Annotated in this window: 55 protein-coding genes (2 of these 55 running past the window's edge); 34 read left to right on the top strand and 21 right to left on the bottom strand. The window is 67.1% G+C overall.

Annotated features, from left to right (window positions below; all coding sequences use genetic code 11):
- The 6 genes in view from ACQY78_RS22695 to ACQY78_RS22720 are tightly spaced (at most 4 nt apart) and all read left to right on the top strand, a layout consistent with a single transcriptional unit that may run on beyond the window.
- Nucleotides 1-57, top strand: partial view of a hypothetical protein gene (locus tag ACQY78_RS22695; RefSeq protein ID WP_428679047.1) — the 3' portion only. 234 nt of this gene lie to the left of the window's left edge; only the last 57 of its 291 coding nucleotides appear in the window; its start codon lies beyond the left edge, outside the window; the stop codon is at nt 55-57.
- A 1-nt stretch (nt 58) separates the two neighbouring features.
- Nucleotides 59-379, top strand: coding sequence for a DUF3325 domain-containing protein (locus ACQY78_RS22700; protein WP_428679050.1), 321 nt, complete (start codon nt 59-61; stop codon nt 377-379).
- The gene (exbB, locus tag ACQY78_RS22705) at nt 379-1239 is read left to right on the top strand and encodes a tonB-system energizer ExbB (RefSeq protein ID WP_428679053.1); all 861 of its coding nucleotides are present in this window, start codon (nt 379-381) and stop codon (nt 1237-1239) included. The genes ACQY78_RS22700 and exbB overlap by 1 nt, the downstream gene beginning before the upstream one ends.
- Nucleotides 1240-1243: 4 nt before the next feature.
- Entirely contained in the window at nt 1244-1657 is a 414-nt protein-coding gene (gene exbD, locus ACQY78_RS22710; RefSeq protein WP_428679056.1) for a TonB system transport protein ExbD, read from the top strand.
- On the top strand, nt 1654-2400 hold the full coding sequence (locus tag ACQY78_RS22715; RefSeq protein WP_428679059.1) for an energy transducer TonB: 747 nt from the start codon (nt 1654-1656) through the stop codon (nt 2398-2400). The genes exbD and ACQY78_RS22715 overlap by 4 nt, the downstream gene beginning before the upstream one ends.
- Nucleotides 2401-2404: 4 nt before the next feature.
- Nucleotides 2405-2806 carry a Fur family transcriptional regulator gene (locus ACQY78_RS22720; protein ID WP_428679062.1) on the top strand — a complete coding sequence of 134 codons (402 nt, stop codon included), beginning with the start codon at nt 2405-2407 and terminating at the stop codon, nt 2804-2806.
- Between the two features lie 6 nt (nt 2807-2812).
- On the opposite strand, the gene ACQY78_RS22725 is transcribed toward ACQY78_RS22720, so the two are convergent.
- The 3 genes from ACQY78_RS22725 to ACQY78_RS22735 are packed head-to-tail and all read right to left on the bottom strand — an operon-like array spanning nt 2813 to nt 7461.
- The gene (locus ACQY78_RS22725) at nt 2813-3997 is read right to left on the bottom strand and encodes an MFS transporter (RefSeq protein WP_428679065.1); all 1185 of its coding nucleotides are present in this window, start codon (nt 3995-3997) and stop codon (nt 2813-2815) included.
- Nucleotides 3994-5112, bottom strand: coding sequence for an S-methyl-5-thioribose-1-phosphate isomerase (gene mtnA / locus ACQY78_RS22730; protein ID WP_428679068.1), 1119 nt, complete (start codon nt 5110-5112; stop codon nt 3994-3996). Before mtnA ends, ACQY78_RS22725 begins: the two co-directional genes overlap by 4 nt.
- A gap of 9 nt (nt 5113-5121) precedes the next feature.
- Nucleotides 5122-7461, bottom strand: coding sequence for a transketolase (locus ACQY78_RS22735; RefSeq protein ID WP_428679071.1), 2340 nt, complete (start codon nt 7459-7461; stop codon nt 5122-5124).
- Nucleotides 7462-7561: 100 nt separating this feature from the next.
- Here ACQY78_RS22735 and ACQY78_RS22740 point away from each other — a divergent pair, with 100 nt between their 5' ends.
- On the top strand, nt 7562-8032 hold the full coding sequence (locus ACQY78_RS22740; RefSeq protein ID WP_428679074.1) for an Lrp/AsnC family transcriptional regulator: 471 nt from the start codon (nt 7562-7564) through the stop codon (nt 8030-8032).
- A gap of 96 nt (nt 8033-8128) precedes the next feature.
- Here ACQY78_RS22740 and ACQY78_RS22745 read toward each other — a convergent pair whose 3' ends face one another.
- The gene (locus tag ACQY78_RS22745; RefSeq protein ID WP_428679077.1) at nt 8129-9040 is read right to left on the bottom strand and encodes a PhzF family phenazine biosynthesis protein; all 912 of its coding nucleotides are present in this window, start codon (nt 9038-9040) and stop codon (nt 8129-8131) included.
- A gap of 36 nt (nt 9041-9076) precedes the next feature.
- On the opposite strand from ACQY78_RS22745, the gene ACQY78_RS22750 reads away from it, so the two are divergent.
- The 3 genes from ACQY78_RS22750 (at nt 9077) to ACQY78_RS22760 (ending at nt 12653) form a co-directional block, all read left to right on the top strand.
- On the top strand, nt 9077-10750 hold the full coding sequence (locus ACQY78_RS22750) for an AMP-binding protein (RefSeq protein WP_428679080.1): 1674 nt from the start codon (nt 9077-9079) through the stop codon (nt 10748-10750).
- A gap of 125 nt (nt 10751-10875) precedes the next feature.
- Nucleotides 10876-12087, top strand: coding sequence for an acyltransferase family protein (locus tag ACQY78_RS22755; RefSeq protein ID WP_428679083.1), 1212 nt, complete (start codon nt 10876-10878; stop codon nt 12085-12087).
- Nucleotides 12088-12395: 308 nt separating this feature from the next.
- Complete coding sequence (locus ACQY78_RS22760) at nt 12396-12653, top strand: DUF2798 domain-containing protein (RefSeq protein ID WP_428679086.1); 258 nt, start codon at nt 12396-12398, stop codon at nt 12651-12653.
- Nucleotides 12654-12665: 12 nt separating this feature from the next.
- On the opposite strand, the gene ACQY78_RS22765 is transcribed toward ACQY78_RS22760, so the two are convergent.
- Nucleotides 12666-13412 (bottom strand): alpha/beta fold hydrolase, encoded by a 747-nt coding sequence (locus ACQY78_RS22765; RefSeq protein ID WP_428679089.1) that lies wholly within the window; start codon nt 13410-13412, stop codon nt 12666-12668.
- Between the two features lie 139 nt (nt 13413-13551).
- Between ACQY78_RS22765 and ACQY78_RS22770 the strand changes: the two genes are divergently transcribed.
- Together ACQY78_RS22770 and ACQY78_RS22775 are read left to right on the top strand one after the other, a co-directional pair.
- Entirely contained in the window at nt 13552-14085 is a 534-nt protein-coding gene (locus ACQY78_RS22770) for a hypothetical protein (protein WP_428679092.1), read from the top strand.
- Nucleotides 14085-14609, top strand: coding sequence for a hypothetical protein (locus ACQY78_RS22775; RefSeq protein WP_428679095.1), 525 nt, complete (start codon nt 14085-14087; stop codon nt 14607-14609). Before ACQY78_RS22770 ends, ACQY78_RS22775 begins: the two co-directional genes overlap by 1 nt.
- Here the strand turns inward: ACQY78_RS22775 and ACQY78_RS22780 are convergent.
- Both ACQY78_RS22780 and ACQY78_RS22785 read right to left on the bottom strand, forming a co-directional pair.
- Nucleotides 14606-15760 carry a M20 family metallopeptidase gene (locus ACQY78_RS22780; RefSeq protein ID WP_428679098.1) on the bottom strand — a complete coding sequence of 385 codons (1155 nt, stop codon included), beginning with the start codon at nt 15758-15760 and terminating at the stop codon, nt 14606-14608. The two genes, ACQY78_RS22775 and ACQY78_RS22780, sit on opposite strands and share 4 nt — an antisense overlap.
- Before the next feature lie 47 nt (nt 15761-15807).
- Entirely contained in the window at nt 15808-17049 is a 1242-nt protein-coding gene (locus ACQY78_RS22785; protein WP_428679101.1) for a Zn-dependent hydrolase, read from the bottom strand.
- A 92-nt stretch (nt 17050-17141) separates the two neighbouring features.
- On the opposite strand from ACQY78_RS22785, the gene puuE reads away from it, so the two are divergent.
- On the top strand, nt 17142-18056 hold the full coding sequence (gene puuE, locus ACQY78_RS22790) for an allantoinase PuuE (protein ID WP_428679104.1): 915 nt from the start codon (nt 17142-17144) through the stop codon (nt 18054-18056).
- Nucleotides 18057-18290: 234 nt separating this feature from the next.
- Nucleotides 18291-18743 carry a hypothetical protein gene (locus ACQY78_RS22795; RefSeq protein WP_428679107.1) on the top strand — a complete coding sequence of 151 codons (453 nt, stop codon included), beginning with the start codon at nt 18291-18293 and terminating at the stop codon, nt 18741-18743.
- 10 nt (nt 18744-18753) lie between these two features.
- Here the strand turns inward: ACQY78_RS22795 and ACQY78_RS22800 are convergent, their stop codons facing one another.
- From ACQY78_RS22800 to ACQY78_RS22810, 3 genes are read right to left on the bottom strand one after another with little or no spacing between them, the layout of a single operon-like run.
- Entirely contained in the window at nt 18754-19956 is a 1203-nt protein-coding gene (locus tag ACQY78_RS22800) for a pyridoxal phosphate-dependent aminotransferase (RefSeq protein ID WP_428679110.1), read from the bottom strand.
- 13 nt (nt 19957-19969) lie between these two features.
- A complete protein-coding gene (locus tag ACQY78_RS22805) occupies nt 19970-20818 on the bottom strand; it encodes a DMT family transporter (protein WP_428679113.1) in 849 nt (282 codons plus the stop codon).
- Between the two features lies 1 nt (nt 20819).
- The gene (locus ACQY78_RS22810) at nt 20820-21959 is read right to left on the bottom strand and encodes an amidohydrolase family protein (protein WP_428679115.1); all 1140 of its coding nucleotides are present in this window, start codon (nt 21957-21959) and stop codon (nt 20820-20822) included.
- Between the two features lie 86 nt (nt 21960-22045).
- Here ACQY78_RS22810 and ACQY78_RS22815 point away from each other — a divergent pair, with 86 nt between their 5' ends.
- Both ACQY78_RS22815 and ACQY78_RS22820 read left to right on the top strand, forming a co-directional pair.
- Nucleotides 22046-23791, top strand: a complete 1746-nt coding sequence (locus ACQY78_RS22815) for an FAD-dependent oxidoreductase (protein ID WP_428679118.1) — start codon at nt 22046-22048, stop codon at nt 23789-23791.
- A gap of 46 nt (nt 23792-23837) precedes the next feature.
- The gene (locus ACQY78_RS22820) at nt 23838-24299 is read left to right on the top strand and encodes a CHRD domain-containing protein (protein ID WP_428679121.1); all 462 of its coding nucleotides are present in this window, start codon (nt 23838-23840) and stop codon (nt 24297-24299) included.
- A gap of 365 nt (nt 24300-24664) precedes the next feature.
- Here ACQY78_RS22820 and ACQY78_RS22825 read toward each other — a convergent pair whose 3' ends face one another.
- Together ACQY78_RS22825 and ACQY78_RS22830 are read right to left on the bottom strand one after the other, a co-directional pair.
- Complete coding sequence (locus ACQY78_RS22825) at nt 24665-25492, bottom strand: amidohydrolase family protein (RefSeq protein WP_428679124.1); 828 nt, start codon at nt 25490-25492, stop codon at nt 24665-24667.
- Between the two features lie 10 nt (nt 25493-25502).
- Nucleotides 25503-26531 carry an aldo/keto reductase gene (locus ACQY78_RS22830; RefSeq protein WP_428679127.1) on the bottom strand — a complete coding sequence of 343 codons (1029 nt, stop codon included), beginning with the start codon at nt 26529-26531 and terminating at the stop codon, nt 25503-25505.
- A 64-nt stretch (nt 26532-26595) separates the two neighbouring features.
- On the opposite strand from ACQY78_RS22830, the gene ACQY78_RS22835 reads away from it, so the two are divergent.
- Nucleotides 26596-27237: a glutathione S-transferase family protein gene (locus ACQY78_RS22835; RefSeq protein WP_428679130.1), complete on the top strand. Its 642-nt coding sequence runs from the start codon at nt 26596-26598 to the stop codon at nt 27235-27237.
- Nucleotides 27238-27406: 169 nt separating this feature from the next.
- On the opposite strand, the gene ACQY78_RS22840 is transcribed toward ACQY78_RS22835, so the two are convergent.
- From ACQY78_RS22840 to gpt, 5 genes are all read right to left on the bottom strand, one after another.
- Nucleotides 27407-28303: a TauD/TfdA dioxygenase family protein gene (locus ACQY78_RS22840; protein ID WP_428679133.1), complete on the bottom strand. Its 897-nt coding sequence runs from the start codon at nt 28301-28303 to the stop codon at nt 27407-27409.
- 25 nt (nt 28304-28328) lie between these two features.
- The gene (locus tag ACQY78_RS22845; RefSeq protein ID WP_428679136.1) at nt 28329-30365 is read right to left on the bottom strand and encodes a bifunctional aldolase/short-chain dehydrogenase; all 2037 of its coding nucleotides are present in this window, start codon (nt 30363-30365) and stop codon (nt 28329-28331) included.
- An 8-nt stretch (nt 30366-30373) separates the two neighbouring features.
- Nucleotides 30374-31360: a Bug family tripartite tricarboxylate transporter substrate binding protein gene (locus tag ACQY78_RS22850; protein ID WP_428679139.1), complete on the bottom strand. Its 987-nt coding sequence runs from the start codon at nt 31358-31360 to the stop codon at nt 30374-30376.
- 12 nt (nt 31361-31372) lie between these two features.
- Complete coding sequence (locus tag ACQY78_RS22855) at nt 31373-32386, bottom strand: zinc-dependent alcohol dehydrogenase family protein (protein WP_428679142.1); 1014 nt, start codon at nt 32384-32386, stop codon at nt 31373-31375.
- A gap of 160 nt (nt 32387-32546) precedes the next feature.
- The gene (gene gpt, locus ACQY78_RS22860) at nt 32547-33050 is read right to left on the bottom strand and encodes a xanthine phosphoribosyltransferase (RefSeq protein ID WP_428679145.1); all 504 of its coding nucleotides are present in this window, start codon (nt 33048-33050) and stop codon (nt 32547-32549) included.
- Between the two features lie 120 nt (nt 33051-33170).
- Between gpt and ACQY78_RS22865 the strand changes: the two genes are divergently transcribed.
- The 15 genes from ACQY78_RS22865 (at nt 33171) to ACQY78_RS22935 (ending at nt 47271) form a co-directional block, all read left to right on the top strand.
- Nucleotides 33171-33899: a TerC family protein gene (locus ACQY78_RS22865; RefSeq protein ID WP_428679148.1), complete on the top strand. Its 729-nt coding sequence runs from the start codon at nt 33171-33173 to the stop codon at nt 33897-33899.
- Between the two features lie 5 nt (nt 33900-33904).
- Nucleotides 33905-34336, top strand: a complete 432-nt coding sequence (locus ACQY78_RS22870) for a universal stress protein (protein ID WP_428679150.1) — start codon at nt 33905-33907, stop codon at nt 34334-34336.
- Nucleotides 34337-34398: 62 nt separating this feature from the next.
- The gene (locus ACQY78_RS22875) at nt 34399-35574 is read left to right on the top strand and encodes a deoxyguanosinetriphosphate triphosphohydrolase (protein WP_428686464.1); all 1176 of its coding nucleotides are present in this window, start codon (nt 34399-34401) and stop codon (nt 35572-35574) included.
- A gap of 76 nt (nt 35575-35650) precedes the next feature.
- Entirely contained in the window at nt 35651-37393 is a 1743-nt protein-coding gene (gene argS, locus ACQY78_RS22880) for an arginine--tRNA ligase (RefSeq protein ID WP_428679152.1), read from the top strand.
- A 147-nt stretch (nt 37394-37540) separates the two neighbouring features.
- Nucleotides 37541-38305 (top strand): SPOR domain-containing protein, encoded by a 765-nt coding sequence (locus tag ACQY78_RS22885; RefSeq protein ID WP_428679155.1) that lies wholly within the window; start codon nt 37541-37543, stop codon nt 38303-38305.
- A 216-nt stretch (nt 38306-38521) separates the two neighbouring features.
- A complete protein-coding gene (gene nagZ, locus ACQY78_RS22890) occupies nt 38522-39553 on the top strand; it encodes a beta-N-acetylhexosaminidase (RefSeq protein WP_428679158.1) in 1032 nt (343 codons plus the stop codon).
- A gap of 54 nt (nt 39554-39607) precedes the next feature.
- Nucleotides 39608-40480 (top strand): segregation and condensation protein A, encoded by an 873-nt coding sequence (locus ACQY78_RS22895; RefSeq protein ID WP_428679161.1) that lies wholly within the window; start codon nt 39608-39610, stop codon nt 40478-40480.
- An 11-nt stretch (nt 40481-40491) separates the two neighbouring features.
- Nucleotides 40492-41685 (top strand): SMC-Scp complex subunit ScpB, encoded by a 1194-nt coding sequence (gene scpB, locus ACQY78_RS22900; protein ID WP_428679163.1) that lies wholly within the window; start codon nt 40492-40494, stop codon nt 41683-41685.
- Nucleotides 41686-41795: 110 nt separating this feature from the next.
- On the top strand, nt 41796-42068 hold the full coding sequence (locus ACQY78_RS22905; RefSeq protein WP_425067307.1) for a twin-arginine translocase TatA/TatE family subunit: 273 nt from the start codon (nt 41796-41798) through the stop codon (nt 42066-42068).
- Nucleotides 42069-42096: 28 nt separating this feature from the next.
- Nucleotides 42097-42618 (top strand): Sec-independent protein translocase protein TatB, encoded by a 522-nt coding sequence (tatB, locus tag ACQY78_RS22910; protein ID WP_428679166.1) that lies wholly within the window; start codon nt 42097-42099, stop codon nt 42616-42618.
- 70 nt (nt 42619-42688) lie between these two features.
- Entirely contained in the window at nt 42689-43504 is an 816-nt protein-coding gene (tatC, locus tag ACQY78_RS22915) for a twin-arginine translocase subunit TatC (protein WP_428679169.1), read from the top strand.
- Nucleotides 43505-43506: 2 nt separating this feature from the next.
- Nucleotides 43507-44808, top strand: a complete 1302-nt coding sequence (gene serS, locus ACQY78_RS22920) for a serine--tRNA ligase (protein ID WP_428679172.1) — start codon at nt 43507-43509, stop codon at nt 44806-44808.
- Nucleotides 44805-45602, top strand: coding sequence for a 5'/3'-nucleotidase SurE (gene surE, locus ACQY78_RS22925; RefSeq protein WP_428679175.1), 798 nt, complete (start codon nt 44805-44807; stop codon nt 45600-45602). The genes serS and surE overlap by 4 nt, the downstream gene beginning before the upstream one ends.
- Before the next feature lie 9 nt (nt 45603-45611).
- A complete protein-coding gene (locus tag ACQY78_RS22930) occupies nt 45612-46259 on the top strand; it encodes a protein-L-isoaspartate(D-aspartate) O-methyltransferase (RefSeq protein ID WP_428679177.1) in 648 nt (215 codons plus the stop codon).
- A gap of 121 nt (nt 46260-46380) precedes the next feature.
- Nucleotides 46381-47271 carry a peptidoglycan DD-metalloendopeptidase family protein gene (locus tag ACQY78_RS22935; protein WP_428679180.1) on the top strand — a complete coding sequence of 297 codons (891 nt, stop codon included), beginning with the start codon at nt 46381-46383 and terminating at the stop codon, nt 47269-47271.
- Nucleotides 47272-47352: 81 nt separating this feature from the next.
- On the opposite strand, the gene ACQY78_RS22940 is transcribed toward ACQY78_RS22935, so the two are convergent.
- A complete protein-coding gene (locus tag ACQY78_RS22940; RefSeq protein ID WP_428679183.1) occupies nt 47353-47688 on the bottom strand; it encodes a DUF1491 family protein in 336 nt (111 codons plus the stop codon).
- Between the two features lie 134 nt (nt 47689-47822).
- Between ACQY78_RS22940 and ACQY78_RS22945 the strand changes: the two genes are divergently transcribed.
- The gene (locus ACQY78_RS22945; RefSeq protein ID WP_428679186.1) at nt 47823-49631 is read left to right on the top strand and encodes an ABC-F family ATP-binding cassette domain-containing protein; all 1809 of its coding nucleotides are present in this window, start codon (nt 47823-47825) and stop codon (nt 49629-49631) included.
- Nucleotides 49632-49788: 157 nt separating this feature from the next.
- On the opposite strand, the gene ACQY78_RS22950 is transcribed toward ACQY78_RS22945, so the two are convergent.
- Nucleotides 49789-51213: a M20 family metallopeptidase gene (locus ACQY78_RS22950; RefSeq protein ID WP_428679189.1), complete on the bottom strand. Its 1425-nt coding sequence runs from the start codon at nt 51211-51213 to the stop codon at nt 49789-49791.
- Between the two features lie 38 nt (nt 51214-51251).
- Nucleotides 51252-52541 carry a hypothetical protein gene (locus ACQY78_RS22955; RefSeq protein WP_428679192.1) on the bottom strand — a complete coding sequence of 430 codons (1290 nt, stop codon included), beginning with the start codon at nt 52539-52541 and terminating at the stop codon, nt 51252-51254.
- Between the two features lie 16 nt (nt 52542-52557).
- Here ACQY78_RS22955 and ACQY78_RS22960 point away from each other — a divergent pair, with 16 nt between their 5' ends.
- Nucleotides 52558-54228, top strand: a complete 1671-nt coding sequence (locus ACQY78_RS22960) for a peptide chain release factor 3 (RefSeq protein WP_428679195.1) — start codon at nt 52558-52560, stop codon at nt 54226-54228.
- Nucleotides 54229-54312: 84 nt separating this feature from the next.
- On the opposite strand, the gene ACQY78_RS22965 is transcribed toward ACQY78_RS22960, so the two are convergent.
- Nucleotides 54313-55150, bottom strand: partial view of an amidohydrolase family protein gene (locus ACQY78_RS22965; protein WP_428679198.1) — the 3' portion only. 8 nt of this gene lie beyond the right edge of the window; only the last 838 of its 846 coding nucleotides appear in the window; its start codon lies off the right edge, out of view; its stop codon occupies nt 54313-54315.

Consider the following 55150-nt stretch of genomic DNA (forward strand, 5'->3'; position numbering starts at 1 on the left):
GGGATCGCCTCGTGGGGCGGCGCCTGGGGCCTCCTGCGCCTGACCGCGGGCGGCTGAGATGGCGCCCGCTCTCCTGATCGCCTTGGCGCTCGCCTCCTATTTCGGCTTCGCGCTGCTCGCGCTCAGCCAGGATCGTCACTGGGAGCGCGCCGGCGGTGGACGCGACTGCCCGAGGCGGCTCGTCCTGCTGCTGCGGATCGCGGGCTATGGCCTCCTGTTGGCCGCCCTCGCGATCGCTCTCTGGCGTGACGGTCCGAGCTTCGGATCGCTCGTCTGGGCAACCATGCTCAGCGTCGGCGCGGTCGCCGTGACCTGCACTCTCACCTGGCGCGCCAACTGGCTGCGCCCTGTCGTTCGCACTCTTCAGGGTATCGCGTAATGCTGCTTCGTCGTCTGCTGGTCCTTCTTCTGCTGTTCCCGTCGCTCGCCTTGGCGCAGGCGCCGGTCCCGACGGAGCCTGCCCCGCCTGCGGTTACGGGACCCACGGCGGCGCCTTCTGCCGGGACCGCGCCCATGACTACGACCACCGAACCCGCGACGCCGGCCGCGGCGGAGCCAGCGCCTGCTGCCGCGCCGGCTGCGGCCCCGGCCCAGGCGGTGTTGCCGAAGGACCTGTCGGTGTGGGGCATGTTCGCGGCCGCGGACTGGGTGGTGCAGGGGGTGATGATCGGCCTGGTGATCGCCTCGGTGCTGACCTGGACGGTGTTCGTGGCCAAGAGCCTGGAGCTGGCGATGGCGGTGCGGCGTCAGCGGCGCCTGCTGGCCGGGTTGGATTCGGCGGCCTCGCTCGACAAGGCGCCGGCCAGCGACCTGGTGGCAGCGGCCCAGGCCGAGCAGAGGCTGAGCGTCGACACGGTCGACGATCGCGACGGCCTGAAGGAACGCGTGGCCTCGCGGCTGGAGCGTCTCGAGGCGGCCACCGGCCGGCGCATGCTCAAGGGCACGGGCGTGCTGGCGACGATCGGCTCGACGGCGCCGTTCGTGGGCCTGTTCGGCACGGTGTGGGGGATCATGAACTCCTTCATCGGCATCTCGCGCTCGCAGACGACCAACCTCGCGGTGGTGGCTCCCGGCATCGCCGAGGCGCTGCTGGCGACGGCGCTGGGCCTGGCGGCCGCCATTCCGGCGGTGGTGATCTACAACCACTTCTCGCGCCGCGTGACGGCCTACAGGGCGCTGGTCGGCGACACCTCGGCGGCGGTGCTGCGGCTGGTCTCGCGCGACCTGGGACGGAGGTAGCCCGATGTCGGTGAAGCTCGACCACGGCGACGACGAACTGGCGGAGAACCACGAGATCAACGTCACGCCGTTCATCGACGTGATGCTGGTGCTGCTGATCATCTTCATGGTGGCCGCACCCCTGGCCACCGTGGACGTGCCAGTCGACCTGCCGGTATCGACGGCGGAGCGCCAGACCAAGCCCGATACGCCGCTCTATCTCACCCTGAAGGAAGACCTGTCGTTCACGCTGAAGGACACGCCGGTGAGCCGCGAGGCGCTGGCGAAGGCGCTGGACGAGGCGACCGGGGGCAAGAAGGACGAGCGCATCTTCCTGCGGGCTGACAAGGCGGTGCCCTATGGCGAGCTGATGCAGGCGATGAACGTGCTGCGGACGGCGGGCTACCTGAAGGTGGCGCTGGTCGGTCTGGAGCAATGAGGGAGGCGGCCCGCTGGATCGGCTCATTCGCCTTCGTGCTCGCCCTGCACGCGGGTGCGATCCGGCTGGCGCTGGGCTGGGTGCACGGCGAGGTGCCGTATTCGCCGCCACCCGCGGCGATCATGCTGGAGCTGGCGCCGCTGCCGGCCGCGCCGGAGGTCGTGCCCAACGAGGCGCCGCCGGGCCCGGAGCTGAGCGAGGTAGTCCCTGAGCCCGAGGAGCCGCCGCCGGTGGAGATACCGCCGCCGGTGCTGGCGGAGGTGACCCTGCCGGAACCCGAGCCGCCGCCGCCGCTCGACCTCAAGCCGCCACCGCCGCCCAAGCCGGTGGAGAAAAAGAAGGTTGAGAAGAAGCCGCCGCAGCCCAAGGTCTCGGCGCCGCAGGCAGCGCCCGAACAGTCGAGGGTCGCGGCCGCGCCGACGCCGGGCGCCTCGGTCGATCCGCCGTCCAACACGCTGCCGACCTGGAAGGGTCAGTTGCTGCGTCATCTCGAACGTCACAAGCGCTACCCTTCGGAGTCGCAACGCGCGCGCCACGAGGGCGTGACCTATGTGCGGTTCACGATGAGCCGCGACGGCCGCATCCTGGCCGCGCGCGTCGAACGGCCGTCCGGACATGCCGCGCTCGACCAGGAGGGTCTCGACCTGCTGCAGCGCGCCCAGCCATTGCCGCCGCTGCCCCAGGACCAGCCGGGCGAGAGCCTGGAGATCGTCGTGCCCGTCCAGTTCTTCCTCAGGAGGTGAGGAGATGGAGCGGCTGGAAGAACTCTGCCGTAAACGCGGCGTCCGGCTGACGGAGCAGCGACGCATCGTCCTTGAGGTCCTCGAGGCCGCGACCGACCATCCCTGTACCTTCGAGATCCATCGCCGCGCCTCGGTCGGGCGACGCATCGGCGTTGCCACCGTCTATCGTGCGTTGAACAGTCTCGCCTCGGCGGGCCTGGTCACGCGCCACGTCTTCCGCGACGGCAAGGCGTGTTACGAGCGCACCGGCGGCGCACCGCATCCGCACCTGATCGACGTCGCCACCGGCGAGATCGTCGAGCTCGAAGACGATCGGAGCCTCGCGCGCCTGATCGAGGAGGAAGCGGGTCGCATGGGCTTCCGGCTGGTCGAGTTCAGGCTGAAACTGTTCGGCGAAAAAATCTGAGACGCTTCAGCGGATCGGACCGCTCACCCGCACCAGCATGATGGTCGTGATCAAGGCGATCATGGCGACGACGAAGGTGAGGGCGAGTACGCCCTCGGCGCCGTAACTCGCCATCGTTGCCGCCAGGATGGGCGGCGCGGAGGCCGAGACGATACCTTGAGGAAGTGCAAGGCGGCCGAGATAGGTGCCGAACTGGGCGCGGCCGAACAGAGCGAGCGGCAGGGTGGCGCGCAGGACCGCCTTCAGCCCGTTGGCGATGCCGTAGGCCATCACGCAGACCAGCGCGACGGCGAAGTTGCCGCCGGCGAGCAGCGCCAGGCCCAGGCCGAACGGCAGGACGGCGCTGGAGAAAAGCGTCGACGCGGTGATCGTGTAGCGGTGACCGAACCCCAGCTCGAACACCCGCACCGCCACCTGCGCCGGCCCGATCAGCGAGGCCAGCAGCAGGGCCGTCGCGGGATCGTGGCCAAGGCCGCGCAGCACACCGATGGCATGCACGATGAAGCCGGTGAAGATGAAGGCGCCGCACGCAAGCGAGATCGACAGCAGCAGGAAGATCCGCTTGGTGTGCGCCGAGGGCGGCACAGGCGCCGTCGCGGCTGCCGCACCCTGTGTGCCGACCAGCGGCCGGCCGGGCAGCACCAACAGATGCACCGGCGCGCAGATCGCGAGATGGATCGCGGCATAGATCAGCACCACGCCGCGCCAGCCGACGAGGAGTTCGAGCGCCTCCGAGACCGGCCAGAACACGGTCGAGGCAAAGCCGCCGATGATGGCCAGTACGGCGATCGCCTGCCGCGCCCGGGCCCCCGCGATCTGGGCGAGGGCGATGCTGGACGGCGTGTTCAGCGCCAGGGTCGAGGCGACGCCCATCGCGGCCCAGCACAGGAGATAGCTCACCAGCCCTTGCGAGAAGGAGAGCGCGGCGAGCGACAGGGCATAGACGATCGAGCCCACCGTCATGACGGCGCGCGCGCCGGTCTTGTCGAGCAGGCGGCCGACCCGGGGCGCGAACAGGGCGCCGACGCCGAACATCACGGTGATGCCGCCATAGACGATCTCGCTCGCCAGTCCGAGGTCTCGCTCGATGTGGCGGCCCAGCACCGAGGGCATCAGGAAGGTCGTGCCCCAGCCCACGATCTGGGTGAGGCCAAGCCCGGCGGTGGCTTTGGCCGCTTGGCTGACCTTCACGCCGCTCGGGTCTGTCGTTCGGGATAGAGGGACAGAAGCCCGGCCTCGCTGGCGGCGCAGACGCCGCGCTCGGTGATCAGCGCCGTCACCAGCCGGGCCGGCGTCACGTCGAAGGCGGGATTGGCGCCGGCGCTGCCCTCGGGGAGGATCTGCACCGTGGCGAGTTCGCCGGTTACGGTGCCATCCTTCACCAGGCATCCGGTGATGTGCGACAGCTCGTGGGCGCTGCGCTCCTCGATCGGGATGTTGCGCACGCCGTCGAGGAGCGTCCAGTCGATGGTCGTGTGGGGCAGGCCGACATAGAAGGGAATGCCGTTGTCGTGGGCTGCCAGCGCCTTGAGATAGGTGCCGATCTTGTTGCAGACGTCGCCGCCGCGCGTCGTGCGGTCGGTGCCGGTGATGACGAAGTCGACCTCGCCGTGCTGCATCAGATGGCCGCCGGCATTGTCGGCGATCACCGTATGCGGCACGCCGTGCTTGCCCAGCTCCCAGGCGGTCAGGCTGGCGCCTTGATTCCGGGGCCGCGTCTCGTCGACCCAGACATGGATGGGAATGCCGGCATTGTGCGCCTGGTAGATCGGCGCCAGCGCCGTGCCCCAGTCGACGGTGGCGAGCCAGCCGGCGTTGCAGTGGGTCAGGGCATTGATACGACCGCCTTTGTCGCGCGGCTTCAGTTTGCGGATCAGGCCCAGCCCGTTCTCGCCAATGCGGCGGCCGATCTCGGCATCCTCGTCGCAGATTTCGGCCGCGCGCCGGTAGGCGGCCTCGCGACGCTGCGCGGGCGGCAGCGGCGCCAGCAGCGCGCGCTGGTCGTCGAGCGCCCAGCGCAGGTTCACGGCAGTCGGCCGCGACTCCAGCAGCACCGTGTAGGCACGGGCCAGCATGGCGTCGGACGGATCGGCCGCCATGGCGAGCGCCATGCCATAGGCCGCGGCTGCACCGATCAGCGGCGCGCCGCGCACGATCATGGTGCGGATCGCCACTTCCGCGTCTTCCATCGTGCGCAGGTCGCGCACGACGAAACGATGGGGCAGCAGGGTCTGGTCGATGGCCTGGACGGTCGTGCCGTCGGGGCCGAGCCAGATGGTGCGGTAAGGGGTGCCGTCTACTTTCACGCCGCCAGTTTAGACGGCGCGCGCCACCGCGTCGATTATCGCCGCCGCATCGAGCCCGTAGGTTCGATAGAGATCGGGAATGTCGCCGGACTGGCCGAATTTCTCGATGCCCAGCGGCACGACCCGCTGGCCGCGCACCGATCCCAGCCACGACAGCGCCAGCGGATGGCCGTCCATGACCGTCACGATGCGCGCATCGCGCGACAAGGGGGCGAGCAGCCGCTCGACCGGGCTTGGCGAACGGTCTACCAAGCCGGCCGTGCGGCCGCGATTCCGCTGCGCGGCGAGCCAGTCGCTGTGCAGCCTGTCGGGCGAGGTTAGCACCAGCAGGCCGGCGCCCGCGAAGTCGCGCGCCACGCTTTCATGGGCCGCGATTGCCTCCGGCGTCACCGCGCCCATGGCGACGATGGCGACGTCCGCGCCCTCTTCCGGCGGGGCGTACCAATAGCCGCCCGACACAATGTCGGCCTGCTGCTGTCGCGTCAGCGTGCGCTCGGGCTGGGGCAGGCTGCGCGTCGAGAGGCGCAGATAGACCGAGCCGCCATCGTCCTGCTGCATGTAGTCGAAGCCGTGGCGCATCAGCACCGCCAGCTCATCCACGTAAGCCGGCTCGTAGGAGACGAGGCCGGGCTGGCCGATGCCGATCAGCGGCGTATGGATGCTCTGATGCGCGCCGCCTTCCGGTGCGAGCGTCACGCCCGACGGCGTCGCCACCACCATGAAGCGCGAATCCTGGTAGCAGGCATAGTTCAGGGCATCGAGGCCGCGCGCGATGAAGGGATCGTAGAGCGTGCCGATTGGCAGCAGGCGCGCGCCGAACAGCTGGTGGCTGAGGCCCAGCGCGGCGAGCTGGATGAACAGGTTGTTCTCGGCGATGCCCAGCTCGACATGCTGGCCCTTGGGCGTCTGGCGCCAGAGCTGAGCCGACACGACCTTGAGCTCGCGGAACACATCCTCGGCTTCGGTGTGGCCGAACAGGCCGCGCCGGTTCACCCAGGCGCCGAGATTGGTCGACACCGTCACGTCGGGCGAGGTCGTGACGATGTGGCGGGCGAGTTCGCCGTCTTCCGACGCGATCGCGTTCAGGATCTTGCCGAACCCTTCCTGCGTGCTCGACTTCTTGTCATTGGGCTTCGTGAGCTGCGCCGGGATGGCGACGATCGGCGCCTCGGTGCGGCGGCGGCCCTCGGCGTTGAACGGCGCCGCGTCGAGGAAGCCCTGCAGGTCGGTCGGCGACGCGGTGAGGCCCGCGAACTTCTCCCATTCCTGGCCGTCCTCGATGCCCATGCCCTTCTTGAAGCCCGCCATCTGGTCGAGCGTCATCAGGCCGGAGTGATTGTCCTTGTGGCCGGCGAACGGCAGGCCCTGGCCCTTGATGGTGTAGGCGATGAAGCAGGTGGGCGTGTCGTCGTTCACGCCCTCGAAGGCATCGACCACGGCCTGCATGTCGTTGCCGGCCAGGTTGGTCATCAGCCTGTGCAGCGCTGCGTCGTCGTGCTGTTCGAGGATGCGCCGCACGCCCGGATACTGGTTGAGATCGCGCGTCAGCGCCTCGCGCCAGCCGGCGCCGCCCTTGAACACCAGCGCCGAGTAGAGCGAGTTGGGGCAGGCGTCGATCCAGTCGCGCAGATGCGCGCCGTCGGGCTGCGTGAAGGCTGTCTCCAGCAGCTTGCCGTATTTCAAGGTGACGACGCGCCAGCCGACCAGCTCGAACATCTCGGCGACCCGGCCGAACAGCCGGTCGTTCACCACGCCGTCAAGGCTCTGGCGGTTGTAGTCGATCACCCACCACAGGTTCCGCACGTCGTGCTTCCAGCCTTCGAGCAGCGCCTCGAAGATGTTGCCCTCGTCGAGCTCGGCGTCGCCGACCAGCGCCACCATGCGGCCCGTGGGGCGCTTGCCGTCGCCCAGCTTCTTGAGGCGCACATAGTCCTGCACGATCGACGAGAACAGCGTCATGGCCACGCCGAGCCCGACCGAGCCGGTCGAGAAGTCGACGTCGTCCACGTCCTTGGTGCGCGACGGATAGGATTGCGCGCCGCCCAGGGCGCGGAAGCGTTCCAGCTTCTCGCGGGTCTGGTGTCCGAACAGATATTGGATGGCGTGGAAGACCGGCGAGGCATGCGGCTTCACCGCGACGCGATCCTCGGGCCGCAGCACCGAGAAATAGAGCGCCGACAGGACCGTCGCCAGCGAGGCGCAGGAGGCCTGATGGCCGCCGACCTTCAGCCCGTCGCGGTTGGGACGGATGTGGTTGGCGTGATGGATCGTCCAGGCGCTGAGCCACAGCACCTTGCGTTCCAGTTCACGGAGGAGGCGAAGACGCTGGATGGGGGCGAGAGTGGTCATGGATACCGACATACGCCTGCTCCGCTGGAAGGTCCTTGCGTTCGGGTCGCCGGACGGGCTGTATAGGGCAGGATTTCCCTCGATTGTGGCGATTTGAGCAATGATCTCCCTGGACGCGATCGACCGGCGCATTCTCGAACGGCTGCAGCATGATGGCCGGCTCAGCAATGCTGACCTCGCCGAACAGGTCGGACTCTCCTCCTCGCCGTGCTGGCGCCGGGTCAAGGCGCTGGAGGAGGCGGGTGTCATCAAGGGCTATGCCGCCCAGGTCGACGCCAAGTCGGTCGGCCTGTCGGTCAACGTCTTCGTCAGCGTGTCGCTCTCGACCCAGAACGAGAAAGCGCTGAAGGACTTCGAGCGCGCCGCGGCGGAACGGCCCGAGGTCATGGAGTGCTACCTGATGACCGGCGACAGCGACTACCTGCTGCGCGTCGTGGTGCCGGACCTCGAAGCCTATGAGCGCTTCGTCATGGACTTCACCAAGATCCAGGGCATCGCGCAGATCAGGAGCTCCTTCGCGTTGCGCCCCGTGAAGCAGGGCGCAGCGTTGCCGTTGGCCAGGGAAAAGTAAAAGGTCCCTCGCTGCGCTCGGGATGACAATGGTGTTGGGAATGGCGCAGTGCGTCGATCCGAAAAACGCTGTCATCCCGAGCGCAGCGAGGGACCCTTAATCTTCCAACTCGATCACGCCGCTCATCATCGGCTTGCAGCGGCCGCCGATATAGGTCGCGACCACCTTGCCGTTCTTCTTCTCGGCACAGGCCTGCAGCACGCTGGGGCGGCCCATGTCGAAGCCCTGGCCGATCGTCTTCGCCAAGGTGATGTCGGCCTCGCGTCGGTGATGCGCCAGCACGCCGATGAGGGCGACGTTCGCGGCGCCCGTTGCGGGATCCTCGGGGATGCCGTGCTCGGGGGCGAACATGCGGGTGTGGATGTCGATCTCGCCGTCCTTCTCCTGCACGTAGAGATGGATGCCGACGATGCGGTCGCGCGGCAGCTCGCGGGCGAAGATTTCTGCACGCGGTGCAGCGCGCTTCAGCACCTCGCGCGACTTGAGTTCGACGAACAATAACGGCGCGCCACAGGAAGCGACGCGCGGCGGGTGGACGTCGAGCTTCATCTCGTCGGGCCTCAGCGAGCAGGCGGCCGCCACCAGCGCCGGGTCGATCTCCTCACCGAAGCTGAGGGGCACGGGGGCGGCGAGGCGGGTGGCCACGACCGCACCGGCCTCGCGCACGAGGTCCATGGGCACGAGGCCCGCTTTCTCTTCGAAGACCAGACGGTCGCCGGTCACCGGCCGGCCATAGTTGGTACCGGCGCGCGCCAGGACGAAGGCGGTGCCGACATTGGGATGGCCGGCGAAGGGCATCTCGGCCTTGGGCGTGAAGATGCGCACCTCGGCGGTATGGGCCGGGTCCTTCGGCGGCAGCACGAAGGTCGTCTCGGCCAGGTTGAACTCGGCGGCGATGGCCTGCATCCGTTCGCTCGACAGACCCTGTGCATCGGTGATGACGGCCAGCGGGTTGCCCCCGAACTGGCGGTCGGTGAAGACGTCGACGGTGACGAAATGGAGTTTCATGATTCCAAATCTGGCATGGCGCGCTAATCTCGACGCATGACCAAAGCTCAGGCCGCTCCCAAAATCTCCTACGATCACGGCGTCTCGGACAAGAAGCTGATCGGCGAGACGATCGGCGTCTTCTTCGACCGCACCGTCGAGACCCATCGCGACCGCGAGGCGCTGGTGGTCCGCCATCAGAACGTGCGCTGGAGCTGGGGCGAACTCGGCCGCCGGGTCGACGATCTCGCCGCCGGCCTCCTGACGCTGGGGCTGGAGCGCGGCGACCGGGTCGGCATCTGGTCGCCCAATACGTCGGAATGGACGCTGGCACAGTTCGCGACCGCCAAGGCGGGCCTCGTGCTGGTCAACGTCAATCCGGCCTACCGCCGCGCCGAGCTCGACTACGCGATGAACAAGGTCGAGTGCAAGGCGCTGATCCTGGCGCCCGCGCTCAAGACCTCGAACTATCTCGAGATCGTCGAGGATCTCGTGAAGGCGAAGAAGCTGCCGCACCTGAAACACGTGATCCGGCTCGGACCTGAGAAGACGCCGGGCATGCTGAATTTCGACGATGTGGCGACGGCGGGCGGCAACGCGGAAAGGGCACGCATCGCCGAACTGGCGCCCAGGCTGCAGTTCGACGACGCGATCAACATCCAGTTCACCTCAGGGACCACGGGCTTCCCCAAGGGCGCCACGCTCAGCCACCACAATATCCTGAACAACGGCTACTTCGTGGGCGAAGGGCTGAAGCTCACGCCAGAGGACCGGCTGTGCATTCCCGTGCCGCTCTATCACTGCTTCGGCATGGTGATGGGCAATCTCGGGTGCCTGACGCACGGCTCGACCATGATCTATCCGTCCGAGGCCTTCGATCCGCTGGCGACGCTGCAGGCCGTGGCCGAGGAGCGCTGCACGGCGCTCTACGGCGTGCCCACCATGTTCATCGCCCAGCTCGACCATCCCGACTTTGCCAAGTTCGATCTCAAGAGCCTGCGCACCGGCATCATGGCCGGCTCGCCCTGCCCCATCGAGGTGATGAAGAAGGTGCAGAGTCACATGCACATGGGCGAGGTCACCATCGCATACGGCATGACCGAGACCTCGCCGGTGTCGACGCAATGCGCCACCGACGATCCGGTCGAGCGCCGCGTCTCGACCGTGGGCCAGGTACTGCCGCACATCGAGATCAAGATCGTCGATACCGAGGGCAGGGCGGTGCCGCGCGGCGAGACCGGCGAGTTCTGTACGCGTGGCTACTCGGTGATGAAGGGCTACTGGAACGACGAGGCCAAGACCAAGGAAGCCGTCGACGAAGCCGGCTGGATGCGCACCGGCGACCTCGCGACGATGGACGAGGAGGGTTACGTCAACATCGTCGGCCGCCTCAAGGACATGATCATCCGCGGCGGCGAGAACGTCTATCCGCGCGAGATCGAGGAGTTTCTCTATCGTCACCCGAAGGTGCAGGACGTGCAGGTGATCGGCGTGCCCGATCCGCGCTACGGCGAGGCGGTCTGCGCATGGATCAAGCTCCATGCCGGACAGACCGCGACCGACGAGGAGATCCGCACCTTCTGCCAGGGCCAGATCGCCCACTACAAGATCCCGCGCTACATCGAGTTCGTGCCGGAATTCCCGATGACCATCACCGGCAAGATCCAGAAGTTCGTGATGCGCGAACAGACGATCGAGAAGCTCGGGCTCACGGCGCAGAAGACGGCTTGAGTCCTCGCGAATTCACCGACTGTGAAACGATTGCGGGCATTCTTGTGACCCTTTGAGAGGAGGCGCAACGCGTCCGGTGGCCCGTCGTTGTCGGCGGGTCCGAAATCAGCCGGGGCATGTTGCTCGTGAAGTCCGTCGCTGTCGTTTCCGCCGATCCGTTCGCCCGCTCGCACAACAGATATCGTTCCGTTCGAAAGGCGCCGCTGGTTCGCATCGCGCAGCCTGCGAGTCGCTTTCCCGCTTTCGATCATCTTCGTGTCTTCGTGATCGCGCTCGTGGTGCTGCAGCATGTCGCGCTGGGCTACATGGCCGGCGGTCAGGCTGTCTCCGGCGGCTCCTACACCAACGGCAGCGCCCCGGTCGTGGACATGGCGCAATGGTCCGGCTTCAACGTCATCGTCACCTGGACCAACGGCTTCTTCATGCCGTTGATGTTCCTGCTGTCGGGCCTGTTCGTGCGCCCCTCGCTCGCGCGCAAGGGACTGCGCCAGTATCTGCTCGATCGTGCCGTGCGTCTGGGGGCGCCCTTGCTGGTCGGCATCGTGACGATCGTGCCGCTCTCCTACTACGCCGCCCACCTGTTGAGCGGTGGTGGCGAAAGCTTCGTGACCTTCTGGAAACACATGGTGACGATCGGGCCGTGGCCGAGCGGGCCGCTCTGGTTCGTGGGCGCCCTGCTGGTGTTCGACGCCGCGCTGGCGATGGTGCTCGCGCAGGATCGGGTGTGGGACTTTGCGCGCCGTACCGGCCAGTTCCTCGACCGCATGCCTGCGGGCGCTTGGCTGATGTTCTTCATCGTGGCCAGTGCGGCGGCCTACCTGCCGTTCCATCTCGCCTTCGGGACGTCGCACTGGCTGACCGCCGGCCCGTTCGGCATTCAGTCGAGCCGCATCGGCCTCTACTTCCTGTCGTTTGCCGCGGGCGCGATCATCGGCCCCGAGCGGCTGGCGCGCGCGTTCGAGCGGCAGTGGGTGAGGTGGCCTCTGTTGGCCGTGATCGCAACGGCCGCGTTCTTCGCGCTCGACGGACGGCCGGTTCCCGCGTGGGTCGATGGCGTGATGCTGGTGCTGTTCTCGACGCTCACGGCGTTTGCCCTGCTGGCGCTCGCCGTCCGGTTCTCCCGGACTTCAGGTCCCATCGGAAACAGCCTCAGCGCCAATGCGTACGGTATCTATCTCGTTCACTGGCCGATCGTGCTGTGGCTGCAACTGTTCCTTCTGTCGATCCCGCTTTCGCCGCTGGCCAAGGGAGCGCTCGCCGTGACGCTGGGCTTCACGTTGAGCTGGGCCGCCTCGATCCTGCTTCGCCGGCTGCCGGGCGTGGCGCGCGCCGTCTAGCGGGCTGCTGAATAAGGCCTTCCAGCCGGAGCCGGCGGACAATATCGATCCGTACGCGGTACCCTGGTACCTGATTTGGGGGTGCGACTCCGGTTTCGATTGTTTCGTTTATTTCGGTTGTTTCGTTTGTTGGTCAGGGCGCTGCCGGTTTCACGGGCAATTCGGCAATTTTTCTATTGCGAAGGATTCGCAATTGCGTTACAAAGTCTCGTCTTCGAAGAAGATCGTAAGCGTCTCACGTGAGGCAACGCAGTCAATCGTCGTGGCCTTCACTGTCCTGGCCCCGACCCTGCGTGAGACATTCCATCTTGTTTGCATATCTCGGATTGCGCCGTCTGCCGGCGCGTTACGCTGCGATCGTTCTGCCCCTCGTCCTGTCGCTCATCATGACCTTCGTCGTGTCGGGCATTTCGACGGCCCGCAGCGCGGGCCTGTCGCCCGGCTTCGTCGCGACCTGGATGAGCGCCTGGGGCCTGTCCTGGCTGGTCGCGTTTCCCGTCCTTCTTGCCGTCATGCCGCTCGTCCGGCGGATCGTCGGCCTGATCGTCGAGACACGGCCAGGCTGACGACCGGCTCCCTCAGGGGCGGTGCGCCTCCAGGAACATCCTGATGTGGCGCACCGCGAGGGGGACCCGCTCGGGCGTGTCTTTCCACGGATAGAGGGTGACCTGCGCGTTCGGCGCCAGCATCGCCACTTCCATCGCGACCTTGTAGGGATGCGGCGGGCTGTCGTCGGGCGCGACCAGGATCGGGGTCTTGCAGGCCTTCACGAACTCGCGCGGCACGGTGAACACGAAGTCGGATTTCTTGGTGTACATGTTGGTGAGGAACTGGCTCACCTGGTCCATCGTGACGTCGGGCCGCTTGGCCACGAAGTCGGGACCCCAGCCCTTCATGTTGTTGTCGTAGAACTGGTTCGGCAACTCGGGCCGGAAGCCCGAGGGCTGCGTCAGTACGGCGGCAATGACACGGTCGCCGACCCGCTTGATCAGGTTCCAGATCATCGGCTGGCCGATACAGTAGCCCAGCACCATGAACCGGTCGGCGCCGAGATGGTCCATCAGGCCGACATGGTCGTCGGTGAAGGAATCCCAGGTGCGCTCGATGTCGAGCGGACCGGTCGACTGGCCGCCATTGGCGTTGCGCAGGTCGGCGACGACGCAGCGGAAGCGGTCGCTGAATTCCTTCATCGCGCTGAACGGATGCGTCCTGTCGAGCCCGCCGATCGTCGAGTTCAGCCCGCCACCCGGAATGATCAGCAGCGGCAGGCCCGAGCCCGCCTCTTCGTAGTGAATGCGGACATCGCCTTTTTCGTAGAACGGCATGGTGTTTTCTCCCTGCCGCCAGCGTGCCACGCGACGCGTCAGGGCGCAAAGGCGAGGTATTGTCGCCAATGCACAATCGGAGGTAGTGCAGTCTTTCTCGTGCCTGCTACGGTGGCACGGATGAGGGAGAGAGCAACGGATGAACTATCTGGGACGTCGGGACGCGCTGCTGGTGCTCGGCATGACACTTGCGGGATGCACGCCCGAGCAGAAGGCCGTCACGCAGTCGAACGTGGCCGCTGGATCACAGCGAAAGCTCGGGCGAGTCGTCATTGCGATATCGGTTGGTGCGCAGCAGCTGACACCCGCTCAGAACGCGTCGCTTCTCCAGGTCCCCGAACTGAAGAGGGCCTTCGAGGCCAAGTGGCCACCTCTTGGAATTTCGGTCGAGGTCGTCGATGCCGAGCAGGCGGCGGCGGCCAACGCGAGCTTCCGAGCCGATCAGGTGCTCACTTTGTCTCAGGGGCGCGGCAAGATTCGCGGCAACTTTGTCGAAGACTACGAAATCGGTGCAAACCTCTATGACGCGGCCGCGCGCAAGACTGTCTGGCGCGCGACGACCGAATTGCCGGATTTCTGGCGGGCGAGCCACACGGCCTCGGCGCGCCCAGCGGCGGCGGATCGCTACGTCGACAGTCTGACCGCAAAGCTCAGGGAAGACGGATTCATCTGATGCAACTGCAAGCATCCGTGTCGAGGCGGCGGCTCCTGCTGGGCGCGGGCCTCGCCGTCAGCGGTGCCGTTCTGACGGCCTGTGCCGAGCCTTCCTTCGTGCTTGAGCCCGTGGCTGCGGCGCCCCCGCCGGTGAAGATGCAGCGCCTGCTCCTGTGGCTCCCGCCCGATGACAAGACCGTCGACTGGCCAATCTTCGCGCGCCAGCTCGCCTCGGCGCTCGCCCCCTATGGCGTGACGACGGAGACGGGCCGCTCCACACGCCTGTCCCTCTCGCGCAGCGACGACCAGAAAGCGTCGATCGCCAGCTTCAATCCAACCTACAGGCTGGAGATCGATATCGCCGATGCGACGTCAGTAGGAAGCGGCACCGTCACGGCGGCGTCGATCATCGTGATGGGCGCGCTCTATCGCGGTGCCGGCCGGACGCCGCTGGCCAAGTTCCACCATCACGCACGGTCCCGGACCGTGCCGGAACTCGTGCCGCAGCTCGTCGAGATGTTTCGGAAGGGCGGCTACCTCTAGCCCAGCAGGCGCTTCACCACGTCGAGCTGGATGTGGGCGGCGTCGACCATCTCGGCGATCGGCACGCTTTCGTTGGCGGCATGGCCCTGCGCGCCGGAGCCCGGGCCGAAGTTGATGATCTCGATACCGTCGTCGGCATAGTAGCGGCCGTCGCTCACGCCGGTGGCGTTGAGGAACTTCACCTTGCGGCGGCTGTGCGCCTTCACGGCCGCCTCGAAGGCGCCGACGGCCGCGCCGTTCTCGGGCGCGAAGAAGCCGTTGGTGCCGGTCAGGAACTCCACGCCATACATCGACTTCGGCTCGCCGACGCCGTCGACCACCTTCTTCAGCTCCTTGAAGGCATCCTTCACCTTCTCGTTGGGCAGCAGGCGGCGGTCGATCTCGACGGTGCAGGCCGACGGCACGACGTTGGTGTTATGGCCGCCATGGAACATGCCGATGTTCACCGTCGACTTCATCGCGCCGGAGACGCGATCCGCCAGCGCCTTGTCGTAATAGGAGCTGAGCGCGCCGACGAGGCGCATCATGCGCAGGATGGCGTTGTCGCCGGCCGCCGGATTGCCGGCATGCGCCGCCCGGCCCTTGGTGGTGAGGCGCGCCCACATCACGCCGCGCTCGGCCACGATCAGGTTGTTCTCGGTCTGCGCGCCCAGGATCAGCGCGTCCGGCCGGACCTTGCCGCTCTTGCGCAGATATTCCATGCCCTCGGGCCCGAGATTCTCCTCGTCGGCCACGAAGGTGAAGATGAGCTCGCCGGCAGCCGGGCCGCCGCGGCGGGCAATCTCCTCGGCGATCCAGATCTGCACCGCCGTGCTGCCCTTGCAGTTGCCGGCGCCCAGCCCGTAGACGAGGCCGCCCTTGACCAGCGCCTTGTAGGGATCGCTCTTCCAGTTGGCGCGCTCGCCGACGCCCACCGTATCGACATGGGCATTGAAGGCAATCACGGGGCCTTTCGCCTTGCCCTTCATCCGCGCCACGACATTGTCGACGCCCTTCTTGTGCGTCGCGATCTCGACCTTGTAGCCGGCCTTTTTCAGGCGCTTGGCCGTATAGGCGCAGATCTCGACCGAGGTGCCGGGCGGGTAGGGGCTCGGCAGCGCGATCAGGTCGGACAGGATCGCTACGAGTTCGGACTGCATCTTCTTCGACATGGCGCGATATCTTTCTTCAACGACGTGCGTGTGGCGACAATGGTGCGTTAGCGATTCGCTAATTCGGCCAGCACCTCGACGAGCACGCGGGCGCCGGCGGCGAGGTCTTGCGGGGTGGCGTTCTCGATTTCGTTGTGGCTGATCCCGCGCTCGCAGGGAACGAAGATCATACCGGCGGGGCAGAGATGGGCGATGTGCATGGCGTCGTGACCGGCGCCCGAGGGCATGTCCATATTGCTGAGCTTCAGTTCGTTGGTCTTGGCGCGCACCAGGTCGACCACCATCGGATCGAAGTTGGTCGGTGGCACGACAGTCACGCGCTCGATGCCGGCGCTACAGGGGGCGGCCTTCGACGCCACGATCTCCTTCAGCTTCTTCTCGTGCGCTTCCAGCACGGCATCGTCGGGGTGGCGCATGTCGATGGTGAAGACCGTCTGGCCCGGCACGGTGTTGGGCGATCCAGGTGCCACGTCGACGCGACCGATGGTGAAGCGCAGCGTGTCGTCCTTGTCGGTCGTGGCTTCGTACATCGCCTGTGCGATGCGCAGCGCCGCGGCGAAGGCATCCTTGCGGGCGGCGCGCGGCGTGGTGCCGGCATGCGCTTCCTCGCCGTGCGTGGTGACGATGTAGCGACGGCTGCCCTGGATGGCGGTCACGACGCCGATCGTCTTGCGTTCGTTTTCCAGTCGCGGACCCTGCTCGATATGAGCTTCCACGTATCCATCGAGCGCGAAGCCGGGCTTGCCGTCACGCATCGGGGCGGGGGCGGTCTTCAAGGTCTCGGCGAGCGCGTCCTTCAGCACGACGCCCTTCCAGTCCTTGACCTGCAGCATCTCGTCGAGGTCGTTGTGGCCGGCGAACACCGCCGAGCCCATGGCGCCGGGCTGGAAGCGCGAGCCCTCCTCGTTGGTCCAGGCAACGGCCAGCACGGGGCGGCGCGTCGTCACGCCGGCATCCTCCAGCGCTTCCAGCGCCTCGAAGGCCGCCAGCACCCCGTACATGCCGTCGAAGCGGCCGCCGGTCGGCTGGCTGTCCATGTGCGAGCCGCTCATCACCGGCAGCGCCTTGGGGTCGGTCCCCTCGCGGCGCACGAAGAGATTGCCGATCGCGTCGGTCGAGACCGCGAAGCCGCGGGCCCTGGCCCACGCGCCCAGCAGGTTGCGGGCCGCCGCATCCTCGGCCGACAGCGCCTGGCGGTTCACGCCGCCCTTGGGCGTGCCGCCCAGCTTCGCCATGTCGGCGTGGCGTTGCCACAGACGGTCTTCCCTGATCGCGTCGGCTGCGCCCATTGGGCCTCCCCAAGCTTGTCGCGCGAGCTATAGCCGCGCCATAGTCGCGCTTCAATCGCCCGACTGTTGGGCGCCGCGTTTCCGGGGGCCGCATGCACAACCATCTCGACCGCAACCTGATCGGCTACGGCCCCAACCCGCCGGACGCGCAGTGGCCGGGCGATGCCCGCATCGCGGTGAGCTTCGTGCTGAACTACGAGGAGGGCGGGGAGAATACGATCCTGAACGGCGATCCGGCCTCCGAGGTCTTTCTCACCGAGACGCCGGGCGGCACGCCCATCGAGGGCGGCCGCGACCTCTCGACCGAGTCGATGTACGAATATGGCAGCCGCGCCGGCTTCTGGCGCATCCTGCGGCTCTTCCAGGAGCGCAACATGCGCTTCACCTCCTGGGCGGTCGGTCGCGCGCTGGAACTCAATCCCACGGCCGGCAAGGCGATGGCCGAGGCCGGCCACGAGGTCGCGAGCCACGGCTGGCGCTGGATCAACTACAAGGACTTCACGCTCGAGCAGGAGCTCGACCATATGCGGCAGGCGGTGAAGGTAATCGAGCAGACGGCCGGCCGCGCGCCGGTCGGCTGGTACACCGGCCGCTTCGGCCTGCACACGCTCGAAGCGGTGATCAAGCATGGCGGCTTCCTCTATTCGAGCGATTCCTATTCGGACGACCTGCCTTACTGGGTGAAGGTCGGCGCCGAGCCTCACCTGATCATTCCCTACACGCTCGAAGTGAACGACATGAAGTTCGGGGTGGCGCCGGGTTTCACCGCGGGCGATGGCTGGCTGCAGGCGATGAAGGACAGTTTCGATGTCCTCTATGCCGAGGGCGCGCGCGCGCCCAAGATGATGTCGATCGGCCTGCACTGCCGCCTCGCGGGACGGCCGAGCCGGGCCGCCACCCTGGCGCGTTTCCTGGATTATGTGGCCTCGAAGCCCAAGGTCTGGGTCGCCACCCGCGAGGAGATCGCGCGGCACTGGATCGAGACGCATCCTGCGGCCAAAGCCTGATTCGAGGCGGCGCCGTTACAATTGAAACACGAAAGGACTCGCGGCCCGGTTGCGCCGCGGGACGCCGGGCGCGCGCCACCCACGTCACGCGCGGCTATTTAAGCCCGCCCAGTCGACACTTTATCGACATCGGCCAGGCCGCGGCTGCGCCTGCGCTGTCGCTGCAAATGCGGCCCGGCGGCTGGGCGGGCGGGGTTTACCCTGGGGATAAAATCGTGTGAACAATGACGGGTCGTGAACACTCTTCATCCCGCCACTCTGCCGCTCCTGCTCGCCGCGCTCTGCGTCGGGCCGGGATGCGCCAAGAAGCCGCCGCAAACGGCCGCCGTGCCGCAAGGCCCGACGGAGCACGAGCAGTTCGTCCAGTCGCGCAAGGACGAGGTCGTGCAGTCGCTCGCGGTCTGCGAGAGCGGAAGCTGGGGCCCGCATTCGAATCGCATCAGCGGCGGACGTGGTTCCTATCACGGCCGCTTCCAGTACACGGCGCGCACCTACATCACCCTGCAGCAGCGCCGCGATGGCACGGTGCTGACGCCGCAGGAAGCGATCGAGGCGGCGCAGGATTACGAGAAGGCCGCCGCGCTCACCTCATGGGTGATGTTCGAGCAGGGCGAGACCTGGCACTGGCCCCTCTGCAATCGCAAACTCGGCCTCACCAACAAGGTCAGGGAAATCAACGCCCTCTGACCGATGCGGCTCACCGCAGGTCGGCGCAGAACTCCTGGATGCGCGTGCAGCCCTCACGCAGGCTCGCCATGTCGGTGGCGTACGAAATCCTGAAGTAGGGGCTCATCCCGTAGGCGGCACCCTGCACCGTGGCGACATGCTTTTCCTCGAGCAGCGCGGTGACGAAGTCGGTGTCGTTGGCGATCCGCGTCCCGCCCTTCGTCGTCTTGCCGATGCAGCCCGCGATGTTGGGGAACACGTAGAACGCGCCTTCTGGCATGTGACAGGTGACGCCCTTGGCGGCGCGCAGCATGGCCACGACCTCGTCGCGGCGCTTCTGGTAGTCGGCGGCGCGTTCCTTGAGGAGATCCTGCGGGCCGTTCAGCGCGGCGGTGGCGGCGGCCTGGCCGATCGTCGAGATGCCGGACCCGATCTGGCCCTGCATGTTGGTCATGGCCGCAATCATCGCGCGCGGCCCGCCCGCGAAGCCGACCCGCCAGCCAGTCATGGCATAGGCCTTGGACGCGCCGTTGACCGTCAGGGTGCGGTCCTTCAGCGCCGGTTCGACCTCGGCCACGGTGCTGAAGACCGCGTCGCCATAGACCAGGTGCTCGTACACGTCGTCGGCCATCACCAGCACGTGGGGATGCTTCAGCAGCACGTCGCAGATCTGGCGCATCTCGGCCGGCGAGCAGACCGCGCCCGTCGGGTTGTTGGGGAAGTTGAGCACCACCCACTTGGTCTTCGCGGTGATGGCGGCGTCGAGATCGGCAGCGCGCAGCTTGAACTGGTTGTTCTCCGGACAGGAGACCGACACCGGCCTGGCGCCGGCGATCACCGCCTGGTCGGCATAGGAGATCCAGCCGGGGGCGGGGATGATGACCTCGTCGCCCGGGTTCACGCTGGCCATCAGCGCGTCGTACATGATCTGCTTGCTGCCGTTGGAGACCATGATCTCGTCGAGCGCATAGTCGAGATGGTTGTCGCGCTTGAACTTCCGCTGGATCGCTTCCTTGAGCGACCTCACGCCGTCCTGCGGCGGGTACTTGGTGTCACCCGCCAGCGCCGCCGCATGCGCGGCCTCGATGGCATGCGCCGGGGTGGGGAAGTCGGGCTCGCCCGAGGACAGGCCCACGATCTTCACGCCCTGGGCGCGCAGGTCGCGCACCTTGCGGGTCATCGCGGCCGAGGCCGACACCTTCACGTTCTTCAGACGATCGGCAACCTCGAACATGTGTCCCCTTGCTTCAGCTCTTCTTGCGAATGGTGAGCGCGATGCCGCCCAGGATGGCCGCCGACGCGAGCAGCAGCCGCGCGGTGATCGGCTCGGCGAGTAGCACCGCGCCCCCCAGCGCGGCAATGGCCGGCACGCATAGCTGTATCGTCGCGGCCGAGGTGGCGGACAGCGCCGGCAGCGCCGCGTACCACAGGACATAGCCCAGCCCGGACGTCACCGCGCCCGACAGGACTGCGTAGACCAGGCCGGTCTGGTCGGGGCTGGTCCCCGTCGCGGCCGCCAGGCTGAGGATCGCGGCGAAGGGCACGGCGCGAATGAAATTGCCGCCGGTCGCCGCGGTGGCATCGCCGGCGCCGCGCCCCAGCAGGGAATAGATGCCCCAGGCGAGCCCGGCCGCCAGCATCAGCCCCGCCGCCAGCGGCGGCGGCGCCGAGAGACCGGGCAGCAGCAGCCAGACGAGGCCTGCGATGGCGATCAGCACACCCAGCAGGCGGAGGCCCTTGAGCCGCTCGCCGGCGAACAGCCCGTAGCCGGTCATGGTGAGCTGTACCGCGCCGAACAGCAGCAGGGCGCCGGTCGCGGCGGTCAGGTCGCGATAGGCGAAGGAGAAGCAGACGGCGTAGCCGAACAGCATGGCCGCCATCGGCCAGCTGCCCGCCGCCAGCGGCTGCTTCCCACGTGAGCGCAGCAGGATCCACAGGATGAGCGCGCCGGAGGCGAGGCGGATCGAGGTGAAGCTCGCCGCGTCGATCGACGTGTCGCGCAAGGCCACACGACACAGCAGCGAGTTGCCGGCGAAGGCCAGCATCGCGAAGACGATCAGGAGCGCGGTGCGCGCCGCTCCGCCCTCCCGGGCCATTTCAGTTCGCAAGCCCGTAGAGCTTCATCGCATTGTCGCGCGTGATCTTGCGCCTGGTCTCGGCCGAGACTTGCGTGAGCTCCCTGGAAAGGAACTCCTGGCTGTCGGGCCAGATGCCGTCGGGATGCGGGTAGTCCGAGCCCCACATGACATTGTCCTCGCCGAGATGGCGCAGCAATTCGATGCCCACCGGATCGGTCTGGTAGGTGGCGTAGAACTGCCGGTGCCAATACTCCGAGGGCTTCATCTTGAGGTCGAGGTCCTGGAACTGGTCCTCCCATTCGAGGTCCATGTGCTGCAGCACATAGGGGATCCAGCCGAGCCCGGCCTCGCCGATCACGATCTTGAGGTTGGGATAGCGCGCGGGCGCACCCGAATAGATGAGCGACATCAGCATGGTGCTCATGTGCATCTGGAAGCCGGTGATGTGGGTGGCGAAGATGCGGCGCTGCACTTCGGGGGTGAACCTGGTGACGTCGGGCGAGCGGCCGCCGATCGTGTGGAAGTGCAGCGGGATGCCGGTCTCGTGGCCGAACTTCCACAGCGGCTCCCAGAACGGATCCCAGAGCGGCGTCATGTCGGGACGGTTGGCGATGTCGAGCCCCTTCACGCCGCGCCTGGCGCAGCGCATCGCCTCGGTAACCGACTCGTCCATGTCGTAGTTGGGGATGTTGGCCAGGCCGACCAGACGATCGGGTGCCTGCGTGCAGAACTCGTGGAGCCAGTCGTTGTAGATGCGCAGCATGACGATCGCGGCTTCCGGATCGTTCAGCCGGCCACTCGATCCCAGCACGCCATACAGCACTTCGGCCTGCACCCCGTCGCGGTCCTGGTCCTTCAGGCGATGGTCGACCTCGGTCAGGCGGCGGATGCCCTTCTTGCCGTCGCTGTAGAGGCCGGTCGAGGCCATGCGGTCGGAGCGGTGGATGATGCCCGGCACATATTCGCGTCCCGCCGAGCCCATGCCGTTGACCAGTCCGAACTTCGCGCCGTTGGCGCTGGTCCATTCCGGTCCCTTGGGGCCGTCGATGACATGCGGCATGCGCGCTTTCATCGATGTGGGTGCGTTGCTGGTGAAGAGATCCGGCGGCAGCCAGATCAGGTCGATATGCCCATCCGCGGAAATCACGTCGTATTTCATCGTTGGTTCCTCCCGGGCGCCCATTCCTCTGGAGTCGTCCTTCTTCTAGAGTGCGCCGCCTGCATGTCCGTCGCAATGGGATGACAATGACCGAGACCGAGTGGCTTACCGAATTTGCGTCCGCGTTGAAGCGATCGGACATAGATGCTGCGACGGCGCTGTTCGCCGACGAATGCTACTGGCGCGACCTCGTCGCCTTCACCTGGAACATCGTGACGCTCGAGAGCCGCTCTGCGATTGCTGAGATGCTCAAGACGCGCCTCGGCGATGTGAAGCCCGAGTCCTTCGAACTGTCAGGCCGGCCGGGCTGGTTCACCTTCGAGACCGCGCAGGGCCGCGGCACCGGGCATGTCCGTCTGAAGGACGGCAAGGCCTGGACCTTCTTCACCGCACTGATGGAGCTGAAGGGCTTCGAGGAGAAGAAGGGGCCGTCGCGCGAGAATGGCACGCAGCACGGGGCCCTCAGGGATCGCGTGACCTGGACCGACCGCCGCAAGGCCGATGCGAAGGAGCTGGGCTACGACCGCCAGCCCTATGTTCTGGTGATCGGCGGCGGGCAGGGCGGTATCGCGCTCGGCGCCCGCCTGAAGCGGCTTGGTGTTTCGACCCTGATCGTCGACAGCAATCCGCGGCCGGGCGATGCCTGGCGCAATCGCTACAAGTCGCTCTGCCTGCACGATCCGGTCTGGTACGACCATCTGCCGTACCTGCCGTTCCCCGATCACTGGCCGATCTACACGCCCAAGGACAAGATGGGCGACTGGCTTGAGTCCTACACGAAGATCATGGAACTCGATTACTGGTCGTCGACCACGTGCAAGAGTTCGTCGTTCGACGAGAAGACGGGCGAGTGGACGGTCGTTGTCGCACGCGACGGCCGGGACGTGACGCTGACGCCGAAGCAGCTCGTCATCGCGACCGGCATGTCGGGCTTTCCGGAGATTCCGACCTTTCCCGGCGCCGAACGCTTCAAGGGCAAGCAGCATCATTCCAGCCACCATCGTGGCGGCGAAGGCTGGGCCGGCAAGACCTGCGTCGTCGTGGGCTCGAACAATTCCGCGCACGACATCGCCGCCGACCTGTGGGAGCACGGCGCCGACGTCACCCTGCTGCAGCGTTCGCCCACCCTGGTCGTGCGCGCCGATACGCTGGCGCGCAACCGGCCGCTCTATTCGGAGGAGGCGGTGGCCTCCGGCATCACCACCGAGATCGCCGATCTCACCACGGCCTCGATGCCCTACGCCGCCCTGCCGACGGTGACGCAGCCGGTGATGGCGCAGATCCGGCGCGACGATGCGGATTTCTACGCGCGGCTGGAGAAGGCGGGCTTCAAGCTGACCTTCGGCGAGGACAATACCGGCATCGGCCCGATGTATCTGCGTCGCGGCTCCGGCTACTACATCGATGTCGGCGCCTCGGAGCTGATCGCCGACGGCCGCATCAAGCTCAAGTCCGGCGTCGAGATCGAGCGCCTGACCGAGGAGTCGGTCGTGCTGAACGACGGCACCGAGCTGAAGGCCGACCTCGTCGTCTATGCGACGGGATACGGCTCGATGAACCAGTGGGCCGCCGAGCTGATCTCGCCCGAGGTCGCCGACAAGGTGGGCAAGTGCTGGGGCCTGGGCTCCGACACCGCCAAGGATCCTGGCCCTTGGGAAGGCGAGCTGCGCAACATGTGGAAGCCGACGGCGCAGGAGAACCTGTGGTTCCACGGCGGCAACCTGATGCAGTCGCGACTGTACTCGATCTTCCTGTCGCTGCAGCTCAAGGCCCGCCTCGAGGGCCTGCCGACGCCGGTCTATGGCCGGACGCCAGTGCATCACAAAGCGTGATCGAGGGCGGGGACGCCGGGCGGGCTCGCGACGTAGACTGAAGAGTATGCATCGCTCGACCCGCCGCCTCGTCCTCTCGCTCGGCCTCCTGCTGGCCGCCGCGGGCTGCTCGTTCAACATGGGCGAGCCCAACCTGCCGAAGACCGACTTCCGCGCGGACCTGAGCGGTGCGCGCGAGGTGCCGGCCACCGACAGCAAGGGCGAGGGCTATTTCACCGCTACCTACCGGCCGTCGACCAAGGTGCTGGAATACAGGATCAACCTGGTGCGCCTGAGCGGTCCCGTCCGCCAGGTCGGTCTCTACGGCCCCGCCGCGCCCGACCAGAACGCCGCGCAAGTCGTCTGGATCGACATCCCGTTTTATGCCGACGGGTCGACCGTGAACGACGGCGTCGCCCTCACCGAGCAGCAGGCCAAGGAAGTCCTGACCGGCCTCTGGTACGTCAACGTCCTGACCGAAAAGTACCCCGACGGCGAGATCCGCGGGCAGATCCTGCCGCTGAAGTAGCATTCCCGTCGTCTCGACCGGAGCGCCGCAGGCGCGAAGTGGAGAGACCTTGGCTCCACCAAATGCCGGCAATTGGTCGAGACCAGGTCTCTCCACTTCGCCTCGCTGCGCTCGGCTCCGGTCGAGACGACGGAGTCGTTGGTGGAACTATGCATTCCGGGCGCATGGGCGACCTTACTGAGCCAGCTTTCTGTAGAGATCGGCGTACTTTGCATGGCTGCGCTCATAGGCCTCCATCACATGAACGCGCGGTTGCTCAAAAGGCACATCGTAGGCGATTGACCGCTGCTCGCAGCCCTCCGTTTCAGTCGTGAGCTTCTTTCGCGGAGTACTCATGTCGATTCCTCAATGCGATGGCGATCCGCTCAATCGAACTTCAGCTTCCAGTCGATCCATTCGCACAGGCCGCGGCCCATCACGTCCTCGAGGTCGCGGCCCTTGAGCCAGGGCAGTTCCTCGGTGAAGAAGGTCACGCACTGGCGGTAGGTGCATTGCATGCGGGTGATGTCGGTGCCCCAGAAGAAGCGCTTGGGACCGAAGGCGTCGAAGATGCGGTGCAGGCCGTCCTGGATGTTCCGGAACGGATAGCCCTTGGTCGAATAGTGCGGCGCGCCGGTGGCCTTGACGGCGACGTTGGGCAGCTTGGCCAGCGCCACCAGCTTGTCGAGATGGATGAAGGCCTCCTCGTCCTGGCCATGCCGGTTGAGGCCGCAATGGTCGACGATCATCTTGAGGTTGGGATGCTTCTCGGCGATCTCGCGGAACTTGTCGGGGAAGATGCCGCCCATCGTGGCGACCGGAATCCCTTCCTTTTCGGCGGCCGGCCACACCCAGTCGAGCAGCCCGTCGTTCAGCCACTTCTGCTCGGCCGGCTGCAGCAGCGCCCAGCGCAGGCCCATCATGCCGGGCTGGTCGCGCCAGCCCTTGATGCGCTCGCGGCTCGCGGGGGCCTCCAGCGGGAACTGGCCCATCACCGCGAAGCGGTCGGGATATTTCCGCGCGGTGTCGAGGGCGAGCTGGTTGGAGGTCGGATCCCAGCTGTAGGGCGGATGGATCAGCGCCGCAGCGACGCCGGCCTCGTCCATCTCCTTCAGCGCCTGCTCGGCCGTGAAGCTCTCGACCTTGCGATGCAGGCCCGAAGGCGGCGTCACGGTTTGCGACCAGATGTGGATCTGCGCGTCGACGATCTTCATTTGAGCTTCCTCAGTTCGGGGTCGGTGCCGCGGCGTCGAGCAGTTTCTCCTGCTTGAGCTCGCTCCACAGCTCGACCGGGATCTTCACGTTCATGTAGGCCACGTTCTGCTTCACCTCCGCGACGCTGAGCGCACCCGGGATGACGGAGCAGAAGGCGGGGTGGAACAGCGGGAACTGCATCGCCGCGGCGCCGAGCGGCACGCCGTGCCGCTGGCACACCGCTTCGATCTTCTGCGCCTTCTCGACCAGGGGCTGCGGCGCGGCGACATAGTCGTGCGTCGCGCCGGCCTTCACGTTGCCGGTGAGGATGCCGGAATTGTACGGCCCGCCCAGGATCACCGAGACGCCGCGCTTTGTGCATTCGGGCAGGAACTCCTCCAGCGCGCCCTGTTCCAGGAGCGTGTAGCGCCCGGCCAGCAGCATGCAATCGAAGTCGCCGGCCTTGACGAAGCGTGTGCTGGTGTCGCTTTCGTTGATGCCGACGCCGATGGCGGAGATGACGCCGGCCTTTCGCAGCTCGTCGAGCGCGCGGAAGCCCGAGTCCATCACGGTCTTGAAGCGCTCGTCGAGGATCGCGCGGTCCTTGATCGTCCAGAAATCGACGTCATGGACCAGCGCGATGTCGATCCTGTCGAGGCCGAGCCGGAAGTGCGAATGCTCCAGCGAACGCATCACGCCGTCATAGGTATAGTCGAACTGGGGCACGAAGCCCGGCAGGCCGTTCTCGCGGAAGTCCTTGGGCAGCACTTCGCCCGGTTTCCGGACATGCAGGATCCGGCCGATCTTGGTCGAGAGCACGTAGCTGTCGCGCGGCTTCTCCCGCAGCGCTGCACCCATGCGCAACTCGCTGCGGCCGTAGCCGTAGAACGGCGAGGTGTCGAAGTAGCGGATCCCGGAATCGTATCCGTCGTTGGTGAGCTGCACCGCCTCCGCATCGGAGATGGTGGCGCGAAAGCCACCCATCGGTGCCCCGCCGAGCCCGATCTCGGTGACTTCCAGTTTCGTTTTCCCGACCTGCCGGCGCTTGAGCGCTGTCATGTTCGTTTCCTCCGAGGACGGGGGAGAGTACGAATTGCCTCCGGCCAAAGCCACAGGAGATCAAATGAGCGACGAGCGCCTCGTTCTGCACGGCAGTTTCACGTCGAGCTCGAGCTACAAGCCGATGCTCTTCCTCGCGCTCTCGGGCCTGCCGTTCTCGTTCCGCACGGTCAACCTGAAGAACGGCGTGCAGAAGGAAGCCGCGCACCTCGCGATCAACCGCTACGGCCAGGTGCCGGTGCTGCGCCATCGCGGCCTCACGCTGGTGATGTCGAACGTGATCCTCGACTATCTCGCGCGCACGACCGGACACTTCGAGCCGAAGACCGAGCAGCATCGCTGGCAGGCGCGCGAGTGGCTGTCGTGGGAGAACGATGCCATCACCAACGTGGCCCGCGTCCGTCATTTCGCGCGCTTCCGGCCCGACGTGTCGCAGGACATCGTGAACTTCTTCCGGCCGGGTGCCGAGGCGGCGCTCGACTTCGCCGACAGGTCTCTGGCCGGCCGCGAATGGCTGGTGGGCGATGCCTGCTCGATCGCGGACATCGGCTGCTGGGGCCGCATGGTCTTCGCCCACGAAGGCGGCCTGTCGATCGATTCGCGACCCAATCTCGCCGCGTGGCGCGAGCGGATCAAGGCGCTGCCGGGCTTCGCGCTGCCCTACGACCTGATCCCGAAGAAGGATACGGAGTTCGAGGGGCGTTAACTCCACGATACCCCAACAACGACCTCACCCTGAGGAGCGCTCCGCAGGAGCGCGTCTCGAAGGGTGGGCACGAGCACCGCATTTGTTGCCCATCCTTCCAGACGGTCGCTTCGCGACCGTCTGGAAGGATGAGGTGAGGGGGCGGAAAGCGGGAGACGGTCGACGCGTCCTAAGCCGCCTGCTGCCCTTCGACCGTCGGGCCTTCGCTCATGGTCGTGGTGCGGCGCATGTCGCGGACGATGTTGAGGTCGTCGAAGCGGCGGACGCGGTGCATGGTCGTGCGGTTGTCCCAGATCACGAAGTCATGCTTCGTCCAGCGGTGGACGTAGACGAACTGCGGCTGGGTCGCGTGTTCCATCAGGTCGCGGATGAAGGCCATGGCTTCGGGCCTCGGCCAGCCGACGATGGCGCCGATATGCGCCGACATGAGCAGCGACTTGGCGCCCGTCACCGGATGCGTGCGTACCAGCTTGTGCAGCACCGGCTTCATGCGGTGGCGTTCCTCGTCGGTGAAGTTGGTGAAGCCGAGCTGGCCGCGCGAATAGATCAGCGAGTGCTCGCAGACCAGGTCCTCGATCTCTTTCTTCGTGGCCTCGTCGAGCGCGTCGTAGGCGGCGCGCATGTCGGCGAACTCGGTGTTGCCGCCGTCGCGGGTCACGATGCGGCCGCTCAGCAGCGAGTAGCGGGCGGGCACCACGCGGAAGGTGGCGTCGGAGTGCCACAGCCGGTTGCCGAGGGCGGCCATGCGGCGGCGGTCGTCGCGCTCCAGCTTCCTGTTCTCCTTGTCGAGGTTGGAGACGTCGGCGAAGGCATCGTGCAGGCGCATGTCGGCCGCAGTGACGGCCGTGTTGGCGCCTGCCTGCAGCGGACCGAAATTGCGCGTGAAGGCGAGCTGCTGCTCGTCGGTCATGTCCTGGCCGGGCAGGACGAGCACGGCATACTTGTCCATGCCGGCCTCGATCGCGGCGACATCGGCCGGCGTCAGCGGCCGCGTCGCATCGATGCCGGTCATCTCGCCGGCGAAGAGGGGGTGGAGCGGCTGGAGGGGACGCGTCTCGATCGGCAACAGGACCTCCCTTGGGTGAGGAACCCTAGCGCAGGGCGGCCGCGATATTACCACCGTCCACGGTCGTGACAGCGCCCGTCGTCTTCGCCGCTTTGGCCAGCGAAACGAAAGCCTGTGCGACATCGTCCGCCGTCACCTCGAGGCCGAGCAGGTTGCCGCCCATATAGTCGGCCTCGCTGAGACCCCGCGCCTTGGACCGCTGGGCGATCATTTCGTCCGTCAGGAGACCCGTGCGGATGCGGTCGGCGTTCACGGCATTGGCACGGATGCCGTCGGCGCCATGGTCGAGCGCGTACTGGCGCATCAGGAACAGGGTCGCGGCCTTGGGCAGGCCATAGGGGCCGAAGTCCGGTCCGGGATTCACCGCCTGCTTGGAGGTGTTGAACAGCAGGCAGCCGCCCAGGCCCTGGGTGCGCATGATGCGGACCGCGTTCTGTGCCACGCTCTGGTGCGCCCAGAAATTGAGCTCGAAGCTCTTACGCAATACGGCCTCGTCGACGTCGCCGATGCGGCCCTGCCAGGCCGCGCCGGCGTTGGAGACCACGATGTCGACGCCGCCGAAAGTCGCCGCGACCTTGTCGAACGCGGCACGCACCGACTTCGGATCGGTCACGTCGCAGGCGACGGCGAAGCCTTTCACCTTGGAGACGTCGCGATCGAGCACCGCGACCTCGGCGCCCTCGCGCGCGAAGGCGGAAGCGGTCGCGGCCCCGATCCCCGACGCCCCACCGGTCACGACCACGATGCGCCGCGCCAGCGGCTTCTCGGCCGCGGCGCTGAGCTTGGCCTGTTCGAGCGACCAGTATTCGATGTCGAAGATGTCGGGCTCGGGGATGCACTCGTAGGTGCCGAGCCTCTCGGCATCGGCGATCACCGCCACCGTCGTCTCCGCGAGATCGGCCGCGATCTTGGCATCCTTCGACGTGTTGCCGATGCCGAACAGGCCGACGCCGGGCACCAGCGCGACGCGCGGGATCGGGTCGAGTTCCTTCTTCGCCGTGATCTGCTTGCCGTTGTAGCGCGAGAAATAGGCGTGATAGTCGGCGGCGAACTTTTCGAGCGCGGCCTTCGCCTCGCTCGTGAACGCGTCGAGCTTGCCGGCTTCCGGCGCCGGCGCGACGAAGGCCACGTTCTTGGTGCGGATCGCATGGTCGGGAGTCACCGGGCCCTGCTGGCTGTAGCGCGCGATCTCCCTGCCGTTCACATAGGCCAGGATCTCCGGCGAGCTGCGGAACTCGAAGACGAACCGTTGGGCTGCCTCGCGGCCGCCGGCCTTGGCGGGCAGCGAGAACAGTCCGCGCAGGATCGGCGCGATCTCGGCGGCCGTCGCCGGCGTTGCGGGCAGGGTGGCGCCCGGGAAGATCTTGCGCGTGGCCTTGGCGAGACGCTGCTCGGCCATCGTCACGAGATCGATCATGCGGACATAGGCTTCCTCCGCCGTCGCGCCCATCGAGAAGATGCCGTGCTTCAGCAGGATCAGCCCCTCGACGTCGGGGTTCGCGCGCGCGATCTCGGCGGTCTTCTTGGCGAGCGCAAAGCCCGGCATGACGTAGGGGACCAGCGCCGCGCGCTTGCCGTAGAGATCGGCCGCCAGCTCGGCGCCGTCGGGCTGGTCGGTCAGCGCTAGCACCGCATTGGAATGCGTATGGTCGATGAACTTGTGGGCCAAGAACGCGTGCAGCAGCGTCTCGACCGACGGGTTGGGCGCCTTGCTGTCGAGCAGGTTGGCGCGCTGGACGTTCACCATGTCCTCGTCGCTGAGCGCCTGCAGCCCCTCCAGCTCGCGCAGCGGCGCGAGGCGGACGGCCGGCAGGCCCGGCGCCTCGATCGTGCCCATGTCCCAGCCACTGCCCTTGACGCAGAGCACGTCGAGCGCCTGCCCGGTGACGTCGGCCATGCGCGTCTTCACCGAGGTGTTGCCGCCACCGTGGAGCACCAGCTTCGGCTCACCGCCCAGCAGGCGGGTCGTGTAGACCCGCAGGGCCAGGTCCTCGCCGATGCCTTTGGCGGCGTGGCTGGCGATGGCTTGCTTGGCGTCGTCGTCGGACCAGAGGTTCTTCATGGCGCTGCCTATTCTCCCGGCTCGATCCCGGCATCCTTGGCGATCTTCACCCAGGTCGCGATCTCCTGCTCCTGGTAGGGCTTGAACTGCGCGGGGTCGCGCGGTTCTACGGTGAAGCCGAGCTTGTCGATCTTCTCGATGACCTCGGGCTTCTGCAGGCTCTTCATGATCTCGCCCGAGAGGCGGTCGAGCGCGGGTTGCGGCGTCGCCGCCGGCGCGAAGAAGGCGGCCCACGACGAGGCGTTGGCGCCGGTCACGCCCTGCTCCTCGAGCGTCGGGACATCGGGCAGCTGCGGATTGCGCTTGGCGCTGCCGATCGCGATGGCGCGGATCGTCCCGGCCTTGATCTGGGCGAGAACGCTGGGCAGCGTCGAATTGGAGATGTCGATGCGGCCGCCGACCAGGTCCTGCACCAGCGGCGGCGCGCCGCGATAGGGCACCTGGGTCATCTTGATGCCGGTGCGGGCCATGAACAGTTCGGTCGAGAGGTGCGAGCCCGAGCCGATACCGGTGGAGCCGTAGTTCAGCTCGCCGGGCTTGGCTTTGGCGAGCGCGATCAGCTCCTGGATGTTCTTCACCGGCAGGTCGTTGCGCACGACGAAGACATGCTCGAAGGCGCCGGCGCCGGCCAGCGGCGCGAAGTCCTTCACAGCGTCGTAGCCCGGCTCCTTCAACATGAACATGTTGTTGCCGTGGGTCTGGTTGTTGCCGAACGTGATCGTCTGCCCGTCCGGCTTGGCCTTGGCGACGGCGCGCGTGCCGATGGCCCCGGCGCCGCCCGAGACGTTCTCGACCACGACCTGCTGGCCGAGCGGGCCCGAGATGTCGGCGGCGACGATGCGCGCGATCACGTCGGTCGGGCCGCCGGCCGGATAGGCCACGACCATTTTGATCGGACCGGACGGTTGCCAGGGCGATTGTGCGTTCTGGGCAAAGGCGGGCTTCACGAAGGGCGCGGCGAGCAGGCCGGCGCTGAACAGACGACGCTTGATCATGAAATCTGCTTCCTAGGCGTGTGAAATGACGATCTTGCCGAAATGCTTTTGGCTCTTGAGGTGCCGGTAGGCGGCCTGGGCTTCGGCGAACGGAAACACCTTGTCGATGACGGGCTTCAGGCCGTTCGCCTCGATCGCGCGGTCCATTGCCTCGAACATCTGCGTGCTGCCGACATAGAGGCCCTGGACCTTGAGGTTGCGCCGCAGGATCGGCATGGGATCGAGAGTCGCCATGCCCGACAGCAGCCCGATCACCGCGATCGAGCCGCCCAACCGGGTCGCCAGGAAAGAGCGCGGCAGCGTGCCGGCGCCGCCGACCTCGACCGTGATGTCGGCGCCGCGGCCGCCGGTCAGCTTCAGCGTTTCCTGATCCCAGTCCGGCGTCGTCTTGTAGTCAACCACCGCCTCGGCGCCCATCTGCTTCAGCCGTTCGGCCTTGGCGGCGGAGCTCGAGGTGCCGATGACGCGGGCGCCGAACATGCGGGCGAACTGCAGCGCGAAGATCGAGACGCCGCCGGTGCCCTGGATCTGCACCACGTCGCCCGCCTTGATATGGCCGATCTCGACCAGGGCGTTCCACGCCGTGACGGCGGCGCAGGGGAGGGTGGCGCCTTCCTCGTAGCTGAGATGCGCCGGCAGCTTCACGACGCCTTCTTCTTCCAGCACCGCGAGTTCGGTCAGCATGCCGTCGATCGCGCCGCCCATGGCGGAGGGCATGGCGCTCTCACTGATGGCGCCGCCGAACCAGCGCTGCATGAAGCAGCCCGCGATCCGGTCGCCGACCTTGACCCGGTTCACACCCGGTCCGACAGCGACGACCTCGCCCGCGCCGTCCGACAGCGGGATCAGGTCGGGCTTGGGCGCCGAGCGCGCATACTGCGCCTCGATGGTGAGCAGGTCGCGGTAGTTCAGCGAGGTCGCCATGACCCGCACCAGCACCTGCCGAGGCCCCGGCGTCGGATCCGGCCGCTCGGCCAGGGTGAGCGAGTCGATGCCCTTGGGGGCGGGGATGACGTAGCACTTCATGGGGTGGCTCCTGTAAGCGCAGGCGCTTGAATGGCGCACATTATGACGTCCCGCACACTGTCATCCTGAGCGCAGCGAAGGACCTTTCGTGGATGCCAGTAAAGGTCCCTCGCTGCGCTCGGGATGACAATGGTGGTGGTGCAGCCGGGGTGTGCCATCGTCACTTGGCGTCGCCCTTCAGCTCGATGATGGTCTTGGCCATGACGGCCTCCTGGTCCCAGGGGAACAGGATCCAGGTGTCCTGGCTGACTTCGGTTACATAACTGTCGACCACCGGACGGCCGGCGGGCTTTGCATAGACCGTGGCGAAATGGGCCTCTGGCAGCATGGCGCGCACGGCGCGGGCGGTGACGCCGGTGTCAACAAGGTCGTCGACGATCAGCCAGCCGGCGCCCTTCTCGTGCTCTGCGGACGTGCCCTTCAGCAGCTCGACCTTGGCGCCGCGCTCCATGCGGTCGTAGGTCGAGCAGCAGACCGTGTCGATCAGCCGGAGGTTCAGTTCGCGTGCGACAATTGCCGCCGGCACGAGGCCGCCGCGGGTGATCGCGACCAGGCCCTTGAACGGTCCCAGGTCGGCCAGCCGCCAGGCGAGCGCCCGGGCGTCGCGATGCAGTTCCGTCCACGAGACGGGGAACATCCTGTTGTAGCCCGCGCTTCCCGCCATGCGATTTCGTCCCTGGACCCTGTCCGGTTTGGCTTGCCCCTTCGTGAGGGCTGCACTAACACCTTCGGCCGAAGCTTAGAAGCATAGGCCACAGGGAAATTCGGCAGGGGACCGCTGCAAATGGGATTTGAGCTGACGCCCGCTTTCTGGAGCGGCCTGACCCAGATCATTCTGGTGAACATCATCCTTTCGGGCGACAACGCGCTCGTCATCGCGCTGGCCTGCCGGAACCTGGAGAAGAAGCACCAGCGGCCGGCCATCATCATCGGCAGCGGCGGCGCCATTCTGCTGCGAATCCTCTTCGTCCTGATCGTCGACTACCTGTTGTCGATTCCGTTCCTGAAGCTCTGCGGCGGCCTCCTGCTGCTATGGATCGGCGTCAAGCTGGTGCAGGGCGAGGAAGAGAACGAGGACGGCGTGAAGGCCGCCAGCTCGCTGGGCTCGGCCGTCCGCACCATCATCATCGCCGACGCGGTGATGAGCCTCGACAACGCCATCGCCATCGCCGCCGCCGCCAAGGGCGACACGACGCTGATGGTGCTGGGTCTCATCATTTCCATCCCGCTGATCGTGTTCGGCGCCACGCTGATCATGGCCCTGCTCAACCGCTTCCCGGTCATCGTCATCGCCGGCGGCGCGCTGCTGGGCTGGATCGCGGGCGAGGTGCTGGCCACCGATCCGGGCTACGCCGCCAAGCTCACCGCCATCACGCCGCATGCCAAGACGATCATGGAAGTCGGCTGCGCGGTGCTGGTCGTGGCCGTCGGTTACTTCCTGCAGTACCGGGCGAAGCAGAAGCATCGTGAACACGATCCGGTGGATCTCGCGACCGACAAGGGCAAGGAGTAGCGACCATGCACAAGATCAATGCCATCCTCGTCGCGGTCGACGGTTCGGAGACCTCCGATCGCGCGGTCCAGCATGCGCTCGACATGGTCGCCACCGGCTGCGCGGCCGAGCTGCACCTGCTGAACGTGCAGCCGAGCGTCGGCGGCGCCGTCTCGACTTTCGTGTCGCGCGAGCAGATCGATTCGCACCACCGTGAGGAAGGCCAGAAGGCGCTCGCCTCGGCGGTTGCGCTGGCGGGCAAGGCCGGGGTGACGGCGAAAACCCATATCGGCGTCGGCCGGCAGGGTGAGATCGTCGCCGACTTCGTGAACAAGGTGGGCGCCGGCCTGGTGGTTCTGGGCACGCGGGGCCACACCGGACTCGCCGGCGTGCTGATGGGCTCGGTCGCGCAGGACGTGATTGCCCACTCCAAGGTACCCGTCACGCTCGTCAAGTAGCCATCTCGACCGGGACGGCGTAGAACGCGGGCCCTGCAGGAGGACCGCGTTTGGCCGAGGAGATGTGGCGACACGAGGCGCTGGCGCCCTATGCGACGCTGCCGTGGCAGAGCAAGGGGCGGTATCATCGCGAGGCCGAGTCGCCGAGCCGCAGCCCGTTCCAGCGCGACCGCGACCGCATCATCCATTCGACGGCGTTCCGGCGGCTGAAGCACAAGACCCAGGTCTTCGTGTTCCACGAGGGCGACCACTACCGCACGCGTCTCACCCATTCGCTGGAAGTCGCTCAGATCACGCGCACGATCTGCCGCGTGCTGCGCCTCGACGAGGATCTCGGGGAAGCCGTGGCGCTGGCCCACGATCTCGGCCACACCCCGTTTGGCCATGCCGGCGAGGAGGCGCTGCACGGCGTCATGAGCCCCTATGCCGGCTTCGACCATAATGCCCAGACGCTGCGCATCCTCACCAAGCTCGAGGACCGCTACGCCGAATTCAACGGCCTGAACCTCACCTGGGAGACGCTCGAAGGCGCGGTCAAGCACAACGGTCCGCTGCTGACGCCGGGCCGGGCGCTGGGCGAGCTGCCGGCCGCCATCGTCGACTATTGCAAGGACCACGACCTCGAACTCGACGGCCATGCCGGGCCGGAGGCGCAGGTGGCGGCGCTGAGCGACGACATCGCCTACAACAACCACGACATCGACGACGGGCTGCGGGCCGGCCTGTTCGAGGTCGCGGATCTGCTCGACCTGCCGCTGGTCGGCGAGATGTTCTCGCTGGTGAGCGCTAAGTATCCCGGCATCGACCAGACCCGCCTGATCCACGAGGCGGTGCGTCGCGTGATCAACGCCATGGTCGAGGATGTGGTGGCCGAGACGCGCCGCCGGCTGGCCGAAGCCGCCCCAAAGTCGGTGGCCGACATCCGTGCGCTCGGCCGGCCCGTCGTGGCTTTTTCCGAGGCGATGGCGGCGACCGAGAAGACCGTGAAGCGCTTCCTCTACACGCGCATGTACGAGCACTGGAAGCTCAACCGCTCGCATTCCAAGGCCCGCCGCGTCGTGGTCGATCTGTTCAACCTCCTGTTCGCCGAGCCCAACTGCCTGCCCTCGCCGTGGCGCGAGAAGGCCGAGCAGGCGGGAACCCATGCCCGCGCCCGGGTCGTCGCCGACTACATCGCCGGCATGACCGACCGCTTCGCCCTCGACGAACACCGCCGATTGTTCGACCTCTATTCCTGAGCTCCGGTCGAGACGACGGGGAAGGGAAGAGGGGCCCGCGGATGACAAAAGGCGCGGATTCGGCAATACCCGGCCCATGAATCCCTACCGTCATTTCATCGGCGAGATCGTCGCGGCCCTCCAGTCCATGCAGGCCGCGGGGGAATTGCCCGAAAAGCTCGATTTTTCCGCCATCACCGCCGAGCCGCCGCGCGATCCGGCGCATGGCGACATCGCGACCAACGCCGCGATGGTGCTGTCCAAGGCGGCGGGCAAGAAGCCGCGCGACATCGCCGAGCCGCTGCTCGCGCGCCTCAAGGCCAATCCCGACGTGGTCGACGGTGCGGTGGCCGGGCCGGGCTTCCTCAATCTCAAGATCGCCGACGGGTTCTGGCGCGCGCGCCTCGGCGACTGCCTGAAGGCCGGCATCGCCTATGGCGATTCGACGATGGGCAAGGGCGCCAAGGTGAACGTCGAGTATGTCTCGGCCAATCCGACCGGCCCGCTGCACGTCGCGCATGCGCGCGGCGCCATCGTGGGCGATGCGCTGTCCAACCTGCTGCACAAGGCGGGCTTCGACGTCACCAAGGAATACTACATCAACGACGCGGGGGCGCAGGTCGACAAGCTGGGCCAGTCGACCTATCTGCGCTACCGCGAGGCGCTCGGCGAGAAGATCGAGTCGATCCCCGAGGGCCTCTATCCCGGTGAGTACCTGAAGGACGTGGGCGCCGCGATCGCCAAGCGCGACGGCGCCCGCTGGATCGGCAAGCCCGAGGCCGACTGGCTGCCCGAGATGCGCGCCTTCGCCATCGCCACCCTGATGGCCGAGATCAAGGCCGACCTCGAGACGCTGGGCGTCCATATCGACGTCTTCTCGTCGGAGCGCGCCCTGGTCGAGAGCGGCGCGGTCGACCGTGCCTTCGAGGAGTTGACGAAGCAGGGCCTGATCTATCAGGGCCGTCTGGAACCGCCGAAGGGTCAGCTTCCCGACGATTGGGAAGACCGCGAGCAGACCTTGTTCCGGGCCACGCAGTTCGGCGACGAGGTCGACCGGCCGCTCAAGAAGTCGGACGGCAGCTGGACCTACTTCGCCAACGACATCGCCTATCACCACGACAAGTACCGCCGCGGCTTCGCCGACATGATCGACGTGTGGGGCGCCGACCATGGCGGCTACGTCAAGCGCATGAAGGCGGCGGTCAGCGCCATCACCGAAAAGCACGGCGAACTCGACGTGAAGCTCTGCCAGCTGGTGCGCGTGATGCGCAACGGCGAGCTGGTGCGCATGTCCAAGCGCGCCGGTACCTTCGTGACCCTGCGCGACCTGCTGGACGAGGTCGGGCCCGACGTCGTGCGCTTCACCATGCTCACGCGCAAGAACGACGCGCCGTTCGACTTCGATCTCGTGAAGGCCACCGAACAGTCACGCGACAACCCGGTCTGGTATGTCCAGTATGGCCATGCGCGGACGCGGTCCGTGATGCGCCAGGCGACCGCCGCGGGCATCGCGATCGACGGTCTCGACGGCGCGCCGCTCGACCGGCTGTCCGATGTGGGCGAGCTCGCGCTGATCCGGATGATCGCCCAGTGGCCGCGCCAGGTCGAAGCGGCGGCGGTGGCTCATGAGCCGCACCGCGTCGCCTTCTATCTCTACGACCTGGCGGCCGCCTTCCATTCCCACTGGAACAGGGGACGGGAGGAGCCGGGCCTGCGCTTCGTGATCGAAGGAGACTCCGATCTCACGCGGGCGCGTCTGGCATTGGTACAGGGAATCGGATTTGTGATAGGATCAGGATTAAAGGTCTTCGGCGTCACACCCGTCGATGAAATGAGATAAAAAATGCATGTTCGCCGGTCCCCCTCCGGCGACGGACCAACGATCTACCGGCCCAACGAGTCGGTAGCTGTGCGGCTCGATCCTCCGCCTCGGCCCGTCGCGCATGAACCAGATTCCATTCCCCCGCCTCCCCGGGACTCGCTGCTCATGCGGGTCAACCGTCGCCGCGGCCAGATCCTCACGGTGATGGTGTCGGTCGCCGCGGTCGCAAGCTTCGGATCGGTCGTCTGGTGGGCGCACAACCAGGACGTCAAGGCGGGCGGTCGCGGGCTGGAACCGCTGGTGGTGCAGGCCCCGACCACGCCGTCCCGCGTGAAGCCGGAGAATGCCGGCGGCCTCGTGCCGCCCAACCAGGACAAGGAAGTCTTCAACCGCATCTCGCCCGGCGCCGTGCCCGCGCAGCCGGAAAAGCTGTTGCCGGTTGCGGTGACGCCCAAGCTCCCACCCAACGGCCTGCCCCTGCCGGCGGCGCCGAAGGAGACGGAGGCGGCCAAGACGCCGACCCCGCTGCAAACGGCCTCGACCAGCGCGGCGCCGGCCGTCACCGAACCCAAGGTGCCCGCCAATCCGCCGAACATGCAGCCGGCGACCAATACGCCGACCGCTACCGAGAGTGGTCCCAGCATCGCCAGCCTGATCGAGAACATGTCCGGCCCGACCGGCGGCTGGCGCATCCAGGTCGCCTCGGTGAAGAACGAGGACGTCGCCAAATCGACCTGGGCGCGCCTGCAAAGCGCGCACGGCGAGCAGCTGTCGAGCCTGCGCATGCAGGCGGTCCGTGTCGATCTCGGCGATCGCGGCGTCTGGTACCGCGTGCAGGCCGGCCCGCTCGACGAGAAGCAGGCCCATTCCGTCTGCGCCTCGCTGAAGGCCCGCAAGACCGACTGCGTCTCGGTCCCGCCCGCGCGCTAGGGGCTTTCCGATGTGCCTTGGAGCGTCGGAATTCGGAATCGATCTCTTCCCCATTCAGATGGGGAAGTGCCCCGTCATACGGGGCGATGGGGTCATGGGCCGACCAAGGCTCGGCCTCCCTCTGACCCCTCCGTCGGCTTCGCCGCCACCTCCCCATTTGAATGGGGAGGAAGGTGATTCTGCTTCAGACCGAACCCGTCCAGGGGGGATTCCCGAATGAGCCGGCCGCGCACGCTGATCCTGGGCTGCGCCGGGACCGAGCTGTCGGCGGAGGAGCGCGCCTTCTTCCGCGACGCCGATCCGCTGGGCTTCATCCTGTTCGCCCGCAACATCGACACCGTGGAGAGCACCCGCCGCCTGGTCGACGATCTGCGCTCCTGCGTGGCGCGGGGCGAGGCGCCGGTGCTGATCGACCAGGAAGGCGGTCGGGTCGCCCGGCTGCGTCCGCCGCAGTGGCGCAAGGCGCCGCCCGCCCGGCTGCTGGGCGACCTCTATGCCCGCGATCCCGATGCCGGGCTCGAGGCGACGAAGCTCAATTCCCGGCTGCTGGCGGCGGACGTGGCCTCGGTCGGCTGCGACGTCGATTGCCTGCCCGTGCTCGACATCGCCTACCCCGAGACCCATGCCGTGATCGGCGACCGCGCCTATGCCGACCGGCCGGAGCCGGTCGCGGCGCTGGGCCGGGCCGCCGCCGAGGGGCTGATGGCCGAGGGCGTGATGCCGGTCATCAAGCACATTCCGGGACATGGCCGCGCCACGGTCGACAGCCACGAATCGCTGCCGACGGTCACCGCCTCGCGCGCGGAGCTGGAGCGCACCGACTTCGTGCCGTTCAAGCTGCTGTCGGATCTGCCCTGGGCGATGACCGGCCACCTCCTGTTCGAATCGATCGATCCGAAGGACTGCATCACGGTTTCGGCGCGCAGCGTGCAGGACGTGATCCGGTCCCATATCGGCTTCGACGGGCTGCTGCTGTCGGACGACCTTTCGATGCAGGCTCTGGGCGGGTCGCTGGGCGACCGGGCGGCGCGGGCGCTGGCCGCCGGCTGCGACATCGCCCTCCACTGCAACGGCCGGATGGCCGAAATGGTGGAGATCGCCGGCCGCGCCGGCCCGATGACGGAGCGCGCCCACCGGCGTTTCCAGGACGGCCGCAACTTCCTTGCCCGTCATCGCGACCCCGCCGGCCCCCGCGGGCTCGCCGAGGCGGCCCGACGGGTCGCCGAACTCCTGCCGGAATGGGGATAAGGCAGGGCCAAATCATGTGGCGGTAGGCGCTTCCGCTGACTAAACCGGGACAGCATGACCGAAACCGCCAGCCCGCCCCCCGAAGAGGCGCCCGTCGCCGATGGCGCCGCTGCGCCGGCTGACGCGACTCCGGCCCCGGGCGCCGCGGCCGATGCCTTCGCCGCCACCGGACCCGACGTCATCGCGCCGGGCGAAGGCGAGCTGATCGTCAATCTCGAGGGCTTCGAAGGTCCGCTCGACCTGCTGCTGAGCCTGGCCCGCGACCAGAAGGTCGATCTGCGCAAGATCTCGATGGTGGCGCTGGTCGATCAGTACCTGGTCCACATCCACCAGGCGCGCCGCATGCGGCTGGAGCTGGCGGCCGACTATCTCGTGATGGCGGCATGGCTGGCCTACCTGAAGTCGCGCCTGTTGCTGCCGGAACCGCCCGCCGGCGAGGAGCCGTCCGGCCAGGAAATGGCCGACGCGCTGCAGTGGCAGTTGCGCCGCCTCGAGGCGATGCAGGAGGCCGGCGCGCGCCTGATGGCACGCCCGCAGCTCGGCCGGGACATCTTCTCGCGCGGCCAGCCCGAAGGCATCGTCGTCGTGCGCCGCGCCGTTTGGGACGTGAAGCTCTACGATCTGCTGAGCGCCTACGGCTCGCAGGTCAGGCCGAAGGACGCCGATACCTATCAAATCAAGCCGATGGAGTTCTTCTCGGTCGAGGAGGCGGCGGAGCGTCTCGGCCGCATGCTGGGCATCGCCATCGACTGGCAGTCGCTCGAAGCCTTCCTGCCGGCCGGCCTGACCGATCCCGCGCGCCGCCGCTCGGCGATCGCAGCGACCTTCGTCGCCGGCCTCCAGCTTGCGAAGGACGGCCAGATCGAGCTGCGCCAGACCGAGCGCTTCGGCCCCATCCATTTGCGTAAACGCACCGACCAGCAGTGACGGTCCCCGACATGTCAGACATCGAAAACGTCCCCCCCGAGATCGAGGACCCCGACACGCCCGCCCTTGTCCAGGAGCAGGCTGCCGGCAAGGAAGAGGCCGGCAAGGACGAGGCCAGCAAGGACGACGACGAGAAAGAGGATGACGACGTCGAGGACGACGAGTCGGACGATTCCGATGACGATGATGATTCGGACGACGACGATGATGAGTCCGATGACGACGATGATGAGTCGGAAGACGACAAGTCGGACGATTCTGGCGACGATTCGGACGATGACGATGACTCCGACGACGATGAGTCCGACGACGAGGACGACGACGACGACGACGAAGAGGACGACGAAGAGGCGGACCGAGACGATTCCGACGGCGAGAAGGGCGGCGACGACGAGGGTGACGCCGAAAAGCCTGCGAAGGCCTCTTCCGTAGAGGAAGGGTCACCGCCGGACGCTCCTGTCGAGGGCGTCCTGGTCGAGGCTGTTGTGGTCGAGGCCGTTGCGGTCGCCGCCCTGTCCGCGGCGGCTGCCGCTGCCCCGGCCGGCGAAGTGACCGACGTCGTGTCGCCCGATCATGCCCAGCATCTGCGGCTGCTCGAGGCGTTGATTTTCGCCGGCACCCAGGCGCTCGGCGAGAAGGAGCTGGTGGAGCGGCTGCCCAACGATGCGGACGTGAAGCGCCTGCTGGCCGATCTCGCGGAACTCTATGCCGGCCGCGGCGTGAACCTCGTGCAGGTGGCGGGCGGGTTTGCCTTCCGCACGGCGCCCGATCTCTCCGAGAAGCTCAAGATCGAGAAGCCGGTGACGCGCAAACTGTCGCGGGCCTCGGTCGAGACGCTGGCCATCATCGCCTACCACCAGCCGGTGACGCGCGCCGAGATCGAACAGGTCCGCGGCGTCGGCCTCAGCAAGGGCACGCTCGACCTGCTGTTCGAGCAGAACTGGATCAAGCCGATGGGCCGCCGCCGCGCCCCCGGCAAGCCCGTGACCTGGGGCACGACGGATTTTTTCCTCGAGCATTTCGGCCTGCCGAGCCTCGACGATCTGCCCGGCCATGAGGAATTGAAGGCAGCGGGCCTCTTGGATGCCCGCTCGCAGCCCCCCATATTCAGACCGGATGAGCCCGATCTGCCGCTCGAACCGACGGAGGACGAGGCCGACGAGCCCCTCGCCGTCGAGGAAAGCCCCGCGGAGACCGGGCGCTGACGCCCCGGAACCACCTTATTCGATAGGTTGCCGGGGCTTCGGAACGGGTGCCATAATCGGCACACGTAATTCGACACGCCGATTGCAATCGATCTTGGGAGCATTGTGAAATGGGAAGCTTCAGCATCTGGCACTGGCTGATCGTGCTGGCCGTCGTGCTGCTGCTGTTCGGCGGTCGCGGCAAGGTCTCGCAGCTCATGGGCGACTTCGGCAAGGGCCTCTCGGCCTTCAAGAAGGGCGTCGGGGGCTCGCAGGAAGAGACACCGCCGCAGGCTCAGCCGGGTACGCAGCCGGGCGACAGCGCCAAGCCGATCTCAGCTCAGGCGACGACCACGCCGCCGAACGGAACGGTCCACCACCAGGATAGCGCCGCCAAGGTCTAAGAGCGGCGTCGTGAGGGCCTGAACGGCCATGTTCGGTATCGATAGTCCCGAGTTACTGGTCATTGCGGTCGTGGCGCTCGTCGTCATCGGCCCCAAGGAATTGCCTGGCCTCTTGCGCAGCTGGGGCAAGTGGATGGCCCAGATGCGTGGCATGGCCTCGGAATTCCGCGGCCATGTCGACGAGATGGTGCGTCAGGCCGACCTCGACGACGTGAAGAGACAGCTCACGGCCACACCCGGCCTCGACCTCCAGGCGCTCGACCCGACGCGGGAAATCAAGAGCGCGTTGCAGGAGGGCATGGCCGAGGGCGAGAGGGCGATGGCCGAGGCCAAGTCCCAGTTCGACAATCCTCTGGCCGAACCCGAGTCGGCGCCGCAGATCGCGGCCGAATCCCAGCCGGCGCTCGAGAGCGCCCCGGCTACGCCCCTCGCGACCGCAGAAGTGACACCGGCGATCGAGCCGGCTGCCGCCGACACGGCCATATCCGAAGCCCCGGCACCGGTTGTTTCAGCCGAAGAGAAGCCGGCCAAGGCCGTCGCGGCCGGCTGAGCGCCAACTTGCGCTTTGAATTGCGCGCCAAAGGGCGGCATAACGCGGCTCCCAAACCGCGACGTACATTGTGACCCAGGCGCACGACGGACCCGAAGACGACAAGCCGATGCCGCTGCTCGATCATCTGATCGAGCTGCGCAAGCGGCTGATCTATGCGCTGATCTGCTTCTTCGCCGTCTTCTTCGTCACGTTCTATTTCGCCAAGCCGATCTTCTCGTTCCTGATCCAGCCGGCGCTAGCCGACGGCTACAAGGTCATCGTCCTCGATATCTTCGAGTTCTTCTTCGTCACGGTGAAGCTGTCGGCGTTCGTGGCGCTGATCGTGGGATTTCCGCTGATCGCGGTTCAGATCTGGCTGTTCGTCGCGCCGGGACTCTATCGTCACGAGAAGCGGGCGTTCATCCCGTTCCTCGTCGCCACGCCGTTCATGTTCTATGCCGGCTGCGCGCTGATGTACTATGTCGTGCTGCCGTACGTGATCAACTTCATGCTGACGCAGTACGCGCCGCCGGACATCGAGAAGACGCTCCGATCGTCTGACTATCTCGAACGCATCCTGCAGCTCGTCTTCGCCTTCGGCTTCGCCTTCGAGGTCCCGGTCCTGCTGACCCTGCTGATCCAGGTCGGCATCGCCACCACCGAGGGGCTGAAGTCCAAGCGCCGCTACGCCGTCGTCGTGGCCTTCGTGATCGCTGCCGTGCTGGCGCCGCCCGACGTGGTGAGCCAGATCGCGCTCGCGATCCCGCTGATGGCCTTCTACGAGATCAGCATCCTGATCGGCGGCGTGATCGAGCGGAAGCGCGCGGCCGAAGAGAAGGCCACCGAAGAGGCCGAGAAGAAGGCCGAGGAAGCCGAAAAGGCCGACCAGGCGACCGGTAGCTAGCCATGCACGACATACGTTTCATCCGGGAGACCCCCGAGGCGTTCGACGCCGGCCTGAAGAAGCGCGGCCTGCCGCCGCTTTCGGCCGAGATCCTGGAGATCGACCGGCGCCGCCGCGCCGCCATCTCCGAAAGCGAAGCCATCCAGGCGAAGCGCAAGGCGCTCAGCCAGCAGATCGGCATGGCCAAGCGCAAGGGCGAGAACGCCGACGCGCTGATGGCCGAGGTCGCCGCCCTCGAACAGAGCCTGAAGGACGGCGAGCGCGAGGCGAGCCGCCTCGACGAGGAGCTGCGCCTGCGCCTCGAGGTGGTGCCTAACCTGCCGTTCGACGACGTGCCCGAGGGGGCCGACGAGACCGGCAATGTCGAGATCCGCCGCGTTGGCAACCAGCGCAACTTCAGCTTCCCGCCGAAGGACCATGTGGCGCTGGGCGAGGCGACCGGCGAGATGGATTTCGCCGCCGCCGTGAAGATCTCCGGCTCGCGCTTCGTGTTCCTGAAAGCGCATCTGGCGCGGCTGGAGCGGGCGCTCGCGCAGTTCATGCTCGACCTGCACACGGTCGAGGGGGGCTACACCGAGGTCAATCCGCCGCTGCTGGTCAAGGACACCGCCGTCTATGGCGTCGGCCAGCTGCCGAAGTTCGCCGAGGACATGTTCCATACCGACAACGGCTTCTGGCTGATCCCCACCGCCGAGGTCTCGCTCACCAACCTGGTGAACGACATGGTGCTGGACGAGAAGGAGCTGCCGCTGCGCTTCACCGCGTTCACGCCCTGCTTCCGCTCCGAGGCGGGATCGGCCGGCAAGGATACGCGCGGCATCATCCGCCAGCACCAGTTTCCCAAGGTCGAGCTGGTGAGCATCACCACGCCCGAGCAGGCGGCGGCCGAGCACGAGCGCATGACGGGTCGTGCCGAGGAGGTGCTGAAGCGCCTCGGCCTCGCCTATCGCACCGTGGTTCTGTGCGGCGGCGACATGGGCTTCGGCTCCCGCAAGACCTACGACATCGAGGTCTGGCTGCCCGGCCAGAATGCCTATCGCGAGATTTCGAGCTGCTCGAACATGGGCGACTTCCAGGCCCGCCGCATGAACGCGCGCTACCGGCCGCAGGAGGGCAAGGGGACGCGGTTCCTGTGCACCCTGAACGGCTCGGCGCTGGCGGTCGGCCGCACCCTGGTCGCGGTGCTGGAGAACTACCAGAACGAAGACGGCTCGGTGACGGTGCCCGAGGCGCTGCGCTCCTACATGGGCGGCCTCGAACTCATTCCCGCGCCCCCTGCGGCGTCTGCGCCCGCCAAAAAATGAAGGTTCCCAACCTCGCCAAGGCGCGCATTCTCGTCACCAACGACGACGGCATCCACGCGCCCGGTCTCGAGGCGCTGGTCGAGATCGCCACGCAGCTGTCGAGCGACGTCTGGATCGTGGCGCCCGAGGTCAACCAGAGCGGCGCCGGCCATTCGCTGTCGCTGTCGCGGCCGATCCGGGCCCGCGAGGTCAGCAACGGAAAATTCGCGGTCGACGGCACGCCGACCGACTGCGTGCTGTTCGCCGTCAAGCACCTGATGAAGGACCGCAAGCCCGATCTCGTCCTGTCGGGCGTCAACCGCGGCACCAACATCGCCGACGACGTGACCTATTCGGGCACCATCGCGGCGGCCATGGAAGGCTGCCTGCTGGGCATCCCGTCGATCGCCTTCAGCCAGGCGTCTGCCTTCGATCACCCGGTGAAATGGGGCACCGCGACCGCCCATGGCGCCGCCGTGGCGCGCCGGGTGCTGGCGCTCGACTGGCCGCGCAACGTTCTGGTCAACGTCAATTTCCCCGACGTCGTCGCGGCCTCGGTCCAGGGGGTGCGGGTCACCCACACCGGCACGCGCGGCTTCGGCGGCCATATCGTTGAGCGCAAGGATCCGCGCGGCGGCACCTACTACTGGATCGGCTATGCCCCGCAGGAGAGCGAGATCGACGCCGCGAGCGACATCGCCGCCGTCCGCTCGGGCCACATCTCGGTGACCCCGCTGCACCTCGACCTGACGCACGAAAGCATGCGCCGGAAGCTCGTCGCGGAGTTCGAGGCGGCCCCCGTCGAACTCGACTGAGGGGGCTGCGTGAACGTCCCCGCCATGCAGCGTCTGATCGCCGAGCTGCGCAACTCGGGCATCACGGACGAGAACGTTCTGGCCGCGATCGCCTCGGTCGACCGCGAGCGCTTCGTGTCGCAGACCTTCGCCGAGCGCGCCTGGGAGAACACGGCACTGCCCATCGCCTTCGGCCAGACGATCAGCCAGCCCCTGGTGGTCGCCGCCATGACCGAGGCGCTGCGGGTCGGGCCGCGCATGAAGGTGCTGGAGATCGGCACCGGCTCCGGTTATCAGGCCGCCGTGCTGGCAAGGCTGGCGCGCCGCGTCTACTCGGTGGAACGCTTCAAGCCGCTCTCCAAGGCCGCGGAGCGCCTGCTGCTCGACCTCGGTATCTACAACGTCGTGGTCGACATCAACGACGGCAGCAAGGGCTGGCCGGGCCAGGCGCCGTTCGACCGCATCATCGTCACCGCCGCGGCGGAGGAGCGCCCGCAGGCGCTGATCGACCAGCTCGCCGTCGGCGGCATCCTGATTGTGCCGGTGGGCCGCGATCCCACCTCCCAGGTCGTCGAGCGCATCGTGAAGAACGAGAGCGGCCTGCAACGCGACACGCTGATGCCGGTGCGGTTCGTGCCGCTGGTCGCGGGACCGCTGCCGGTGCTGGGGCAGGGCTGAGCGAAGCTCAGCCGGAGGAGCGACAGGACATTGCCCAGGGCAATGTCCGAGAGCGTCGAAGAACGAACGACCCTCGGAGGCTCCTATTCCCGCCAGAATCTCAATGCAGTAGTATGGCACCATGAAGAACGCCCCTCGCTTCCCCTCGCGATGGGCCGGCCGCATGCATACGCTGGGTACAATGGCGGTGCTGTCGGTCGCGCTCGGCGCCTGCAACACCGTCATGGGTGCCCGTGAAGGCACCATGGAATATCCCGGGTCCGCCGCCGGTCCGAACGCCGTTCCCGTCTATGTCGTGAAGGACAAGGACACGGTCGACGCCCTGTCGCGCCGCTATGGCGTGCCGTCGCAGACCATCATCGACCGCAACAATCTCAAGCCGCCGTACACGATCAAGCCGGGCCAGTCGCTCGCCATGCCCGGTGCGCGCTTCGTGCAGGACAGCTACGGCGAGCCCGCCAGCCAGCAGACCTCCGCCGCCAACCCCAACGCGCCGTCCTCGGTGAAGCGCGAAGGCCTGGCGCCGCCGCCGGGCGCGCAGGGCCAGGGCGAGGCGCCGCGCTCCGCCGCACCCGCGGGCGAGCCCACACCGCTCAGCAAGGCCTCGCAGTCGGTCACTGTGCCGGCCACGCCGCCGGCGCGGATGATCTGGCCGGTCAACGGCAAGGTCGTCTCGAGCTACGGCACGTCGGGCGGCCAGAAGAACGACGGCATCGACATCGCCGCCGCCAAGGGCACGCCCGTGAAGGCCGCCGAGGGCGGCAAGGTCGTCTATGCCGGCGGCGAGGTCGCCCGCATGGGCAACCTGCTGCTGATCGAGCATTCCGGCGGCTACATCACCGCCTACGGCAACAACGAAGAACTGCTGGTGAAGAAGGGCGATACGGTCAAGAAGGGCCAGACCATCGCCAAGGTCGGCAATTCCGGCGGCAGCGCCAATCCGCAGCTCCACTTCGAGGTCCGCCGCTCCGGCAAGACGATCGATCCGACGACGGTGCTCGGCGCGCAATAGGCCTGTGGGCGTTCTTCCTTACGTCGCTCCCGGACATTGCATAGCAATGTCCTGACGCTCACGGGCCGAGCTTCGCTCGGCCTAAACCACTTTCCCGATCATCTTGTATTCGCCCTTGCGGTCCTCGATTTCGAGGACCCAGAGGTCGGGATCGCGGGCGACCTGGCGGGCGATGTAGGCGTCGGCTTCGGGCTCGGTGACGGGCGAGGGGCCGGTGCCGCGGCTCCATGCCGCCTCATCGTCGAGCGTGCTGGTCTGCGTGTACACGGTCACGCCCGCCTCGAAGCGGTTGATCTTCAGCAGCACGGTTCCGACATCGGGATCGCCGCGCCGCACGACGGCGGCCGGAATGAACGCGCGGTCGCACAGACGTATTTGCGCGCTGACCCAGAGTCCCGTGGTGAGCCCCATTACCATGCGGCCTTCATGCAGGGCGCCGACCGGCCCGTCAAACGCGGGCTTCGCCTTGCCCCAACCCGGGTTTCGCCCTTGCCCTAACCCGGGCTTCGCCCTTGCCGAGGCGGACGGGTTCGGCCAATACAGCGCGCTCCATGGCCGATCCTCCTCTCCTCGCGCTCAGCGGCATCCGCTTCCATCTCGGCGACCAGACCATCCTGGCCGGCGTCGATCTGGGAATCGGTCCGGGCGAGCGCCTGTCGCTGGTCGGCCGCAATGGCGCGGGCAAGTCGACCCTGCTGCGCATCCTGGCGGGCGCGCCGATCGCCGATTCCGGCGAGCGCTTCGCCCAGCCCGGCGCCGCCGTGGCCACCCTGCCGCAGGAGCCGGATTTCACCGGCCACGCCACGGTCGGCGACTACGTCTCCTCCGCCCTGACCGATTCGCTGGGGCCGGACGATTATCGCGTCGCCGCCATCCTCGAGGACATGAAGCTCGACAACGGGCGCGATCCGACCACCCTGTCGGGCGGCGAAGCGCGGCGCGCGGCGCTGGCGCGCGTGCTGATCGGCGAGCCCGACGTGATGCTGCTCGACGAGCCGACCAACCATCTCGACCTGCCGACCATCGAGTGGTTGGAGGAAAAGCTTTCGAGGTGGCGCGGCGCCTATGTGTTGGTTAGCCATGACCGGCGTTTCCTCACCAACCTGACGCGCGCCGTGCTGTGGCTCGATCGCGGCATCGTGCGCCGGCTCGACAAGGGCTATGGCGAGTTCGAGGCCTGGTCGAACGACATCATCGAGCGCGAGGCGACGGAGCGGCACAAGCTCGACCGGCTGATCGAGCGCGAGACCGAGTGGGCGGGCAAGTCGATCCGCGCCCGCCGTACGCGCAACGAGGGCCGACTGCGCGCGCTTTCAGCCCTTCGCCAGCAGCGCAGCCAGCAGATCGGCCCCGTCGGCCGCGCCTCGATCGAGGCCGGCAGCGCCGAGGCCTCGGGCGCGCTGGTCGTGACCGCGCGCAACATCACCAAGCGCTGGGGCGACAAGGTCATCGTCGAGGATTTCTCGACGCGTATCTTCCGCAAGAACCGCATCGGCCTGATCGGGCCCAACGGCGCCGGCAAGACGACCCTGCTCAAGATGCTGATGGGCGAGCTCGAGCCCGACAGCGGCACGGTCAAGCTGGGCTCGAACCTGATGCCGGTGGTGATCGACCAGCGCCGCATCGGCCTCGATCCCGACAAGACGCCGTGGGAGACGCTGGCCGACCGCAACGACCATGTGCTGGTGCGCGGCCACCTCACGCACTTGATGACCTACCTGCGCGAATACCTGTTCCGCGACGAGCAGGCGCGCCAGCCGGTGCGTACCCTGTCGGGCGGCGAGCGCAACCGCCTGTTGCTGGCGAAGGCGCTGGCCGCGCCGTCGAACATGATCGTGCTCGACGAGCCGACCAACGATCTCGACGCCGACACGCTCGATCTCCTGCAGGAGGCGCTCGACGATTACGACGGCACCGTCCTGCTGGTGAGCCACGATCGCGATTTCCTCGACCGGCTTGTCACCTCGACCATCGTGCTCGAAGGCGACGGCACGGCGACCGAATATGCCGGCGGCTACAGCGACTACGTGAACCAGCGCGGCCCGCGCGTGGAGCCAACGGGCGTCACGCCGTCGCGCGCAAGGGACAAGCCGGCCGCGCCAAAGGCTGCAGGGCAGGGCAAGGCCCGCCTCGGCTACAAGCGCGAACGCGCCCTGGTCGAACTGCCGAAGAAGATCGAGGCCCTGCAGGCCGAGATTGCCACGCTACAAAAGGCGCTGACGGATCCCGACCTCTACCGCCGCGATCCCAAGTCCTTCCAGTCCAAGACCACCCGCATCGGCACCGCCCAGGCCGAGATCGAAGCCGCGGAAAGCGAATGGCTCGAACTCGAGATGCTGCGGGAGGAATTGAACGGCTAAACGCTTCCTTCCCCATTCAAATGGGGAAGTGTCCCCCGTCTAACGGGGGCGATGGGGTCATAGGCGTCGCAAAGCTATGACCCCTCCGTCGGCTCAGCGGCTTGGTTACAATCCGCGATACGCCGCCACCTCCCCATCTGAATGGGGAGGCGTAAGATTACTTCTTCTTCCGCTCGTAATGCGCCGCGATCATCAGCGCCGTCGCGACCGTCACCTTCTTGCCCGTGGGAATGTGCAGGAACTCGTTCGGTCCATGCGCATTCGAATGCGGCCCCAGCACGCCGGTGATCACGAACTGCGTCTTGGGAAACTTGTCGCCCAGCATGCCCATGAAGGGGATCGTGCCGCCTTCGCCCATGTAGGCGACCGGCTGGCCGAAGGCTTCCTGCGAGGCGTCGTTCACGGCCGTCTCCAGCCACGGTGCCAGCGGCGGCGCATGCCAGCCGCTGGCGCCTTCGCCGGCATCGAACTCGACGGTGGCGCCATAGGGCGGATCGGACTCCAGCGCCTTCTTCATGGCCTTCACGGCTTCCCTGGCGTCGAGCGTCGGCGGCGTGCGCACGCTGATCTTGGCCTCGGTGTAGGGCAGCAGCACGTTGCCGGCATCGACCGGCTCCGGATAGCCCGCCATGCCCACGGTCGCGAGCTGTGGCCGCCAGGTGCGGTTCAGCACCATCTGGCCGAGATCCTCGACCATCGGCTTGGTCGTGCCGGCAAAGGGGAACTTGCGATAGACCTCCTCGCCCAGCACGCGCGCGGCTTCCGAGGCCTGCGCGATGCGCTGCGGCGGGATCTGCACGAACAGCTCCGGCAGCTTCATCTCGCCGGTCGCCTCGTCCTCCAGGCGCGTCAGCAGCGCGCGCGTGATGCGGAAGGAGGAGGGCACGATCCCCGATGCGTCGCCCGAATGCACGCCCTCGTTCAGCACGCGCACCTTGAGCGTGCCGGCCGCGATGCCGCGAAGCGACGTGGTGAGCCACATCCGGTCCCAGTCGCCGCAGCCGGAATCGAGGCAGACCACCAGCGACGGGTCGCCGATCCGGTCGAGCAGGTGATCGACGTAGAAGGGCAGGTCGTAGCTGCCGGATTCCTCGCAGCCCTCGATCATGATGACGCAGCGGGTGCGCGGGATGCCCTGCTCCTTGAGAGCCAAGAGCGCCGCGAAGCAGGCATAGATCGCGTAGCCGTCGTCGGCGCCGCCGCGGCCATAGAGCTTGTCGTCCTTGCGCACCGGGATCCACGGCCCCATGCCCTCGGCCCAGCCCTTCATCTCGGGCTGCTTGTCGAGATGGCCGTAGAGCAGGACGGTGTCGTCGTTGTCGTCGCCCGGGATCTCGATGAAGATCAGCGGCGTGCGCCCGGGCAGCCGCACCACCTCCATCGTCGCGCCCGCGAAGGCGGCGACGTGCGGCCGTGCCCAGTCGGTCATCAGCGTGACCGCCTGCTCCATGTAGCCGTTCTCTTCCCACTTCGGGTCGAACGACGGCGACTTGTTGGGGATGCGGATGTATTCGGTGAGCGACGGCAGGATCTGGTTGTCCCAGAAGCTGCCGATGAAAGTCTTGATCTGGTCGGGGTTCATGGAGGGAGTTTAGTCCCCCGGTTCGCCCTCGCAAACTCTCAGCTCTTGGCAGCCTCGACCTTCGTCTCAGTCTCATCCTTGCCGCGTTTCTCGCCTCCGTCCTCGACGCCGGCTTTTGCCTCTTCTTTTACGGGCTCTCCTGCTTCCGCATTCGCAGGCTCCTCGTTCTCGGTGACGGCTCTTGCCTCTTCGTTCACAGGCTCTTCGGCTTCCGTGTTCGGGGTCTCCTTGGCCTCATCTTCGGCAGGCTTCTCCGCTTCGTCCTTCGCCGGCGTCTCGTCCTCGGCCTCGGCCTTCGCAGGCTCCAGCGGCTCGATATTGGCGGGATCGAACCATGTCGCTGCTTTGTCGAAAGCGGCGACGAGGGCGGCGGCTTCGATCGGATCGACGAGGGTTTCGAAGCCGTGGAGAATGTTGTTGCGGATGCGGCGCAGCGTATCGAGCTGGCGCAGCCGGTCCTTCGACAGGTTGAAGCGCGGATCCTCTAACAGGCTTTCGAGCCTGGCCGTCCGGTCGTCGACCATGTCGGCCTGGCGCTTGACCTCGCGTTCGAAGTTGACGGCGGCGTTCAGCACCGCCTGGTAGGGCATCTTGAGGTCGAGCAGCTGCTTCGGCGCCAGCGCTTCGACTGGGGTCCGCTTGGTGGGGGCGTGGGCGAGGTTGCGGAAGAGCGGGCGCTGGCCGTCTTCCGGCTTTTCCGGCTCGGGTTCGGGCAGGGCGCCTTGCTCCTTCAGCTCCTCGATGCCGACCCGGATGCTGACGAAGTCGTTGGCGGGCTTGGGGACAGGCTTCGGGGCGGGCGTCACCGCAGGCTCGGGCACAAGCGCCGGGGCGGGCACAGGGGCCGGCTCCTCGACCGGTTTGGCGACGGGCTCGACGATGGGCTTGAGGAGGGGCTCGACCGTCGGCGCGGCGATGAGCGCGGGCGCGGGCTCCGGTTCCTTCTCCGGCGCTTTCTCGGGAGCGGGCAGCTTGAGCGGCTCCGGGGCGGGAGCAGGCACGGCCTGCGGGGCGGGCTGCGGCTCGCTCCGGGCCGTCCGCGCGGCGCGCAGGACCAGGCCCTGTGCCGCCAGGATGCAGAAGAACGCCACGCCACCGGCCGTCACGCCGTCGAGCGGCATCTGCTTGGCCTGCGCCACCAGCGTGCCGTAGGCGCCGCCGCCGGCCAGCGGGAGCACCAGCTCTTTCAGCACGCGTAGCGCGATTGGCGTCCTGCCAGGCTTCTTCTTGTCCATCGACCCCAATCCATCCGGCCCAATCCATTCGGTCCGCCCACGCGCGCCGGAAAAAGCCCGCGCCCTACTAACAAACCTCGGCAGTGCGACCAAGCGCCAGGGCACGCGGATGGCGGGGGAGAAGCGCGCCCCGCGTGAGTTGACGCCAACGGACCTGTCCGCTACCCCCACGCCACCCCGAAGGACCCCCCAAAAAGTGCCCGATTCCGCCGCTCTTCCCGATTCCGACGCCCGTCTCGCCGGCCATCCCGCCGGGCTCAGGCGCACGTTTGCGATCATCTCGCATCCCGACGCCGGCAAGACGACGCTGACGGAGAAGCTGCTGCTGTTCGGCGGCGCCATCCATGTCGCCGGTGCCGTGAAGGCGCGCGGCGAGGCGCGGCGGGCACGCTCGGACTGGATGAAGATCGAGCAGCAGCGCGGCATCTCGGTCACCACCTCGGTGATGCATTTCGAGTATGGCGGCGCGGTCTTCAACCTGCTCGACACGCCGGGCCATGAAGACTTCTCCGAGGACACCTACCGTACCCTGACCGCCGTCGATTCGGCGGTGATGGTGATCGACGCCGCCAAGGGCATCGAGGCGCGCACCCGCAAGCTGTTCGAGATCTGCCGCCTGCGCGACGTGCCGATCATCACCTTCATCAACAAGATGGACCGCGAGTCCAAGGACCCGATCGAGCTTTTGGACGAGGTCGCCTCGACCCTGGCGCTCGACGTCTCGCCCATGACCTGGCCGACCGGCTCGGGCCAGAACTTCAAGGGCACCTACGATCTCAACAACAACCGCATGCTGGTGTTCGACAACACCGACAGGAGCCGCATCGGCGAGGTGATCGAGAACTACACGATCGCCGATTCCAATTTCGCCGAAGAGGTCGAGCTGGTGCGCGCGGGCTATCCCGCCTTCGATCTCGAAAGCTACCGCGCCGGCCACCTGTCGCCGGTGTTCTTCGGCTCGGCCTACAACAATTTCGGCGTGAAGGAACTGCTCGACGCGATCGCCGCCTGGGCGCCGCCGCCGCGGCCGCAGCCCGCCGAGCCGCGGCCGATCGAGCCGACCGAGCCCAAGGTCTCGGGCTTCGTGTTCAAGGTCCAGGCCAACATGGATCCCAACCACCGCGACCGCATTGCCTTCCTGCGCCTGTGCAGCGGCAAGTTCCGTCGCGGCATGAAGCTGACGCAGATGGGCACGTCGAAGGTCCTGTCGGTCAATTCGCCGATCCTGTTCTTCGCCCGCGAGCGCGAGATCGTCGACGAGGCGTGGCCCGGCGACATCATCGGCATTCCCAATCACGGCGTGCTGCGCGTCGGCGACACGCTGACCGAGGGCGAGACGCTGAAGATCGTCGGCATCCCCAACTTCGCGCCGGAAATCCTGCGCCGCGTGCGGCTGGAGGACCCGATGAAGTCCAAGCAGCTCAGGCGCGCGCTCGAGGACCTGGCGGAAGAGGGCGTGACCCAGGTGTTCCGCCGGGTCATCGGCGGCGACCATATCGTGGGCGTCGTCGGCGAACTGCAGCTCGACGTGCTCAAGACCCGCGTCGAGGCCGAGTACAACGTCCATATCGACCTGGAGCCCGCGCCGTTCGAGACCGCGCGCTGGATCTCGGCCGAGACCAAGGCCGATCTCGAGGAGTTCATGTCCGCCAACCGCGGCGGCATGTCCGAGGACCGCGACGGCTCCCCGGTGTTCCTGGCACGCAACGCCTGGGAGCTGGGCTACATCGCCGAGAAGAGCCCGAAGGTGAAGTTCAGCGACATTCGCGAGCGTTCTTAACTCAACCTGTCGTCCTGAGCACAGCGAAGGACCTTGCGGAGCGATCGGAGTACTCCGTGGCTCGCGCGAGATCCTTCGCTGCGCTCAGGATGACTTGGAGGGCGACCAGCCGTAGGCCTTGGCGCAGGCGCCGCCCATCAGCATCGCGCGTTCGCTGTCGCTGAGCGTCTTGGTCTCGAGGAACGGCGTCACCGCGTTCTCGTAGTTCACGACGGCGAAGGCGCGGGTCCAGTCGGTGCCCCAGAGGCAGCGTTCGAAGCCCCAGGCGTCGAAGATGCGCTTCAGCGGATCCCAGATGTCGGGGAACGGATAGGGCTCCCTGGAAAGTGTGCAGGCGCCGCTGATCTTGATCACGGCGTTCGGGCGCTTCGCGAGGTCGAGGATCTTGGGCAGGTCGGCCCACGGCTCGGCGGGCGCGGGCGGGACGCGCGGCTGCAGGATGCCGAGATGATCGACGATAAAGCGCGTCTCGGGATGGCGGTCGATGATCTGCATGCCCTCGTCGACCCTGCCCCAGAACAGGAAATTGAGCGGCAGGTCGTGCTGGACCGCGGCCTTGCAGATGCGGTCGAGGCCGGGATGGTCGGCGCCGCGCTTTTCCTCCTCGCGCAGGAAGATGCGGATGCCGACGGCGCCCTGCGTCTCCTTCCACTTGGCGATCACGTCGGCCACGTTCTCGTCGTCGGGATCGACGGGCTTCACGATGGCCATGCGGGTGGGGTGACGGCGCGCCACCTCCTCGGCGTAGCTGGCGTCATAGCGGTACGTCGCGAAGGGCGAGATCATGATCGCGCCGTCGACGCCGACCGCGTCCATCGCCGCCACCATCTCGTCGCCGGTCACATGCGGGGGCCAGTTCGGCACGGTGGCCCACGGCCGCTGCAGCGTGTTGGCCTCGTAGGCATGGACCTGGGAATCGATG

Origin of the sequence: Reyranella sp. (assembly GCF_965279625.1) — a bacterium.
GTDB lineage: Bacteria > Pseudomonadota > Alphaproteobacteria > Reyranellales > Reyranellaceae > Reyranella.

Excerpts from the sequence above, each read along its gene's own strand:
- ACQY78_RS22700 (WP_428679050.1), top strand. The coding sequence starts at position 59 with ATGGCGCCCGCTCTCCTGATCGCCTTGGCGCTCGCCTCCTATTTCGGC.
- exbB (WP_428679053.1), top strand. The coding sequence starts at position 379 with ATGCTGCTTCGTCGTCTGCTGGTCCTTCTTCTGCTGTTCCCGTCGCTC.
- exbD (WP_428679056.1), top strand. The coding sequence starts at position 1,244 with ATGTCGGTGAAGCTCGACCACGGCGACGACGAACTGGCGGAGAACCAC.
- ACQY78_RS22715 (WP_428679059.1), top strand. The coding sequence starts at position 1,654 with ATGAGGGAGGCGGCCCGCTGGATCGGCTCATTCGCCTTCGTGCTCGCC.
- ACQY78_RS22720 (WP_428679062.1), top strand. The coding sequence starts at position 2,405 with ATGGAGCGGCTGGAAGAACTCTGCCGTAAACGCGGCGTCCGGCTGACG.
- ACQY78_RS22735 (WP_428679071.1), bottom strand. The coding sequence starts at position 7,461 with ATGACCACTCTCGCCCCCATCCAGCGTCTTCGCCTCCTCCGTGAACTG.
- ACQY78_RS22740 (WP_428679074.1), top strand. The coding sequence starts at position 7,562 with ATGATCTCCCTGGACGCGATCGACCGGCGCATTCTCGAACGGCTGCAG.
- ACQY78_RS22745 (WP_428679077.1), bottom strand. The coding sequence starts at position 9,040 with ATGAAACTCCATTTCGTCACCGTCGACGTCTTCACCGACCGCCAGTTC.
- ACQY78_RS22750 (WP_428679080.1), top strand. The coding sequence starts at position 9,077 with ATGACCAAAGCTCAGGCCGCTCCCAAAATCTCCTACGATCACGGCGTC.
- ACQY78_RS22765 (WP_428679089.1), bottom strand. The coding sequence starts at position 13,412 with ATGCCGTTCTACGAAAAAGGCGATGTCCGCATTCACTACGAAGAGGCG.
- ACQY78_RS22770 (WP_428679092.1), top strand. The coding sequence starts at position 13,552 with ATGAACTATCTGGGACGTCGGGACGCGCTGCTGGTGCTCGGCATGACA.
- ACQY78_RS22775 (WP_428679095.1), top strand. The coding sequence starts at position 14,085 with ATGCAACTGCAAGCATCCGTGTCGAGGCGGCGGCTCCTGCTGGGCGCG.
- ACQY78_RS22780 (WP_428679098.1), bottom strand. The coding sequence starts at position 15,760 with ATGTCGAAGAAGATGCAGTCCGAACTCGTAGCGATCCTGTCCGACCTG.
- ACQY78_RS22785 (WP_428679101.1), bottom strand. The coding sequence starts at position 17,049 with ATGGGCGCAGCCGACGCGATCAGGGAAGACCGTCTGTGGCAACGCCAC.
- puuE (WP_428679104.1), top strand. The coding sequence starts at position 17,142 with ATGCACAACCATCTCGACCGCAACCTGATCGGCTACGGCCCCAACCCG.
- ACQY78_RS22800 (WP_428679110.1), bottom strand. The coding sequence starts at position 19,956 with ATGTTCGAGGTTGCCGATCGTCTGAAGAACGTGAAGGTGTCGGCCTCG.
- ACQY78_RS22805 (WP_428679113.1), bottom strand. The coding sequence starts at position 20,818 with ATGGCCCGGGAGGGCGGAGCGGCGCGCACCGCGCTCCTGATCGTCTTC.
- ACQY78_RS22810 (WP_428679115.1), bottom strand. The coding sequence starts at position 21,959 with ATGAAATACGACGTGATTTCCGCGGATGGGCATATCGACCTGATCTGG.
- ACQY78_RS22815 (WP_428679118.1), top strand. The coding sequence starts at position 22,046 with ATGACCGAGACCGAGTGGCTTACCGAATTTGCGTCCGCGTTGAAGCGA.
- ACQY78_RS22820 (WP_428679121.1), top strand. The coding sequence starts at position 23,838 with ATGCATCGCTCGACCCGCCGCCTCGTCCTCTCGCTCGGCCTCCTGCTG.
- ACQY78_RS22825 (WP_428679124.1), bottom strand. The coding sequence starts at position 25,492 with ATGAAGATCGTCGACGCGCAGATCCACATCTGGTCGCAAACCGTGACG.
- ACQY78_RS22830 (WP_428679127.1), bottom strand. The coding sequence starts at position 26,531 with ATGACAGCGCTCAAGCGCCGGCAGGTCGGGAAAACGAAACTGGAAGTC.
- ACQY78_RS22835 (WP_428679130.1), top strand. The coding sequence starts at position 26,596 with ATGAGCGACGAGCGCCTCGTTCTGCACGGCAGTTTCACGTCGAGCTCG.
- ACQY78_RS22845 (WP_428679136.1), bottom strand. The coding sequence starts at position 30,365 with ATGAAGAACCTCTGGTCCGACGACGACGCCAAGCAAGCCATCGCCAGC.
- ACQY78_RS22850 (WP_428679139.1), bottom strand. The coding sequence starts at position 31,360 with ATGATCAAGCGTCGTCTGTTCAGCGCCGGCCTGCTCGCCGCGCCCTTC.
- ACQY78_RS22855 (WP_428679142.1), bottom strand. The coding sequence starts at position 32,386 with ATGAAGTGCTACGTCATCCCCGCCCCCAAGGGCATCGACTCGCTCACC.
- gpt (WP_428679145.1), bottom strand. The coding sequence starts at position 33,050 with ATGGCGGGAAGCGCGGGCTACAACAGGATGTTCCCCGTCTCGTGGACG.
- ACQY78_RS22865 (WP_428679148.1), top strand. The coding sequence starts at position 33,171 with ATGGGATTTGAGCTGACGCCCGCTTTCTGGAGCGGCCTGACCCAGATC.
- ACQY78_RS22870 (WP_428679150.1), top strand. The coding sequence starts at position 33,905 with ATGCACAAGATCAATGCCATCCTCGTCGCGGTCGACGGTTCGGAGACC.
- ACQY78_RS22875 (WP_428686464.1), top strand. The coding sequence starts at position 34,399 with ATGTGGCGACACGAGGCGCTGGCGCCCTATGCGACGCTGCCGTGGCAG.
- argS (WP_428679152.1), top strand. The coding sequence starts at position 35,651 with ATGAATCCCTACCGTCATTTCATCGGCGAGATCGTCGCGGCCCTCCAG.
- ACQY78_RS22885 (WP_428679155.1), top strand. The coding sequence starts at position 37,541 with ATGCGGGTCAACCGTCGCCGCGGCCAGATCCTCACGGTGATGGTGTCG.
- nagZ (WP_428679158.1), top strand. The coding sequence starts at position 38,522 with ATGAGCCGGCCGCGCACGCTGATCCTGGGCTGCGCCGGGACCGAGCTG.
- ACQY78_RS22895 (WP_428679161.1), top strand. The coding sequence starts at position 39,608 with ATGACCGAAACCGCCAGCCCGCCCCCCGAAGAGGCGCCCGTCGCCGAT.
- scpB (WP_428679163.1), top strand. The coding sequence starts at position 40,492 with ATGTCAGACATCGAAAACGTCCCCCCCGAGATCGAGGACCCCGACACG.
- ACQY78_RS22905 (WP_425067307.1), top strand. The coding sequence starts at position 41,796 with ATGGGAAGCTTCAGCATCTGGCACTGGCTGATCGTGCTGGCCGTCGTG.
- tatB (WP_428679166.1), top strand. The coding sequence starts at position 42,097 with ATGTTCGGTATCGATAGTCCCGAGTTACTGGTCATTGCGGTCGTGGCG.
- serS (WP_428679172.1), top strand. The coding sequence starts at position 43,507 with ATGCACGACATACGTTTCATCCGGGAGACCCCCGAGGCGTTCGACGCC.
- surE (WP_428679175.1), top strand. The coding sequence starts at position 44,805 with ATGAAGGTTCCCAACCTCGCCAAGGCGCGCATTCTCGTCACCAACGAC.
- ACQY78_RS22935 (WP_428679180.1), top strand. The coding sequence starts at position 46,381 with ATGAAGAACGCCCCTCGCTTCCCCTCGCGATGGGCCGGCCGCATGCAT.
- ACQY78_RS22940 (WP_428679183.1), bottom strand. The coding sequence starts at position 47,688 with ATGGTAATGGGGCTCACCACGGGACTCTGGGTCAGCGCGCAAATACGT.
- ACQY78_RS22945 (WP_428679186.1), top strand. The coding sequence starts at position 47,823 with ATGGCCGATCCTCCTCTCCTCGCGCTCAGCGGCATCCGCTTCCATCTC.
- ACQY78_RS22950 (WP_428679189.1), bottom strand. The coding sequence starts at position 51,213 with ATGAACCCCGACCAGATCAAGACTTTCATCGGCAGCTTCTGGGACAAC.
- ACQY78_RS22960 (WP_428679195.1), top strand. The coding sequence starts at position 52,558 with ATGGCGGGGGAGAAGCGCGCCCCGCGTGAGTTGACGCCAACGGACCTG.